Raw genomic sequence first — 57,671 nt, forward strand, 5'->3', positions numbered from 1 at the left:
TCAAAGCAAATTAGCTAAGTTTCTATATTGAATTCGGGCGATCGTTTATTGAATTTGGGCGATGGTTTATTGAATTTGGGCGATGGTTTATTGAATTCGGGCAATCGTTTATTGAATTCGGGCAGTCGTTCATTGAATTTTGGAGGTTGTTGGAGCGCAAACTTTTGGGCGCAGGCAATCGCTCCAGAGCGCTTTTTCCTCATCCACCCAAGGTGATGTCTCTTGACTCGCCTATCTAGCCTCTACGCTGTCAACCAAAAACTGATGTAGGCGATTGCTACAGCCACGCTTATTGTTCACACACTTTTATGCGATCGCTTTTCACTACTTCAGCGATGAAGCAAACGGAACAACTACAAGGATTGGATATGAGCCAGAACATAAATTTAGCGACAATTGGTCTTTGAGAAACGCTTTTCGGTATGGTTTTAATAGTTACTATATCGCACAAACAAGACCTGAAAGTTTGGAAGAAGATAACCGAACTATTAGCCCTTCTTTCTCAATATATGACCAATATTTCACGAATTACACTCTCACAACAAATGTTGTTGGTAAGTTTTCTACTGGTTCAATTGGGCATCAGCTTTTATTTGGGGTCGATCTGAATTGCTACTTTTGAAGTTGGAAATCGTTTGCCTAATACCGCAGACCATGCTTTCAACCTCTGGACAATCTACGAAATTCAAAAAGGTAATTTACAAGGGTTAAGATTGGGTTTAGGTTTGTTTTTTGTAGGCGATCGCGCTGGAGATTTGGACAATACTTATGATGTACCGAGTTATCTTCGGACTGATGCAGCGATTTTCTATAACCGAGAAAGGTTTAGAATCGGACTCAACTTCAAAAATTTATTTGACACAGAGTATTTTGAAAATACCTATTTTGGCGGTCGTGTTGGCTATGGACTGCCCTTTACAGTTGAAGGAACTGTTTCCTGGCAATTTTGATACTTATTTCATATCACTCATCTAGCGGGACTTAAACATTTTTGAGGCACAAATAATCCTCAAACCCATACAGGGCAATAAAAATACACTAAATGCTCAAAAATGCTTGAAATCCAGATATATCAAGAAACTAAACAAAACGATGTCAAAGTCTCTCTGTATATAAATTTGAGGCTTTTTTCTGACTACTTTTTGTCTAAGTCCCAAAACCTATACTAATCACTTCTTCAATCCTCTACTCTACGACGCTGCCGACGCGGCTTTTGTTGTTGGTCTTCACGCAAGCGGCGACCGACTTCGTTAAAGAAATCCCGCCGCAGATAAGGATAATCGCTAACCCACAGGTCACGATTGGGAAAGTATATATCACTGAATTCTTCAATGCTGCTCAAATCTGGGCGATTTGACATCACTACCATTTCTGCAATTTGACCGCGAGTAATAACTTTATGGGCAGGACGCAATGGTGCTACAAACTCAATGCTAAATCCTGTATCATCACCGACCTCTAAATTTATCTGTTTTTCTCGGTTTTCTACAATCACCAATTCGCCTTTATTGTTGACTGTTTCGGTTTTACCTATCAACTGGTCTGTAATCCACCAATCTAGGACTCGACCACGGAAAAAGCCGCCGTACTTGTAACGGCGGCATTGTAAATTCCGCATACTTGCTTGAAACACTGGATACCACAACCAAAAAAAAGCGCCAATTACCCCTAGCACAAATACTATTGAAGCAAACTCAAGCTTGAAAATAACTGTTACAAGCAAAATAACAACTATCGCAACTACAGAAATTAACAGCCGTTGCAAAAAATTTGAGAACTTCCCCCAGTAGTACTTGTACTGCAAACCAGTGGCAATTAGGGGGACAACTTGTTCAAATTTCTGGCGAGTCAGTGGTACTAACATGAGTGCTAAGTAATGAATGCCCAATAGTGTGTTTAAAGTTTAAAGTATCTTTTCTAATCCATATACTAACGACTTTAGCGCTAAGACTTTGCGAATCGCTAGTAGCACTCCTGGCATATAACAAGCGCGATCGCTCGTATCATGTCGTAAAGTATAAATCTGTCCTGCTGCGCCAAAAATCACTTCCTGATGGGCAATCAATCCCGGCAAGCGGATGCTATGAATTCTAATCCCTTCATCTGCAATACTGCCCCTCGCTCCTGGTAATTTCTCCGTTTCTTCTACAATAGCAGGGTTAAAAGTTTTACCAAACTCTCCTAGTAACTGCGCTGTTTGAATGGCAGTACCACTGGGAGCATCAGCTTTTTGGTTGTGATGCAGTTCGATAATTTCTACATGGTCAAAATATTTGGAAGCTGCGATCGCGGCTTGTTGCAACAGTACCATCCCAATGGAAAAATTAGGAATAATTAGACAACCAGTGCTAGCTTTGTCGGCAAAATCTGCCAAATCTTGAATTTGTTCTGGACTTAACCCAGTGGTGCCGACTACAGGACGAATACCGTAAGCGATCGCACTGCGAATATTGTCATAAACTGAATCGGGATGGGTAAAGTCTACAATCACCCCTGGAGGAGACTGTCTGTCACCAGCCACATACCCCAACATCGGTTCTAATTGATTGGTAATCGGCACTTCCAGAGGTTCGCTTAAACCTGCCAACTCCCCAGCGTCTTTATCTTGATGTTCTAAACTGTGGTCAATTGCACCCACTAGGTTTAAGTCAGGCGCTTGCGCCACCGCCTTAATCACTTCACGGCCCATTTTGCCAGCAGCACCGTTGACAATAACCGGGATAGGAGCTTGATTTGTCATAGGTCGGAGAATACTTTTTGAGTCAACAAAGGAATTGTAAAGACTTTGGCGATCTAGTAGCTAGCTTCTCAAATCTCTGGCTTAATTTCACCTACCCTGAATTTTGCAGCTAATCGCTTAATTTTTCTACTCCCCAAAAGAGCGGTTCTGATTTTCATCCCATTATTTTAGCCAGTAACCTGTTTTATTTTTCGATCATCGTGCTTTGATAAGTAGTCCTTATAAGGGCTATCAGCCTTTGTTTGTCAAGTCTAGTTGACTGTTTTTAATATTATTGTTATATTTATTTACATAACTTAGCAAAGCCCCAAAGTAAGCTGCATAGCTAAAATTGCAACTTGTCTATTACCTATATAGTTTTGGTTACATTGGGTTTCAGCTAAGAAAAACAGACTTCGGTATTGCAATATTCCATCGACATTTGGACTTCTCCCATCTACCTCGGCTATCAAGTCGGGGTTTTTTTGTTCTCGATTAGCACCTTATTTCTTAGGACTTAGGCACAATAATGAAAAAACGAACCGCCTTCGCGTTAGCGTCTCCCCTTGGGAAAAGGACGCAAAGGACGCAGAGAAATAAGAGTTTTAGAGAGTTATAGTGTAAGTCCTATTTCTTTAACTTTTCTAAGGAAACTTTCGCTCTCGCACTTCCACGGCATAATTTTGCACGGCTTTGGTAATCGTCTCGCGCAAATTTGTGTAAACTTTGGCGAATGGTGGATGCTTTTCTGCCAGTCCAAGGACATCTGAGGTAACTAAAACTTGTCCATCGCAGTGAATTCCCGCACCGATACCAATTGTGGGAATACTCAATTTTTGTGAAATCTGCATTGCCAAATCTGCGGGGATATGCTCTAACACTAGAGAAAATACACCCGCTTGTTCCAGAGCGATCGCTTCTTGTAAAATCCTCTCACTGGCTTCTTGGGTCTTTCCTTGTTGTCGCAAACCCAGTTGATGTATTGATTGCGGTGTCAAACCCACATGACCCATGACCGGAATTCCGGCTTCTACTAAACGAGCCACAGTTTCGGCGATCGCTGGATAGCCACCTTCCAATTTTACCGCTTGAGCGCCCGTTTCCTTCAGTACCCGCCCAGCTGAGTGCATCGCTTGTTGAAGACTTTCTTGATACGTCAAAAAAGGTAAATCTACAACTACTAATGCCCGTTTAACCGCACGGCGCACAGATTTGGCGTGGTATATCATTTCATCTAAAGTTATCGGCAGTGTTGTTTCATACCCTAGAACTACTGCCATAGAGTCACCTACAAGGATTAAGTCTACACCAGCTGCATCGAGGAGTTGAGCGATCGCATAATCCCAGGCGGTCAACGCGACAATTGAACGTCCCTGTTGTTTCCATTGAATTAATTGCTGGGTAGTGATTGCCATTTTTTGAGTGCTGAGTGCTGAGTAGTGAGTGCTGAGTTAGAAGTTAAAAGTTAGGAGTTAGGACTTACGCATTGACACAAAATACATAGTATGTAGGGCTTGAAAAACCACATCTGTCGTAGGGGCACAGCATTGCTGTGCCCCTACAGCGCGGGTTTACTGATCATCAAAGAACAATTAATAAAGGCTGAAACGACCTATTTTCGTGAAACATACTATGATTAATTTGTACAGTACGTAAGTCCTAGGAGTTTTGAATTTAAAATAATTTTTAACTCATAACTCATAACTCTTAACTAATCATTTAACAGCGCGGCTGAAAGCAATATGGGGTTTTGCACTGTCCGTTTTGGGCATTAACCAAGCTAGACCTTCACTAGTACCAATCCATAATTTATTGCCGATGTCAGGTGCAAGGGTAAGAACCCGGCTAGAAGGAAGTCCAGCAACTTCTGTGTCTAATACAGCTCCTGTATTTGGATTTAATCGTAACAAACCATTACTAGTCCCGACCCAAACACTACCATCTTTAGCAAAACGTACCGCTGTCACGTCACGCCCGCGCAGACGAGTTACAGACCGCAACACTGCACCAGTTTTTGGGTTAACAACTAGCAAATTATTCGGCATTCCCGCCCAAATTAACCCTTCTGGACTAATAGCTAAAGCTTGTACAGTCGTCCCAGGTAAATCGGCTATTCGCTTCATAATCGCAGCACTAGCAGTATTTACCCGCACCAATCCATCAAGAGTACCAACCCATAATTGACCTTCAGCATCTAAAGTTAGGGCGTTAGCGCTGACACCAGGCAGATTTTTTAATGTTGTCATAATCAAGCCTTGGTCAGGACTAATGAGAGCTAAACCGCTATCAGTTCCAGTCCACAAATAACCCCGTTTGTCAAGTAATAGTGACAATACGCGTTTAGAAGGCAAAAATAAATTTTGTGCAGTGATTTCGTTAGTGCGGGGGTCAACTCGAACTAGTCCCTCATAACTTCCTACCCACAAACATCCTACTTTGTCTTGGGCTAAAGCACCAATGGCAACATTTGGTAAGCTCACACGAGAAATAATCTTGCCGGTTTTAGGATCGATCCGCGATAGCCCTCGCCAAGAACCTACCCAAAGATTACCCGTAACATCTCCCAGTAAGTTACCAACCCGATAATCAGTTTGTGGGGAATTTTCTTGCACTCCCCGCTTATCGGGCAAAGGTTCTACTCGCGGTGGCGGTGGGGAAAGTGGGTAAGCGGGGGTTACATCAGATGCATTAATATCAGGGGTTTTTTGTGCCCATCCCATATTTGGCAAAGCTATCAACCCCAGCAAGATAGAAGTAGTCAATAAACTAGTACGCTTGCAAAACAATACCACGGTGACATTTCCTTTGGAGACAGTACCCATAGCATTTACCTAAACTGGCTTTGGGTTAATTTCAGTGTTCCCCTAGCTGGGATTTTTTAAACATTGGGTATTGGGCATTAGGAGTGCTGAGTTAGGAATTCTCCCCTCAGCTCCTTATCTCCCCCATGCCCCATGCACTATGCGCCATACCTACGGGCCATTGATGACATTTTGTAAAGCTTTTGTAACAAAAAGTTTAAATCTTTATGTAATAACAAAATTAAATAGATAAGTTAAAAACTTTCAAAGAATAACTTATCGAATTCTTGATATATTGTGAAACAAGTTACAAATTACGTGGTGTGCAATTCTTTTATCTTTATGCTCACCACTCTACTAAATCTCTGTCAAGTAAATTCTTTTCTGGTATCTTTTCCATCAAAGGGGAAGATATAAGGAGTGTAAAGGCGGGAATGTGTGCCAGCCAGCCCAATCCCCTGAATACCCTGATTTATGGGGGAATTATCTAAATGCTGCCCGCAAAACGCGGAAGTTTTGGTGAAATTGAGAAGGTTTAGTTGGGTGCGAAGAAGAGGTATAAAAGAATTTTGATTTTTAGCAAGAGGGAACAGTAGAAGCGCTAAGTCGTGTACCCCTAGAAGGGGAAAACACTGGTGAGGAGGGCTACCACCGCTACCAAAGTGTCCGCCGCAAAAAAACTGCTAACCTTTGCCAAAGGCAACTCCTAACAAAAAATTTTTTGGCTCTTCCCCTAGCTCAACGGGGGCAAGAGCGGGGTAAGGGTGAAGTTGCACGAAACGTGATTTGATAATTAAAAAGAGTGATTTCAGGGAAGGATAAAATATGTCTTACGCTCAAACGAAGACTCAGAGCAAATCTGGGTATAAAGCCGGGGTTCAAGATTACAGACTAACTTATTACACACCGGATTACACACCAAAAGATACCGATCTTCTAGCTGCGTTCCGTATGACACCCCAGCCTGGTGTTCCTCCCGAAGAAGCTGGTGCGGCTGTAGCGGCTGAGTCTTCCACAGGTACTTGGACAACTGTATGGACAGACTTGCTCACCGACCTCGATCGCTACAAAGGTCGTTGCTATGATATCGAACCAGTTCCCGGTGAAGACAACCAGTACATCTGTTACGTTGCCTATCCTTTGGACTTGTTTGAAGAAGGCTCTGTAACCAACGTATTGACCTCAATTGTCGGTAACGTATTTGGTTTCAAAGCTCTGCGGGCACTACGTCTAGAAGACATCCGCTTTCCAGTAGCTTACATCAAGACCTTCCAAGGGCCTCCTCACGGTATCCAAGTTGAGCGCGACAAGTTAAACAAATACGGTCGTCCTTTACTGGGTTGTACCATTAAGCCCAAATTGGGTCTTTCCGCTAAGAACTACGGACGCGCTGTATACGAGTGCTTGCGCGGTGGTTTGGACTTCACCAAAGATGACGAAAACATCAACTCCGCACCATTCCAAAGATGGCGCGATCGCTTCTTGTTCGTTGCTGAAGCTATCAACAAAGCCCAAGCAGAAACCGGTGAAATTAAAGGTCACTACCTAAACGTCACCGCCCCCACCTGTGAAGAAATGCTGAAGCGGGCTGAGTACGCTAAAGAACTCAAAATGCCCATCATCATGCATGACTACCTGACCGCAGGTTTCACCGCCAACACCACATTGGCTCGTTGGTGTCGTGATAACGGTATCTTGTTGCATATTCACCGTGCTATGCACGCTGTAATCGACCGTCAAAAGAACCACGGTATTCACTTCCGTGTATTGGCTAAAGCCCTACGTTTGTCTGGTGGCGATCACATCCACACCGGTACAGTAGTTGGTAAGTTGGAAGGTGAGCGCGGTATTACAATGGGCTTCGTTGACCTGTTGCGTGAAAACTACATTGAGCAAGACAAGTCTCGTGGTATTTACTTTACCCAAGACTGGGCTTCTCTACCTGGAGTATTTGCAGTTGCTTCTGGTGGTATCCACGTATGGCACATGCCCGCGCTGGTAGAAATCTTTGGTGATGACTCCGTACTACAATTCGGTGGTGGTACTCTGGGACACCCTTGGGGTAACGCCCCTGGTGCAACCGCTAACCGCGTCGCCTTGGAAGCCGTTGTTCAAGCTCGTAACGAAGGCCGTAACTTGGCTCGTGAAGGTAACGATATCATCCGCGAAGCTGCCAAGTGGTCTCCTGAACTGGCTGTTGCTTGCGAACTGTGGAAAGAAATCAAGTTCGAGTTTGAAGCAATGGATACCGTCTGATCTGAGTTAACGGTTAAGAGTTAAGAGTTAGAAGTAGAGACGCGATTGTGTCTGTACAGGAGTTAGGATTTGCATGAATTCATAACTCATAACTCATAACTCATAACTCTTCAGGGCTGGGGTCAAGCATGAATCTTAAGCAAATTGCGAAGGACACAGCCAAGACTCTCCAAAGCTACCTGACTTATCAGGCTCTAAGGACAGTATTGGCACAGCTAGGCGAAACGAATCCTCCGTTAGAACTTTGGTTGCATAACTTTTCGTCTGGCAAAATTCAGAATGGTGAATCATACATTGAGCAACTGTTGCGAGAAAAACCAGACTTGGCTTTGCGAATCATGACTGTCAGGGAACACATTGCGGAAGAAATCATCGAATTTTTACCGGAAATGGTTCGCACTGGCATTCAGCAAGCCAACATGGAACAGCGTCGCCAGCATTTAGAACGCATCACACGAATAGACACATCTAACCCCAGTCTGCAACCAGAACAGCAAGCAACTTCAGATCCGAATTTGGATAACTTATCCAATTAGTTCGGTCAACCTAGTAGTCAAAAATCGCAACCCATTATCAAAAGCTATGCAAACTTTACCAAAAGAGCGTCGTTACGAAACCCTTTCTTATCTTCCCCCTCTGTCTGATGCTCAAATTGCCAAGCAGATCCAGTACATTTTGAATCAAGGTTACATTCCAGCGATCGAGTTTAACGAAACTTCTGAGCCAACAGAATTATATTGGACAATGTGGAAGCTGCCTTTGTTCGGTGCTAGATCGACTCAAGAAGTATTGAGCGAAGTTCAAGGATGCCGTTCTCAATTCAGCACCAGCTATATCCGTGTTGTGGGTTTTGACAACATCAAGCAGTGCCAAATTCTCAGCTTTCTTGTTCACAAACCCAACAAAGCCAACAGATACTAAGCCTAGTAAGTTGGAATTAATCATGGGATAGTTAAAGCAATTTGTCTATCCCTATATAGGAGAGGTAGAATTATCTGCCTCTCCTATTTACTAAATTTGTTTTGAAATGCAGAGGGGCGCGGAGGTTTACGCAGAGGGGCGCAAAGTTATTCTCTGTGTGCCTCTACTTTTTTTAAGAGAGTATATAGAAGAGCGTTAGGGCCACTAGCAGACCAGTAAGACCATACAACATTACGATTAGAGGTGAACCCAAGTAATTCAGTAAGTATTTGCCGACATTTGGGCATTTAACCTCACCATTTAATGCATTATCCGAAGCGTCCCGGTTGGTGGGAGAATAAAGACGAGAAATGATGCAAGCCTTGTGTTATCTCCAGCCCAAAGGAATCTGTAGAAATGTGGAAACGAATTGTATTAATTTTGCTATTGGTGTTGAGCTTCAGTCTAGGTAATTCTGATGTTGCGGCTGCGGCTGGACTCAAAAGCTTTGTAGACACTAGTGATGGCTATCAGTTTTTATATCCTAACGGCTGGCTGCCAGTTAAAGTTGCCAATGGGCCAGATGTGGTTTTCCACGATTTGATTGAGGTGTCTGAAAATGTTTCGGTTGTGATTAGCCCAGTTCCAGAAGGCAAAACTTTGTCAGAGTTGGGAACTCCAACAGAAGTAGGATACAAATTAGGAAAAGCGGCTCTCGCGCCTCCTGACTCTGGTCGTTCGGCTGAATTAGTCAATGCCGCACAGCGAGAAGTAGACGGTAAAACATACTACCTTTTAGAGTATGAGGTTAATCTCCCCAATCAACAGCAACGACACAACATCGCTAGCGTTGCTGTGAGTCGTGGTAAACTTTTTACCTTCAACGCCTCAATTCCTGAAAAACGCTGGCAGAAAGTTAAACGAATGATTGATGAGGTTGTCAATTCTTTTTCTGTTTATTAATTGGGGAGTAGGAAATCGGGAATGGGGAATGGGGGATAGGAAAGAAACTTAATTACCAATGCCCAATTAACAAATTTTTATAAAATCTTATGAAAATTCCACCTTTTGTACTTGCCTCAGCTTCCCCAGCCCGACGCCGCTTGCTGCAAACTGTTGGTATTGAACCGATAGTTAAACCAAGTGACTTTGATGAGTCGCAAATTGAACTAAGTGAACCAGCAGAATTGGTCAAAACTCTTGCCCAGTATAAGGCGGAAACTGTAGCCCCACAGTTTGAATCAACTTTGATTATGGGTTGTGATTCAGTTTTGTCCATCAATGGTGAAATTTACGGCAAACCAGCAGACTTTTCTGAAGCGATCGCACGTTGGCAGATAATGCAAGGTAACTTTGGTGACTTGTACACAGGTCACGCCTTAATTGACCATCACCAAAACCGTACTTTAGTCAAATCTCAAGTTACAAGAGTTTACTTTGCTCAAATGAGCGAGAAGGCAATTAAAGCCTATGTTGCCACAGGTGAACCGCTCAAGTGTGCTGGTGCCTTTGCCATTGAAGGTTTTGGAAGTTTTTTTGTGGAAAAAATTGAAGGCTGTCACAGCAATGTAATTGGACTCAGTTTACCCCTGCTGCGGCACATGCTAGAGGAATTGGGATACGATATCACTGATTTCTGGCAATAGTCATTTGTCATTTGTCATTTCTCCAAAGTGAATAACCAATACCCAATGTCCAATAACTAATAACTAAATTGCCCGATATTGAGTATTGTCTCTCCATGATCTGGAATCCAGGCTAGCCAGTCATCTGCTGAAACCGGACACAATAAAAGTGCTTCGTCAAAACTAAAGGGTTTGGGAAGTTGCAAAAGGTTTACCCAAGTAGAAGCTCTGAACCTCTGTAAGCCTTCCAGATGATTGTGCCTTCTTGCTTGCACAGCAAAATCCGGTCTATGAGAATCTAGTTTCATAGCTTTCTATTAGCCTTCACAAATGGGCTAATCTAAAATTATTTCTGTAACCTAGACTACAAAATAAATAATCCTTGTGAAAAGTATCTGTTTTATAAATTTACGTTGGCTGGGTGTAAGTGTTTGCTTATATTGCAGACCACAACAGGTATGGCACGACTGGTTGTAGACTGGCCACTAGATCGCATTCCCAACTAGAATATGTCATTTACTTCTATGCCCTCGCTGCGTGAGCAACAACATCCCCTAATTCGTCAGCTAGCTGATTGTATTGAGGCAGCTTGGCATCAGCACCTGGATTTATCCCCTTACCATTTGCCTAATGAGTTGGGGTATGTGGAAGGAAGATTAGAAGGCGAAAAACTGACGATTGAAAACCGTTGCTATCAAACGCCCCAGTTTCGGAAAATGCACTTGGAACTGGCGAAAATCGGCAATATGCTGGATATTTTGCACTGCGTCATGTTTCCTCGTCCAGAATACAACCTGCCGATGTTTGGTTGTGATTTAGTTGGGGGTAGAGGTCAAATTAGTGCTGCGATCGCAGACCTTTCTCCGATTCAATTAGAGCGTACCTTACCAGAATCTTATACTTCTGCACTGACACAGCTAACAGTGCTTAACTTTTCCCAACCCCGTGAATTACCTGAATGGGGAAATATTTTTTCGGATTTTTGTATCTTTGTGCGCCCCAGTTCCCCAGAAGAAGAAACAATGTTTCTGTCGCGGGTGCGAGAATTTTTAGATATTCATTGCATCCAAGCGATCGCCTCACGTCCTGTTTCAGTTGAACAAGTCACACAAAATCTCGCCGGACAACACAACTACTGCACCAAACAGCAGCAAAACGATAAAACCCGCCGCGTACTAGAAAAAGCCTTTGGCCCAGCTTGGGCAGAAAATTACATGACCACAGTTTTATTCGACCTCCCACCTTAATCATTCCTCCATCTCCCCATCTGTAGGCTCTGTTACGTTTTCGCGTAACGGATAAATGTAGAATTCATTCAACGAGAGTTTAATGGAGTCCCAAAACAGCAACAGGGAGAGTAGTAAGGTCTTTGAAGCAAATATTACAAAATGGTTTGTTGTCTTGGCAGGTGCAAGCAACTAGAGACAGCTAACTCATTGACCAGAAAGTTAAGGAAACTCTGATGTTAGGAATGTTCAAGTTTACAGACATTTTTTAGTTAGTTAATCGTTGATTGACTTAAGGAAGACTAACTTTTGTAGCAAGATTGTGTCCAACAAAGACAACAGTCTATTTTTGATGTTTCTTTTCAATTTTGTGACTAACTATAGCTATAGTGAATGTAGCAGTAAAGTACCGCATCATACCAATTTAGGATTTTGTGTAAAGACATGATATATCGCGTCTTTATATCTAGATTCATACTGCTTGTGAATTCTGCTAACTCCCATTGCACTCATGTCTCAATAATACTCAGAGTTATTAAATAGCCATCGGCTATAGCGCTTCTGGGTTTCAATACAGACCTAACCCCCTCTTCCCTACAAGCGTTGGGGAGTAAGTCTCAAAGCCTCTCTTCTCAAAAAAGAGAGGTTTGGAGAGAGGTCAAAGTGTATTGCATACATAAACGTGCAGCGGCTACTCTACGAGTTCTCCGAAGGAGTATCCGTAGGGTACGAGCAATCGCTATAGAAAACACCATTTTGTAAAGCCATAGTGTTGAACGTTCATCACACAATGGATTTTTAAGCTATACCCAGCTTGAAACCACTGTTGTTTGTCCTAACAGCTGGCTGTTGATTAAAAACCTTTTTATTTTTACTTCCATCAGCACAATTCAGGTAAATGGGCAACATACTATGTCAAGGGTGACTGAAAAGCCAAAGCCAAGTGAACAGACACTAAATCATGAACAACCTAAGATTTGGTGGGGTATCGCTGTAGCCGTGCCAGTAGTAATCGCCGCTGGGATACTAGGTACGGCCAAAATCGAGCAGTTAAGAAAACTAACTACATCCGTACCAGTAATGCCATCTACCAATAGCATTAGTGCTGTGGGGCGTTTAGAACCGCGAGGCGAAGTTGTTAAATTGTCCGCCCCATCATCAGGATTAGCGCCATCGTCACGAATTCAGCAACTTCTGGTGAAAGAGGGCGAACGGGTAAAGCAAGGTCAAATTGTGGCAATTTTGGACAACCGCGATACCCAAGTAGCCGGACTACAAGAGGCAAAAGCGAAAGTTCAAGAAGCCCGTGCGAATTTAGCACAAGTCAGGGCTGGATCTCCAAGAGATATTCAAGCTCAAAGAGCAGTTATTGCTCGCCTACAAGCGCAGTTACTTGGGGAAAGAAATGGTCAACAAGCAACGATCGCACGAGTTGCAGCTCAGTTAAGTGGTGATAAACTTGTCCAACAAGCAACAGTAAATCGCCTAGAAGCTGAACTCAGTGGGCAAAAAGAAGCTCTGAGAGCAACGCTTACACGTATTCAAGCCCAACAGCGTAATGCCCAAGTTGATGCCGGACGCTATGATTTTTTATATAAAGAAGGTGCAATTTCTCAGCAAGAGCGGGATAGTAGACGTTTGAGTGCAATCACTGCTAATCAGCAAGTGGTTGAAAGCCAAGCTACTTTGAAGCAGACATTAGCAACTGTACGACAGCAACTTGCTGAGGCTAGAGCGAACCAAATACAAAATTTAGCAACTTTGCAACAGCAGTTAATTGAAGCAAAAGTTAACCGTGATAAAACTTTAGCAACTTTGCAAAGACAAATCGATGAAGAAAAGGCCAAACTGAGCAGAATTTTAGATGTTAGTCCTACCGATGTGCAAGTAGCACAAGCCCAAGTTAGTAATGCGATCGCAAATGTCAGAAAAGCCGAAGCAGAACTAAGGTTAAGTTACGTTCAAGCACCAATCGCTGGAGAGATTTTAAAGGTTTACACCAAATCGGGCGAAGCGATCGGCGCAAATGGCATTGCCGAAATTGCCCAAACCAATCAAATGTTTGCGATCGCTGAAGTCGCTGAAGACAGCATTGGTAAAGTGCGTCTTGGTCAAAATGCTACTATCACCAGTGATAACGGCGCATTTAGCGGCGAATTAAAGGGAACTGTCACTGAAATTGGCAGAAAAATTGGTAAAAAAGATGTGCTAAATACAGATCCAGCAGCAGATGTGGATGCCAGAGTTGTAGAAGTTAAAATTGCTCTGTCTCCAGAAGATAGCCAAAAAGTTTCTGGTTTAACTTATGCCAAAGTTCTTGTGGATATTAATAACTAATTAAGTTGTAAATGAGCAGTAATACCAATTTATAATTTGATATTTTGGATTTTAAATATTCTTGTATAGTCTGTTTAATTAATTTTAAACATTCTATTCATCTGATATAGGTGTCACCATAATAGGTTAAAACTCAAATCACAAAACTTGCTAGTATGTTTATAAAATGAATCAAAAAATACCTCTGTCGTGGCTACAACTGACAAGAGAAAAAACTCGCCTAGCTGTGGCTTTAGCAGGAATTGCTTTTGCTGATATTTTAATGTTTATGCAACTCGGCTTTCGGGATGCTCTGTATTATAGTAACGTTCGATTCCATAACAGCTTGCAAGGCGATATTGTTTTGATTAATAGTCAATCTAACGCTATATTGGCGATGAGAAGCTTTTCTCAACGACGATTATATAAAGCTTTAGAATTACCCGCAGTTCAATCAGTACATCCGATATATTTGGACTATACAATCTGGAAAAATCCTGTTACAGGCAGACCTCGGAGTATCCTGATCTTTGGAATGAACCCAGAAACTAACCTACTTAACTTACCTGGAGTTCAGGAAAATTTAGATAAACTTAAACTATCTGATGTCGTTCTATTTGACCGTTCTTCTAGGGTAGAGTATGGCCCGATCGCTGCTAATTTTGATCAAGGAAAGACTGTAACAGCCGAAGTACGAAGGCGGCGAGTTAAAGTAGGAGGGCTATTTACATTAGGCGCATCCTTTGGCGCAGATGGTAATTTAATTACGAGTGATATAAACTTTCTCAGAATATTCAGCAATCGTCAAAAAGGATTAATTGATATTGGACTAATTAGATTAAAAACAGGAGCCGATGCTAATGTTGTTGCTCAAGAATTACGCAAGTATTTACCTAATGAAGTAAATGTTTTAACTAAACAAGAATTTATTGACTTTGAGCGGAATTATTGGGCAAATAGTACAGCTATTGGCTTTATTTTCACATTAGGGACTGTCATGGGTTTCATTGTGGGGACTGTGATTGTTTATCAAATTCTTTATACAGAAGTTGCAGACCATTTAGCTGAGTACGCTACTCTCAAGGCAATAGGCTATACACAAAACTATTTATTGACAGTCATCCTTCAAGAGGCTTTACTACTGGCAGTTTTAGGATATTTTCCTGGAATAGTCTTTGCTTTATTTATGTATAATAGCGCCAGAAATGCAACACTTTTACCAGTTTTCATGAGTTTTGACCGAGCGACAATGGTATTGATTTTGACTATGATAATGTGTATTATTTCTGGGGCGATAGCAGTTAGAAAATTACGCTCTGCCGATCCAGCGGATATCTTTTAATTAATAGTGTATTAATTAAGAGATATTAATAATAAATTTGATTTATGATAATAATTAAACGAATTTTCTTTCTGACAGTCAGTACAGTTAAATTTTGGAGCTACTAATTTATAACTAACAAAAATATGATAGAAAAAGAACCTGTAATCGCCATTAAAAATCTCAATCACTTCTATGGCAAAGGCTCACTGAGAAAACAGATATTATTTGATATTAACCTAGAAATTTATCCAGGTGAGATTGTGATTATGACCGGGCCATCAGGTTCAGGTAAAACAACATTACTTAGCTTAATTGGTGGTTTGCGGTCTGTACAGCAAGGAAGTTTAAAATTTTTAGGTGAAGAACTTATTGGCGTCAGTCAAAACAAATTAGTGCAGATGCGACGCAACATTGGTTATATTTTCCAAGCTCACAATTTACTAGGGTTCTTGACAGCCAACCAAAATGTACAAATGGCAGTGGAATTAAACGATAATATTTCTCAAACAGAAGCAATGGCTAAATCAAAAGCTATGCTAAGGTCTGTTGGTCTAGAAGAACGAGTTGATTATTACCCAGACAATCTTTCTGGTGGACAAAAACAAAGAATTGCGATCGCTCGCGCCTTAGTGAATCGTCCCCCCTTGGTATTAGCAGACGAACCAACAGCAGCATTAGACAAACAATCAGGACGCGATGTTGTGGAAATAATGCAGAGTCTAGCCAAAAATCAGGGAACTACTATCTTATTAGTGACACACGACAACCGCATTTTAGACATAGCCGATCGCATCGTAGAAATGGAAGATGGTCTTCTAACCCGTAATTTTTCTAATACAGTTATTCAGTGATGATTTTAGTCATTAGTCATTTGTCCTTTGTGAATGACCAATGATATCATGTCCGGTTAAACACTTATAATATCTGTAGGTTGGGTTGAGGAACAAAACCCAACATTTGATCCTTGTTTATGTTGGGTTTCACTGGTGTTCAACCCAACCTACATTGATAGATTTTATTACAAGTAATAACCCGAACTTGATATGACTAATGACCAATGACCAATGACTAATGACAGCCATAATTTATCATCTAGCCGAGCCTGATTTTTTAATTCCAGGTGACTTTGGCGGAGTTGGAGTATTTGGTTGGCGACTAGTACGAAAAGTCACATTCACGCCTTCATTCGATTGTTCCAGCACCAGTAGAGGCGTAGGTTTAGCTTTTTGATCCCAATGCATGGTAGCAATCCGACCTTGAATTATTGGCTGCCAACTATCTTCGTCTTCTATGGGGCTTAAGTAAGTTTCTATACAATCAATAATTTGACTAATAGTTGCAGAAGTTGCTTGTGTCGGTAATTTCATTAACTTGATTTGAATCCGAAACAGCACCCGTTTAGCAGAATTCCCTGGACTACCAGTCTCATACTCGACATCAAAAATTTCATCTACTTGCCGTCCAGCGCTATTAGCAATTCCCACCGATCCTTGTTGGGCTTGATTTGGACGCAGGGCTTGAGAAATTTTTTCTTTGATCTGAATCTTTATTTGATTAAGAATTGCAAAATGAAACACCTCCTCCGACATCCGCATTCGTAGATAATCCAGGTTAAAGTCCCGTGAATTCACCAAATCGGGATTAGTTTCCATTTTGCGAATTGTTTCCAGTGCCAGCTTAAACTTTTTCTCTAGTTCTCGCGCGCGGAATTGTTCAAACTTAAGTTTTTTCTCCAGCTTATCCTTCTGGAGTTTAATATACACAATCAAAGCAATCACCACTAAAGCCAGTCCTCCAGAAGTTACCAACAATAATGGTGGTATTTCAGGATTACTTGCTGGCACTTCCTGGGATGCCTTTTTAGTAGTCTTTTTCCCAGAGGATTGGGCAAGAAACATTGAAGTGGACATGGTTGGAAACTGAAAAACTTGACTCCTGATGTTTAGGATGCCCAAATCTTCAAGGTCATCTTGCTGTATGATTAATATTTTTTACAGCGTTTTACAAATCGTATATGTCCAGACATTTGAGCCTCTCTCCCCTATCTGAGGTTTCATATACAAGCTTTAGCAAGATTCGTCTGATAGCCACAGATATGGATGGCACTCTGACTAGACGAGGAAAATTTACTCCAGCACTGCTACAAGCTTTAGAGGATTTAGCCGCAGATGATATTAAGGTGCTGATTGTCACCGGACGTTCTGCTGGGTGGGTAAGTGGATTGAGTAGTTTGATGCCAGTGGCAGGTGCGATGGCAGAAAATGGTGGTTTATACTTTCCACCTGGAAATCAGAAACCAGTAGTTTTAACACCCATTCCCGATTTACTTCACCATCGCCAGCACTTGGCTACAACTTTTGAGAATTTACAAACTAAATTTCCCCAAATCCAAGAATCTGCTGATAATCGCTTTCGCATCACCGACTGGACTTTCGATGTAGTTGGTTTGCGTGAAGACGAACTACAAACCCTAAATAATCTCTGTCAACAAATGGGTTGGGGATTTACCTATAGCAACGTGCAGTGTCACATTAAACCCCAAGGGCAAGATAAAGCTGTGGGATTGTTGCAGGTATTGCGCGAATATTTGCCTGATTATTCACCAGAACAAATTGTCACTGTAGGCGATAGTCCCAATGATGAAAGTTTATTCGATCGCCGTTATTTTCCTGTTTCTGTAGGCGTGGCTAACGTCATGGAATATGTGAATCAATTGAAATATCAGCCTGCTTACATTACCACTGCTGCCGAAGGGGAAGGTTTTTGTGAATTATCTAGTTATATTTTAAAAAGCTTGTACATCCCAAGTTAGAGAGAAGTAGAGTTGTTCTACAATAATCTCGTAGCACTGAGTTTACAACCATGACAGCTACTCTACCTGTTAGTGTCGAATCAGAAATCTTCTACCCCAGTGCTGATGGTCAACCAGTGGCAGAAACCTACGACCACCTTTATGCTTTACTAACTACCTTAGAAGTCCTGAAACAGTATCTGGCAAATCGTCAGGCAACAGTATTGGGAAATCAATTTCTTTACTATGCACAGGGCTTTCCCAAATTGCGGGTAGCCCCAGATGTAATGGTGATTTTTGATGTTGCACCTGGCGGTCGGGACAACTATAAAGTTTGGGAAGAGGGTCAAGTACCCACAGTTATTTTTGAAATGACATCCTTTGGGACTAAGGGACAAGACGAAATCTTCAAAAAGACCCTTTATGAGCAGCTAGGTGTCAACGAATACTGGCTATTTGACCCTAAAAGCGAGTGGGTGGAACAACAGTTACGTGGCTATCGCCTGCGGGGAGAAATCTACGAACCGATACAAGATGGACGCAGTGAACCGTTACAACTACGCTTGGTGGTTGAGGGAAGGCTAATTGGGTTTTATCGAGAAGATACAGGGGAAAAATTACTGATCCCTAGTGAATTAGTAGAGGCTTTACGACAGGAAGTTTTAGCAAGACAGCAAGCAGAAGAACTAGTAGAACAGGAACGCCAACGAGCTGAACAGGAACGCCAACGAGCTGAACAGGAACGCCAACGAGCTGAACAGGAACGCCAACGAGCTGAACAGGCAGAATTGCAGATAGAACAGTTAAAGGCAAGGTTGCGATCGCTCAATGTAGACCCCGATACTATTGAGTAACACACAGAGTCGTCACTGGACTATAAAAATTGCTGCACGCTGTAGTAAAGACAACCCAGATTACCGACGATACCTTTTTCCACTTTCTTGATGAGTAATAATACTCGTAGTCGGGAAGTAGAATTAAGGCGCTCTTCAGTCAGTTTACAGCTTTAGTTAAAATTCCCTTTTAAGTACTAGCATCTCTAACTTTATTAAAATTACTAATGACTTTGTGACACTGTGTAGTTTATTTTCCTGTTAGTGATTTATAGTTTTTGGAATTATATAGGGAATACTAAATTTTAGACTCCTTCCCAGATAAAACTGATATTAGTAAATTTGACTATCACTATTAGATTTCAAAGGAGATTCAACAATCTTTTTATGCGTAAACAGTAGCGATGAAAGCTACTTAAATTAAAGTCAAGAATAAATAATAAAATTTGAATCAGATAATAATCTAATGAGTAAAGAATTTTGGATTGGACAGATAAGGAAGAGAGAAGTTTTTGAAAAAGCATACGTGTATGCTATATCTTACAGAATTACCCATGATTCATACTGTAATTTTATTGAAATAGATTATTACAGACAAAATAAAGAAAAGCTGTTTCAAGAAATTGAGTTAGTTCTTGAAAACCCAAATTTATACGAAGCAGAAACTGCTTTCTCTTTTTATCTGCCAAAGTCAAATATGTTTTTAAGAAGGATGATACATACTCCTTTTAAAGATTTAGTAATTAAATTCATTTTTGTATCTGTCCTGGCTGAATTATTAGATTTTACTTTTATTAAACATTGTTTTTCATATCGGCTTAATAGAAATACTGAAAAAGAAAAAAAATCAAAAGGCTATTTGTATAAGTATTATTATGAAGGTTTTCAGGATTTTATAGCTTGGCAATTAGCACAAGTTGAGAAAAACACTTGTATACTTAAAACTGACATATCATCATTTTATGATTCCATATCACACGAATACTTGCTCTTAGCAATATCAAAACAAATCAATATAAGAAGAGATACAGATTTTATGCTTCTTTTTGATAAAACTTTGAAGTTCAAAATCTGCTACTACTCAATTGTGGATGGTAAATTAAACGAAACACATAATAGCCAAGGTATACCTATAGGAAATGAAGCAGAAGGATTTCTAGCCAATATATTTCTCAAAGAAGCTGATGAAGCATTATTCAATCTTGGTATAAACTTTGGAAGATATGTAGATGATTACCGCATTTTTACTAACAATAAGAATGATGCAGTAAAGGCTTCAATAGTGTTACAAGAATTTCTTTTAAAAATAGGTGTGAATTTGAATGCTTCAAAAACCAAAATTATAGAAGCTCAAGAAAAAATAATTGAATTCATTGAAGATTCAAAAGACAGCGGTGTTTCAGCAATGCCATTTCAAGAAGATAGATATGAGCAAAGCAAGCAAGAAAATAAATTAGATAAAACAGTCTTAATTAAGGAAATTGATTCGGCAAAAGCAAGCAGGCAAAATGAAGTATTCAATGATTCAAAGCAGAAAATACTGTTTGAAAATTTAGAAGATATTAATGATGAAGATAAAGCCAAACAATTCTGTAAGTTTTTAAATGAAATCTCATTAGGCACAAAGTTAGAACCTCAAATATTTACTAAGCATATGGAATGGCTTTATCAATTGTCAAAAATATATCCAAAACATTGGAAATTATACTCTTGGTTGTTTGTAAAATTTTTATCTCTTGATTATAGTAATGATATCCAGATGATTAGCCTTAAATATCTTTTTTTATTATTTAACGATGAACTTGTAAATACATTTATTAAGACTAGAGTCATTCATCATCTAGTTAAACCACGAAAGGGAGCATTAACTTATATAGAAAGAATATCAAAAAGAAAAGTTTTAAAAGAAAGAATTATTGAACATATAACTCAGTTAATGACAATCAGTTGTATAGCATTACAATTAAATTGTATATATGCTTACTATTTAATTTTAAAAGACCATAAAAATGTTGAAGATTTTGTATCTAATAACTTAAAACGTCCAATACCAGAACCGATTCAATATGCAGTTTATCACATTAGGTCTTTATGTTATCAAGGTTCTCCAAAGTTGGTTTCTTTTGAAGAGATTTTGGAAGAGAGTGAAATAGAATCTGACGGTTTTATCTTCCATTAAAAATAAAATATTAAAAGTCAATTTCTATATCAGGTGATTCATAAATAATAAGAAAGCTTTTTGCTCTGGTTGCCCCAACATATTTGTTAGCAATATCCCAATTACTTGGTATTAATGTTTTAGGTTTCTCAAACAATAAAAGTATAATATCATTTTCCAATCCTTTATACATTCCTATATTCGACCACTGAATAGTATTTTTGTCTTTATTAGAAAATGAATACTGTTTGAGATGAAAACGGTTGATATGCGAATAACCTGAAAGTATGGACTTTGAGAGTGGATACATATCAGTTAACACAACAGTTTGAGCAGGTGTAATATTCTCATGATTAACTAAATTTAAAATATCTTCTTCTAACATTTTAAATATATCATTTATATTTTTGTATTCTCGTTCTATTACGTCTCTTCCCCGAATTGATGAACTTTTGATTGGATGGACACAGGATACATATGGCTCTGCATACTTGAAGATATTGTGAGTGTTCCGACAGTTTTTATCTAAAACGTTTGGGTTTACTTGGAGTGCTAATTGATTTGCATTCTTTGAAACATTCTGATTACTATCTTGAAAGATATAAAATATTCCATCATCTGGAATTAAATTACTCAATTCATTAATTTCGTGACGCTCAAAGTCTTGTCCTTCATCAACAATGATTGCCGTATATTGAAATTGCAGCTTAGATTGGCTTGTCTGTATTTCCTCATAGCTATAAACTACACAATTCCCTGTTTTAATTTCATTTTCTAAAGAGGCTGAAAGGTAAAGAGAAAGGTTATTAGATTTGCAAATTACAAGTGTTTTAATATGATGCTGACATAATCTTCTAACTTTTTCTATTGCTAACTGAGTCTTTCCTGAACCAGCACATCCTAAAATTATGGACTGAGGTTGTAGATATAGATTATTCAAAATGTTGAATTGTTGTTCCGTTAATTGAATAATCTCTTGTTGGATTTCACCAATATCATTGGCAATATATTTTTTGAATCCAGTACTTGGAGATATAAGTTGAATAATTAAATTTATGCGATCATCTCCTAAGACTCTGCTGTTTGGGCTTGGTTCATAATAATGGAAGACAGAAGAGATCCATTTACTAATATTTTTTAGTTGAGGGCGTAATAGTAATATTTCTTGAGGTGCTTCAGAAGGAAGTCCGTTTATAACTTCATCAACATCGGGAAAAATTACACAGTGTCCAATACAAAAATCTCGCTTTTTAAATTCGTTATACTTACCAAGAAACTCAAAAAACTTATGTTTAATTTCTTTAGCTTGGATAAATGGTGATATTTTCATTTTTTTATCATTTGTATACCAAGCCATGTTAACTGCATCATAACTTATTGTTCCACCTTTTGCTTCTATAATGAGTATTCCTTTTTGAGGATGAACAATAATAAAGTCAGCTTCTCTATCTTGTACAACGTATTTGATGTGTTGCCACCAAGCCCCATGAAAAACAATGTAATCATCACTTAAGTTTTTTGCAAAAATATGAAATAGCTTTTTTTCTGCATTACTTTTTGTTGTTGACGATAACTTTTCAGGAATTATTATTGCCATAAACATTAACCTTCCACTTTTAGCTTGAGTTCGATAAAGATGTCGGCGTCAAATTTTTTGCAAATTTATTAACAAGCAGTACTAGTGCGAAAAAATTAAGTAAATTATATAACATATTTAAATAAATATTGCGTATTATTCAGTATGAACATTGGTTTAGTTGCACAAACATTACCATTTCGCACGAGCATTTAAGGTAACAACTGGACTGTTGCCTTATCAATATGTCCTCCGGTGTCGGCGGGAACTAGCCCAAAAACTCTTACATAACCAAAGGCGATCGCTGGCGCAAATAGCCGTAGAAGCAGGATTTGGCAACCAGAGTCACATGACATCTGTATTTCAGCGAATGCTACACACAACTCCCAAGCGTTATCGGCAAGAAATGAGTAGTATTTTAGACTATGTATGAAACTGATATATGTGTAGTTTTCTGCAAGACGGTTTGAAAAACTCATCCTATCTGGGTTTAAAATTTGCTATATCTGAGTTTTCAGCATCATTTACAACGGAAAATCAAGTCTTTCGAGATTATCTTGCAGATTTTTGGTTATATCTTGGCTAAATACCAAGTAGACAATTTGTTACCTGTATTTTTGCTACATTTCTTACCTGAGACAGAATACAATAGATGAATCTCTAGCGCGTTTCAATCTAGTAAGTCTCAACAATACTAATTTAATTGAGAAGACTGTTTTATACAGTAATTCCCAAGCAAAAGTGAATCAAAGGATAAATAAACCGCCAGCCTTTTAAACACCCAGAGACGCTAAGAGATTAACAGATACTCCAAAGACAGGTTAGCGTTTTATTTCCTACTTCCACTAGAAAGTCCAAGATTGATGTAGAGTCAAGAATTTACCTTTAAGTACTGAGGTATAAAATTATGCAAGAGATTGCAAGATTCTTTGGCAACTTGTTCAGTGGCATAATCAACCGCTTTAAGTATTCGGCGATGGACGCTGCCGATCGCAAAATGAGAGAAACTATCGACGATCAGATTGAACAACGGCGACAAAAACCCAAACCTCAAGATCGAGAAGACCGGGAGTAGACCTTTAAAACAGCAAGATTTTTATTACTAGTGCTGCTTGATTGTTGAGTAGGCAGCGCTATTTTCTTGACCTCACTTGGTCAAGCAACTACAACTCTTCAGAATATGCTAACCTAGTATAGTTAACTAATCTCGCACATCTAAGAATTCGGGTGTTTCCCGATTGGGAAATGCACTTGGATGGAGGTTTAACCCGAATCGGAGTTGAAAAATATATGCCAGTAGTTTCATTGGCTCAAATGATGGAGTCGGGGGTTCACTTTGGGCATCAGACCCGGCGTTGGAACCCAAAAATGTCTCCTTACATTTATACTTCCCGCAATGGCGTGCATATTATCGACTTGGTGCAAACTGCCCAGTTGATGGATAATGCTTACAACTACATGCGATCGCACGCAGAACAAGGGAAAAAATTTCTTTTTGTCGGCACTAAGCGCCAAGCAGCTGGAATTATTGCCCAAGAAGCTAGCCGTTGTGGTTCCCACTACATTAACCAACGCTGGTTGGGCGGAATGTTGACCAATTGGGCAACCATCAAAACACGGGTTGACCGTCTGAAAGATTTAGAACGCCGTGAAGAAACTGGTGCACTAGATTTATTGCCAAAAAAAGAAGCATCAATGCTACGTCGGGAAATGACGAAGCTTCAGAAATACTTGGGTGGCATTAAAACAATGCGGAAAGTGCCCGATATCGTGGTAATCGTAGACCAACGCCGGGAATATAACGCAGTTCAAGAATGCCAAAAGCTGAATATTCCGATTGTGTCCATGTTGGATACAAACTGTGACCCCGATGTAGTAGATATCCCCATCCCAGCAAACGACGATGCTATCAGATCGATTAAGCTGATAGTCGGAAAATTGGCAGATGCCATTTATGAAGGTCGTCACGGTCAGCTGGATGTTGAAGATGATTACGAAGATTACGACGGTAGTGAGTATGACGAAGACTACGAAGAAACCGAATATACTGATGCCGTAATTCCCGACGAGGAAACAGAAGAATAGTGCTGAGTCAAGAGTGCTAAGTCCTGAGTAAGATAGAAAGACTCAGCAAATTGAATAGTGCTGAGTCTTGATTTTTGAAGTTGTAAGTTGTGATTTGTCAATGAAGAATAAAATTGATAACTGAACACTCAAAACTCAGCACTCAAAACTCAGCACTCAAAACTCAGCACTCAAAACTCAGTACTCAGTACTAAATTAGGTGAGTGATTACAACTCGAGGTCAAGTTAGGAATTGAGGCAACATGGCGGAAATATCTGCAAAACTCGTCCAAGAGCTACGCCAAAAAACTGGTGCCGGCATGATGGACTGCAAAAAGGCGCTGATAGAGACTGAAGGCAACGTAGAAGAAGCCGCAGACTGGCTACGGAAAAAGGGCATCTCTAAGGCGGGGGCAAAAAGCGATCGCATTGCGGCAGAAGGGCTAGTAGACACTTACATTCAGCCCAAAGGCCGAGTGGGTGTACTCATAGAAGTCAACTGCCAAACCGACTTTGTTGCTCGTAACGAGGCTTTTAAAGCTTTAGTTAAGAATCTAGCAAAGCAAGCAGCGACAGCTGATAGTGTTGAGTCTTTGTTGGCTCAACCCTATATTGATAATGAAAGTGCGACTGTAGAAGAATTTATCAAGCAAACCATTGCCACCCTTGGTGAAAATATCCAAGTGCGTCGCTTTGTTAATTTTGCAATAGCAGAAGGCACACAAGGTGTAGTAGACAGCTACATTCACACTGGCGGTCGAGTTGGTGTATTAGTAGAACTAGGTTCCAAAACTGAGTCAGCAGCGGCTAATTCCGAGTTCCAAACCTTGGCACGGAACACTGCAATGCAAGTTGCGGCTTGTCCCAATGTCGAGTATGTGAGTGTAGACCAAATTCCCGCCGAAGTTGCCCAAAAGGAAAAAGACATTGAAATGGGCAAGGATGATTTGGCGAACAAGCCTGAAAACATCAAAGAAAAAATTGTTCAAGGACGGATTGAAAAACGCTTGAAAGAATTGACTTTGCTCGATCAGCCTTACATTCGCGATCAGAGTATTTCCGTGGAAGACTTGATAAAGCAAGCGAAAGCACAATTAGGCGAAGAGATTCAAGTGACTCGCTTTGTCCGTTATATACTGGGCGAAGGCATTGAAAAGCAAGAAATGAGCTTTGCTGATGAAGTCGCTGCACAAATGGGCACCAAGTAATATTAGTCGTTAGTCATTAGTCTTTACCAAGGACAAATGACGAATGACTAATGACTCTTTACAAAACAGGTCAGGTTATTTGCTTGGCCTGTATTTTATTTAGTAAAGATAGAAAATTTCGCATTTAGCATTTAATTTAAAATCTAAAATTCTCTAAAAAGTTATCCTAAAATAAGTTTGTACATTTGTACTATGTAATGGTTCAGATGGGCAAGAGCGAAAAAATATGGCAAGAGCAATCGAGCGAATTGAGCAGGATATTGCAGCACTCCAAGAAGCGATCGGGGCGATCGCAATCGAACTACAAAGCGCTTATGCTAGTTATCTAAACACCTTGGGGCTAGCTGTACGCAAACAGTTGATTCTTGCGAGTTACCACCTCTGTACCCAAGGATATCCCGAAAACTTTTTGCATTTGTCATTGAATCAGCGCCAACAATTGCAACAAGCTACTCGTAAGTTGGGTCAATTGGCAGCTGAACAATTGCTCATTTATCTTAAAAGTGAAGAATCACAGGAAGATGAGGTGAATGAGGTGGATGAGGTGGATGAAGAAGATGAGGTGAATGAGGTGGATGAGGAAGTAACATCCTCTTCATCTTCACTATTTTTCACTTCTAATTCTCAGTATCTGACTGCCAACACCTCCGATCCTACAGAACTGGCAAAATGGCAACAGAAATTAGAAGAGGCAGCGCAAGATATACTGAAAAAACTTTCGCATGATGCTAATCTTTTGTTACAAAAAGCTGGAGTATTACCGAAAAAATTACCAGAACCGATTTTAGCAGCAGCAGCGGCAGCATCAGAAGCATCTGCTGAGGTAATGCCAGGGCCACCCAATTTATTAAACTTAGTAATTGAAATTGAAAATGAGCAACAGTCAGAAGATTCTGGACTGACTCAAATCATGGCTATTAACCTGCGGCTAGGAGAAATTGAATTTGCTGATGTGACACTTTCTTCTGAGCGCAGGCAAATCCGCAGTATTTTAGTTAAGCTAAACAAACTAGGACGAGAGTATAAAAAGAGATATAAAGAAAAGGCGATCGCTGAAGCGGAAGCTGCATGGCGTGCTAGTTGGTTTGAGGATTAGTCATTTGTCCTTTGTCCAGAGTCAAATGACCAATGAATCAATGACCCTTCGGGTTCGCCAGTTGCTCATGGGGGAAACCCCCAAGACCGCACTGGCTCACCAATGACTAATGACCAATGACCAATGATTAATGAAAAACCAGATTGGATACGATTGCACAAAGCCTTAGCAGTAGAAGCTGAACGTGGCTTTACAGACTTGATGGGCAGAGAATACCGTTTCAGTGAATTTCTGAGCCTAACTTTGGGCAAATTCCCAACAGGCTTACCCCAAACTGAACGCCGCCGTTGGCAAGGATTAGCGGTGCAATTTGCAAGTTATCCACATCTAGCACTGGAAGAAAGGCAGCATTTAATAGCAGAGACTCGTAGGTATCTTTCCCAACTACAGCAAGAGGAGCAGGGGGAGCAGGGGAGCAGAGGAGCAGAGGAGCAAGGGAGAATTTATAAATCCAAAATTAAAAATCCAAAATCTCCAATTGTTACTGAGGTGAGTCGGAGACTTGCACCGAAAATTGAGCAAAAACTCAGTGATTTACCAGAAATAGGTTTTAAAAAAGCTGATAATTTGGCACGGCTTGGTTTACATACCGTTCGTGACTTGCTTTTCTACTATCCTCGTGACCATATTGATTATGCACGTCAGGTGAATATCCGTGAGTTACAGGCGGGTGAGACGGTGACAATAGTGGCTACAGTGAAGCGTTGCAACTGCTTTACTAGCCCTAAAAATCAGAAATTATCAATTTTAGAATTGGTAGTAAAAGATAATAGCGGTCAAATCAAAATTGGCCGTTTTTACGCAGGTACGCGCTTTAGCAGTCGCGCTTGGCAAGAAAGTTTAAAACGCCGTTATGCAGTAGGTAGCATTCTAGCAGCCTGTGGGTTGGTGAAAGAAAGTAAATACGGCTTGACACTGGATAATCCAGAACTAGAGGTTTTAGCAAATCCAGGAGATACGATTGAGTCGCTAAATATTGGGCGGATAGTGCCAATTTATGGACTAACTGAAGGCGTGGTGGCGAATACAGTGCGACAGGCAGTAATTGCTGCTTTACCTGCTGCGGCTAACCTGAAAGATCCTTTGCCAAGTGGTTTGCGGCAGAAGTATGGTTTGATGGAATTAAAAGATGCGATCGCTAATATCCATTTTCCCAGTGATAGCGCCGTCCTGCAAGTTGCCCGTCGTCGCCTAGTCTTTGATGAATTTTTCTACCTACAACTTGGGTTACTGCAACGTCAACAGCAAGCAAGAGCGATTCAAACCAGTGCCATTCTTGTCCCACGTGGTCAACTTGTAGAGAAATTCCACGAAATACTGCCTTTTCAACTCACTGGCGCACAGCAACGAGTTCTCAACGATATTCTCAACGATTTACAAAAAACTGTGCCAATGAATCGTTTGGTGCAAGGTGATGTCGGTTCTGGTAAAACAGTCGTCGCTGTCTTAACTATCCTTGCAGCAATTCAATCTGGTTACCAAGCGGCGCTGATGGCTCCCACAGAAGTTTTGGCAGAACAACATTATCGCAAGTTAGTTAGCTGGTTTAATCTGCTTCATTTACCAGTGGAATTACTTACAGGTTCGACTAAAACTGCAAAACGAAGACAAATACATTCTCAGTTAGGAACTGGTGAATTACCTCTGTTAGTAGGAACCCATGCGTTGATTCAAGACCCAGTAAACTTCCAACAACTAGGGTTAGTAGTCATAGATGAACAGCATCGCTTTGGGGTAGAACAACGGGCACGTTTGCAGCAAAAAGGCAATCAACCTCATGTGTTAACTATGACAGCTACCCCAATTCCCCGAACTTTAGCACTAACGATACACGGGGATTTGGATGTGAGTCAAATTGATGAGTTACCACCGGGACGGCAAAAGATTCAGACAACAGTATTGTCAGGTCAGCAACGCAACCATGCTTACGACCTGATCCGCCGAGAAATTGTCCAAGGTACACAAGTTTATGTGGTTTTGCCCTTGGTGGAAGAATCAGAAAAATTAGATTTGCGATCGGCTGTGGAGGAGCATCAAAAGTTACAGGAAAGCGTTTTTCCCGACTTTCAAGTAGGACTGCTACACGGTCGCATGAGTTCAGCCGAAAAAGACGACGCAATAACCAAATTCCGCGATAATCAAACGCAAATTTTGGTTTCTACTACCGTTGTTGAGGTTGGTGTAGACGTACCTAATGCTACGGTGATGCTCATTGAAAATGCAGAGCGATTTGGACTATCGCAACTGCACCAACTACGGGGGCGCGTTGGTCGGGGTGCGGCTCAGTCTTACTGTTTATTGATGAGCAGTTCCAGAAGTCCTGATGCTCAACAACGATTAAAGGTGTTGGAACAATCTCAGGATGGCTTTTTCATCTCCGAGATGGATATGCGTTTTCGTGGGCCAGGGCAAGTACTGGGAACTCGTCAATCAGGAGTGCCAGATTTTACCTTAGCAAGTTTGGTTGACGATGAGGAAGTTTTACTTTTAGCGCGGCAAGCAGCGGAGAAAATAATAGAAATGGATGTTACTTTAGAGCGTTGGTATTTAATGAAAGAAGAGTTGAAGTATCGGTATGACCGCTTAATGGGTGGGGCGATTTTGACATAACATATTTGAGTTAGAAACCTACATCAAGCAATGAATCTTCAATTTGATTGCTGGGGGGCAGGGCAGGGCACTCAAGTTGACCCCAAACACTGACACAATCCTTGCTGAATCTGCACGGGCAGCAGCCGAGGTTGCCAAGGAAAGGACATTGAAACAGTTATACCATTTCTTTGTGAAGCTGCGCTAAATCTTTTAATTTCTTATTTCTTGGCGTACTTGGCGCTCTTGGCGGTTCGTTCTTTATTTCTTGCATATAAGCGCATCTTCATACAGAATTGGTATTAGGTAATGCGATCGCTGCTGCACTAAACTAACAATCTTCTTAGAGGAAAAGGCGATCGCACTCAATCGCCTTTTTATAGATTTTGCCAAACCCAACATCGTCAGTAACTAACAAGCCAATTCTCATCACAAGCAAAGGGTTTCGTAGCAACTTTAGAGGAAGAGGCTTAATTTTAGTAACGGAAAAATTTTGGTCGTTAGTAAAGCATCGTAATCAACGGAAGTTGAGGAATCTTGCATCTGAGTATAAAATTGCTCAGAAAGCTCTCAATCGGTTCAGTTTTGCTGTTTGGGGAATTCGCCAACGGTATCCGTATCCCAGCTCAAACTAGAGTATTAGCTCTTACCGCTACTTTTGTCAACGAAATCAAAAGTTTGTGGTTGATTGACTTTTTTGGTTGATTACTTTGTCCTGGTGTCACAGACTCGATTGCGAGATTGATGGTAGTTTATTTTTGCACAAACTCCTTTATCCCAATCGCAATACAAGCTATGACACTCAATTTATATTTACTGCGACATGGAGAAACTACTTTTAGTCAAAGTGGTAATTTCTGCGGTAAAACTGATGCGGAGTTGACCTCTGAAGGGATACAGATGGCAGAAAGTTTTGCCGATGTTTATCAAAAATTGAAGTGGCAGGCTGTTTATGTTAGCCCGATGAAGCGCACAATTGCAACTGCCAAGCCATTTTGTGATGCTATCGGTATGGATATGCAGTTGCGTGACGGACTTAGAGAAGGTAGTTATGGCTCTTGGGAAACTTTGAGTAAATCGTTTGTCCAAGAGAATTACGCCCAAAACTATGTAAAATGGTTGACAGAACCCGCTTGGAATGCACCCATTGGTGGAGAAACTGCGGTAGATATTGCTAACCGTTCTATGCCTGTAATTGCTGAAATTCAAGAAAAACATTCTCAAGGTAATGTTTTAGTAGTTTCCCATAAAGCCACGATTCGGATTATGCTTTGTAGTTTACTGGGAATTGATTTGGGACGCTATCGCTATCGGGTGAATATTTTGGTCGCGTCAGTAAGTATGGTTAAATTTGACGTTAATGGCCCCTTGTTAGAAATATTAGGCGATCGCCATCATATACCCGATCATATTCGCTTTCGTCCGGGAACATAACAGTCCCTTAAACAAAAACCGAACACCAAAACAAAAGGATTTGATTCACCGGACGAATGGCAAGAAATCTAAGGGCAAGAAAAAGTAATTAATCTGAAGTTATCCCATCAATGCTTCTGGTTGAGCCAAGATAGCTGCAATTTCGTCCCCTGACAATCCCAGCATCACTCCCTCAAGGAAGCGATCGCTCGCTCTGTGGGGGTAAGCAATCGGGCTTTGATAGTAAAGTGATTGTAAAAGTAGAATCAAGCCCTATAAAGCGTAAAATTCAAGCCCAAAATCACCATTACTGACCACTTTGCACAAATGTTAGAAAACACAAAATTACATGACATATTTAACTGCAATACGCTTGGGTTAAGCATTTTTTCTCTTCTCTCTGTTTCGCGCCAGTTGCTTCTCCCTTGGCGCTAGCCTCTCCCAATGTGAGAAGGGGAGACGCTGCGCGTAGCTTGCTTCCCCGGAGGGGTACAAGTCGGGGAACCGCAAGGGCGCACTGGCTTCTCTGCGCCTCTGCGGTTGTTAAAAAAGTTGACTTTGATAAAGAGTTTTAGCATTAACCCAAGCGTATTGGTTTATACAGTAGTTAATCCTGCCAGTTCGTTCATCATCAGAGAATCAGGTATTGATAGGACTTACGCAAAAATCGCCCAAAAGCTTAATTTGTCGAACCGCCAAGACGCCTTCGCGAAGCGTCTCGTTAGAGAAGAACGCCAAGAATTTGTAGAGTGTGCGTAAGTCCTAATTGAGTTGAGATGCGCGATATGACCAACAAAGTTTTAACAGGTTGATTACACGCTACTACTTCCCAAAGGTGTTTCAATCACGATACTTGCTGCATTTGAGCATAAGCTTCATAGACACCCTTCACGTTGTACCAGTTGAGAAAAATTCGAGCAATTTCTAAAGCCAATTGCGGTTTACCTAAATTAATTAGCCATTGCAATAACGGAGCCATTGTCCGTTCATTTAACGCACCATTAAGTGACAAAATCCCCCAAAGTAAGCGATGCAGCCAAGTCATTTGGATCATCATTCGCACTTCCCATGTAGGATGCTTTTGATAAAACAAAACTCCCATTCGTCCGCGTTGAATTTCTTGGTCAATCAATCGGGGAATTTGTTCTAAGTTAAATGCTGGATGCCAGTGATATCCTACGGCTTCTGGACATTTAATTAGTGTTAAACCTAGTTTTTTCAGCCGCACACCTAATTCTAAATCTTCCCAGCCATAGAGTTGAAAACTAGTATCAAAAAGTCCTGCTTTATCTAACCAATGTTTGGGAATTGCTACATTTCCCGTAGCAAAAAAAGCTGCTGAAAAATCTGTAATTTTGTAGGGTTCAGCAGTTGGGTTGTTGAAATTACAAGTATTAATAACTGCACCATAAGTAAAAAAGCGATCGCTCCCCAATTTCTCTTTCCCTTGTACTAGTGCATCAGTATGAGCTTGCAGGAAATTCTTCAGCACTACTAAATCACTATCAATAAAGATAATTGTGTCTCCTAGCGCCTTCTCTACTCCCAAATTCCGAGCCGCAGCTGGCCCAGCATGATCTTGCTGAAACCAGCGCACATGGGGAAACTCTTCTTTGTGTGCTGCTAACCACTCCAATGTGCCATCAGTAGAACCATCATCTACCAAGACAATCTCGTAATCAGTAACCGAACTTGGCTGACTCAACTCCTGCACCTCCAAGGCGCGGAGGCACTTTTCTAAAATCGGTTGGCGATTATAAGTCGGTATCACAACGCTGAAAAACACAGTCTCACCCACAACACTATTGATTTATCCATCTCCAGGATAGGACAGATGGAGCGCTGACACTGTTCCTAACTGAATTTGTAACTTCTTATTTTGAGATTTAGTACAAAATAAATCCTCATTAATCAAGATATAACCTGATGTTAATTTTTGGTCATTAGATTATATGACAAACTGAAAATTTTTTGTCTAGTTAGCTGACCTAAATAGCAAACAACCTTTTGTTTAAGAACAGGTTACTGACTATTCAAAATGTATGGCATTTCACGTAAATAATTGATGGCTTTTTCTGCCAGGAATCAAGATTTGCTTTTACGAAATTCTTGATGTCACAAGAGAGGAGAGTTTGATGTCTAAATTAAGTCGCAGACAAATTTTAGTATTTTTTGCTGGCAGTGCTGGTGCGGCTGTGTTGGGAGACACAATTATAGATGGTGTTTCTAGTATTGCCGGAGCAAGCAACAAGCCACTGAGTTTTACACCAGTGCGCTTACCCCATTCCTTATCTGTTTATAAACAGCAGAAAAGTTTCTTACCAACGGGAATCGGTCAGGGACAGGTAATCAATGCATCTGCAAATACGAAGTTAAATAGCTACAACGTAGTTGATGATTTGGTAGTGCCACCAGAATATGAACGTTATGTAATTATCAGCTGGGGCGATCGCGTCTTTCCTAACAAAGATGAATATTTCGGTTACAACAACGATTATACAGGTTTTATTCCTCTAGGTAGAACCAACGATGTCGGCTATTTGTGGGTTAATCACGAATACGTCAGTTTTCCATTTTCCGATCTAGCACCAGAAGCTCCTGCTGATGTTAAAGGATTGACTACCACCTTTAAATCAGTGATTGGCTGGGCTTTACCTAGCACCAGAGGTATTGAATTTGACGGCGAAGTTCTATATAACTTAGGCGGATCGATTGTCCGCATTTCCCGACGTAATTTTAGTAGCCGTTATGCTGTGGTTAAAGGTGATGCAAGAAATCGCCGCCTTCATGGTCTTTCTGGGTTGGGAATTAATAGCCAAAGGAGTGATGAATATAAAAATGTCACTTCTTGGGGAAGTCGCAGCTACCAAAAAGGCGATCAAAACTATCTCATCGCAACTGGCCCGGCTGCAACCCAAGTATTTAACCTCTCCTCTGATGGATTAGGTAACAAAATTATTGGCACTGGCTATAACTGTTCTGGCGGTACAACTCCTTGGGGAACTATTTTAAGTGCTGAAGAAAACTTTCAAGGAAGTGTAGGAGGTTTTGTAGGTGTTACAGAATCAGTCAACCCTAATGGCACTCAAACAGATTACATCGATGGTACTACTGGTAAAACCTTCGGTTTAGTTGGCGAAAAATACGGTTGGATTACAGAAATTGACCCCATTAATCCAAATTTCCGCCCTCGCAAGCACACTTCATTGGGTCGTTATCGCCATGAAAACGTTGCCATCCGTGCCGAAGCTGGGAAGCCATTAATCGCCTACATGGGTGATGATAGACGTGGGGGACACACCTGGAAATTTATCAGCGCAGGTGTTATTTCTTCACCAACCAATAAAGCCAACAGCAGTTTATGGGAAAGTGGTACATTGTATGCCGCCCGTTACAATCCAAATGGTACGGGTCAATGGATACCGTTAAATTTAAACACTCCCACCAATCCCATTTCGCCATCAGTTATTTCTTCAGTGGAGTTTGCTGCTTTGGGTTCAGCTCAAAGAAATGGTCTTTTACCGCTACCAAAACGCAATGGTATTGCAGGTGAAACTACAGATGGCGGTTCCCTCGTAGTCGATCGCACCAATGAAGCAGAGAGACTACCTGCTTATCAAGGTAAGAAGCTATCTGACTTCTACACTTCTCAAGGTGCTATTCTCAGTGATGCTTTTTTAGCAGCGAATTTGGCTGGCGGAACTCCGACAGCACGTCCAGAAGATATAGAAGTGCATCCGACCACCAAAGAAGTATTCATTTCCTATACTGACGGTGCGCCAGGAGGCGACGGTTATCCAGATTCGCGCATTTTCCAGGTTGCCAAGTTAAGTAAAGATATCAATGCAACACAGCAATCCGGGGGATTGTACAAAATTATTGAAGATAGCGCCGATGGTACTGGTCTAACCTTCCGTTGGCAAAGATTTGCTCAGGGTGGAGAAGCCGGAACGATTTCTGGTGCTGGTTTTGCCAATGTCGATAATTTAGTGTTCGACAATAAGGCAAATATTTGGGGGGTAACTGATATGTCTACCACCACTCACAATGGTTTTAATGTCGGTGCTGCCGGGACAGTAACTATCATTGACCATACAGTTAGTGGTAATGTTTCCAATTTCACAGGAGTTTTTGGTAATAACTGGCTATTCTATATTCCTACTACTGGTACTCATGCAGGAGAGGTAATACCCTTTGCTCAGGGGCCAGTGCGTTGTGAGATGACAGGGCCAACTTTTGTAGGAGATACGCTGATTATTTCCGTACAGCATCCCGGCGAAGATAGTCCAATTAATGATGGCACGATTTTGAGTCGTGAGATTGAACTACTGGATTTGAATGGTATTACATTCAATCAGACCCGGACTGTCCCTCGTGGCAGTAGTTGGCCAAGTAACATCCCAACTACTGACGGTGGAAAGGGTCAACCTAGAAGTCTTCCCAAACCATCTGTAATTGCTATCAGACGTAAAAATCCTACTGGTAGTTTTACTTAAAACTATGTGTGTAGAGACGTTAGATAATAACGTCTCTACATTAATTTTCAAAGTAGGACTATTAATTTGTCACTCCAGATAGTTTTTTCTTGGGTTTCATTCCCAACGCCATAGCACTAGCGATCGCTATACCACCAAGAGTCATTGGTTCTGGTACGGGTGTACTCTTAGAGTAAGTTACTATACCCACTTCTGTTGTAGACAATAAGTCGGCACTCAGAATACTATAAAATTTTGTTCCTCCTGTATTTGGATTACCTGGATTGTTACCAATAAAAAACCGATCTTCAGCCAAATAGCTCAGTCCTGACAGGTTGCCATTTGTAAAGCTGACTACAGGAGATGATGGGTAATCAAAATCACTTGCCTCTGTATACTGAGTACCTAAGTAGTCAAACAAAATAGATAATCCATTGTTAACGCCTAGAGTTTCCTCGCCTAACCCGCTTAAGGTCGAGTCATCATATCGAAAAGAGCCGAAATACTGACCAGGGCGATCGCCAGATGTTGCATTTACGGTGAAATCATAATTAACTAAGGCAGCTTGCGTCGGTTTAACAACAGCAGCAACTGCGATCGCAACAGCAAAAGTAGCAATGCTAATATCTTTAGCTAATTTCATTAGAAAATGCTCCGAAGCTAAAAAATGAATAATTCTGTAATTTCACTTAAATAAACTTTTAACCAATGTGTATAGGTTAAGAAATGACCAATGAAAGATTATCTTTGTTAAATCTTTAAGGTGATTAGGTATATATAAAATTTATGTAAACTTATTTTAATATTTACAGCAGCTTATGTTTTTAGTTTGGACGTGGGCGTAGCCCTTAGACATAGCAATCCTATCTAAGTTGTGAAAATGAACAAACCACTTTTTCTGTGAAATACTAAGATAGGACTTACGCATGGGTAACGGAAAACGAACCACAGAGAAGCCAGTGCGCCCTTGCAGTTCCCCGACTTGTACCCCTCCGGGGAAGCAAGCTACGCGCAGCGTCTCCCCTTCTCACATTGGGAAAGGCTAGCGCCAAGGGAGAAGCAACTGGCGCGACGCAGAGGTAACAGAGAAATAAGAGTTGGAGAGGGTTTTTGCGTAAGTCCTACAAGAAAATAAAAAGAAGTTTTCACATCTAATTTAGGACTGCCATAATTGCGACAATCAGGCATGGAGATTTGCTTGTTCCTGCAACCACGGATCTACAGGTTGTCCATCTTTACGGCGTAATTCAATTTCCACTACCATTACTTCTTTGGAACCAGGAGGTGCGGGTTTTTTATGGAAAATAATGTCATAATCTTCTGGATTGTGTTTATGTTCTTTCAACCATTCCTGTACCTTGGTTGTGGCAAAAAATGATTGCCCTTGCTCAAACATTCGGGTAATTTGCAATTGCAGTGTGTAAGGATTTATGCGACCCATTTTTTACCGCCTTTGTTAAGTTAATTTTAGGACAAGTAATCTACTTGCTGTAGATAATCTAATGTTAGTGCGAAGTAACTACACCTGACACTTCCCATACAGGTAGAACTTCCAGTTTCACCGCCCTGTTATCTGTAAAAACAAAGTCCGAACCTTCTTCGCTGGATGGTCTAAGAAAGCGTCGATGCTTTCGCAATTTCTCTTCCACTGGTTGATAAATTATTATTTTTACTGCTTGACTTTCACCATTTTTAGCAGTAATCACAACGTAGTAATATTATAGTAGTACCTCACCAAAAATTGTCATAAACTTGACTACACTCTACAACTAAAGTTGTACGTACATTAAGGACGAGGAAACCGATTAGTTAAAGATTGCTCAGAATTTTACACTGCCTCTACACCATTTAACTACTTAATTCTGTTATAGATTGGAAAGAGGCACGCCGCTTCAAAAACTGACCAACAGACTCAGATGGTTGTTATGCAGAGCAAAAATCAAGCTGTTTTCGCTTTAATTAAAAAAAGCACGATTGTATTTTTACCCTTATTGTTATCCGTTGGAATTGCCAGTGGACAATCTGCACCATCACCCAACCCACCACTAACTCCGACTCCGGTGTTATCGAATTCAGAACGGGAAGAATTAGCACGACTACGAGCAGAAAAACGAATTCAACAGCAAGTCCAATCTGATTTTAAAAGCGCTTTTAGCCGCACAACCATATTACTCGATGTTTGGCTAGTTATATTAAGTCTCTTTCCAGTCGCAGTCATTGCTTTGTTATGGCTGTTGCGACGAGTGATAATCCGGGAAATTGTTGATAGGGCAATGCAACAAGTCCAGGGAATGGAAAAATTGCAAAATCAGCTAATCACCGTTAAACAAGAAGCTGAAAATGTTATTCAAGATGCGAAAAAAATAAATTATGAATTAGAACAGGAAACGACTGCTTTACAACAAAAAATTAAAAATGAACAAGAAAATGTATCTATTTTGATATCTGATCTAGATTTAGCTAAAGCACAGGTATTAAGTAGATTAGAAGCAGAACTAAAAAAATCTCAAGAACATATAGAAAATTTAGAGTCAAAATTTGCTTCTGGGTTATCTAAGTTAGAGTTTGATGCTCAACAACAAAAAGATATAGCACTGGAGAATTTAGAAAAATTAGCATCTGCGATCGCAGAAGAACTATCTAAGTTAAAGTTAGGTGTACAACAACAGCAAGAACTAGCCATTGCTGATGTAGAAATATCAAGGTCTGAGGTTGCATCTCAACTTTCTGGATGGCAGTCTGATGCTCAACAACAAAAAGATATAACTTTTGAAATTTTAACAAAATTGCAGTCAGAGTTTGTAGAAAAGTTATCCGAATTACAGATTGATTCTCAAAAGCAAAAAGAGATTGCTGTTAACAGTTTAGGTATATTTGAGCGGGAAGTTAAATCTCAATTAGCTGAATTACAGGTAGATGCTCAAGAACAAAAAAATAAAATTATTGCAAGTTTACAAGTATTGCAGTCAGAATTTAAATCTCAATTATCTGAATTACAAATCGATGCTCAAAAATCCAAAGAACTAATCATTGAGAATTTAGAAAAATCTGGTTCTGAGTTTAGTTCGCAATTTTCAGAATTACAATGGAATGCTCAACAACAAAAGATTCTCATTTTGGAAAAGTTAGAAAAATTAGAAACTGAATTTGACTCTCAACTTTCTGAATTACAATTGGATGCCCAAGAAAGAAAGGATCTGATTCTTCAAGAACTATCTGAAATTACGCCTGAATCCATTCTACAGGTGGTAAATTCTGAAGTTGAAGAAGAAATACAAGAACAGCCGCAACAACCGGAATTCCCTGCTGATGAGTATGTAAAACAGGGAGATGGGTTGTTTTCTCAAAGACACTATGAAGATGCGATCGCAGCTTACAACCAAGCAGTGAAAATCCAACCCGATGAACCTGTGAATTGGTTAAAACGGGGTCTAACTCTGGGAAGGTTGAAACGCTACCAAGATGCGATCGCATCTTATGATAAAGCGATTGCAATTCAGCCAGATTATCATCAAGCTTGGTGCGATCGCGGCGTTGCTTTTGGGAACTTACAACAGCATCAGCAAGCCTTTGACTCATTTGATAAAGCTACACAAATCAAACCTGACGATGCCGTTGCCTGGTTGAATCGCGGTCTTTCCCTAGTAGCATTAGAACAATATGAAGAGGCAATAGTCTCCTTTGATAAAGCGCTAGAATTCCAACCCAATTCTCCCAAAATCTGGGATAAACGCGGTTACACTTTGGTAAGATTGGGACGCGATGATGAAGCGATAGCTAGTTTTAACAAAGCTTTAGAAATTAAGCCAGATTACGCTAGTGCCTATTACAACAAAGCAGCCTGTTACGCACTACAAAGACAAGTTGACCGATCTCTGTTAACTCTACAACAAGCGATTGAACTTAATCCCAGGTATAAAGAAGACGCAGCAACTGACCTCGATTTTGATGATATTGCCGACGATGAACGCTTTCAGCTGTTAGTTGCAGAATAAAAATCTAAAAGACATTTGTCATTTGTTATTAGTTATTCTCCCCCTGCTCCCTTGCTCCCCAGACATGGCTTTGAGTTTAGATGTAAAAGACTCAGAGCGATCGCTTTTTTCGGGAGTGAATTGCCCGATTGGGGCATGAATAACAGCAGGTGGGAGCAGTTTTGGCTTTCGTTGATGGTTTGGTGATGGGGAAGGTGCTGGACTTTCTTGTGAAGTTTGCCTCTGGCTGACAGCAGATAATCGCTCAAGGGTTGCCGAAGAGGTAAATTTCCCAGAAAGTGGAGATTTTAAGACGGTTTTATCATCTCTATCTTCTTGCTTTTCCTCTTCTTCGCTCAAAGATGTCTTTGGTTGAGAACTTTTCAGTTGGAGAGTTGCAGTATTGCTGTGTTGATAGCCGTTGTGAATCTTAGCTGGTGGTAATTGAGGACTTGTCACTTGCTCTACAGTGGGTTTTCTCTTGGCTGGCAGTAGAGCTGGTGCAGCTAATGAAGTTAAGCTTTGAGGAAATTTGCTACAAATCATCCGTTCAAATTCTATGTTGAAATGATATGCAGCTTGATCCCGACGCTGCCAAAATACTAAAATTTGCTGTACGGAAATCGCTTTATAACGACCTTGATATAGTGCCTCAATCACTGCCAGGTGTAGCCAATTAAGGGGGTATTGCGTTTGCCAACGCTCAACTAGCTCATTGGCACTATACCCACCGAGATCGAAACTATAGTTAATTAATAAGGTGATCGCCAAGTTGGCAGAGGTGTCTGGAAGTGTTGTTAACATGGGGCTATTAGCTTTAGGCAATAGTTCTAAGATTTGTCACCCATCGCATATTAGCCTAGCGTGCTTTTAACTACATGGTTTTTTTTCCAATAGTTGCCAAGCCGATAGGCAAGTGTTCCCTATTCTACCGATCAACCTTTAGAATGCAACCCCACATAGACTGATTTAATCACAGATGTTCGCCCAATGGCGACTAATGCCTGATAAACCATTGCTGCAACTTCGGCGCGTGTTATCGAACGTAAAGGCACAAGCATTTTCGGATCTGGATAGTTGACAACTATTCCCCATTGTGTAGCAGTGGCAACAGCTGTCCGGGCGTAGTCGGGAATGGTATAATGATCGCTATATACTTCTAAAACATCGCGATCAACAGCTGGTAGTCCCAGTCCGTTTACTAAGGAGACAATCACCTGTAGCCGCTGCACACTTTGATCGGGGCGAAAAGTGCGATCGCTAAATCCGCCAACAAAGCCACCGCTAGCCGCGATTTGGATAGCGCTATAAGCCCAAAAATCCTTGGGTACATCCGTAAAATCAGGAGCTGGGATTTTGGGAAATGGGTTAAAAGCGATCGCCACCAAAGCTGCATACTGGGCGCGAGTCATTGGTTTATCTGGCTGGTAGCTACCATTGGCAAAAGCATGAGTTAAATCCATGCTCACTAATGCCTGAATAAATGGTTCTGCCCAATGTCCGTTTAGTTCGGGAGATGTAGATTCTGTCAAAGCGTTAGAAAAACTGGTGTTAACTGCTACTGGTTTTATTAGGAGTAATTCTACTAAACCCTTGACTAGAGCCGGATTTAATTGATTACCTACGGAAACTAGCTTTTGTGTAGTAGCATTATATAAATCAAATTCACTATGATCGCGAAAAATATTATCACCTGGATCTTTGCTATTACCTAAATCGGGGACTGCATTGCCATTGACTAATAAACCACCTTGGGTATTTTTAACAATGAGATTTTGACGTAGCACAGGTTGAGCGTTGCGAGAAAGTGCGATCGCTGTGCGATTTTCTGATAATTTATTATTGGCGATCGTCGGAGCAGCAAAGTCACTAATTGCTATGCCTAAAGGGTTTTTTTGAAATACATTCTGCAGTACTTTTCCCTGGCTATGACCTGCCATCACTAACCCGCTAGCAGTATTTTGCACAAATATGTTATCTAAAATTGCGGGTTTGGCAGTACCAGTGGTAAACACACCTTCCCGCCCACAGTTGCTCAGAGTATTATTACTTAAAACAGGTGCAGCCGATTCAATCCAGATACCAGTACCTTTGGCTGAGGGATTGGTGACAGTTACACCTAAAAGACTGGCATTATCTACCAAGAGCAGCGTAATATTTTGTATACCAAAACTGGGACTTTGATACTCGCCACTCCCGGAAATTACAATTCCTGCACCTTTGTTAGCTTCATCACCCACCACTGTCGCTCCTCCAGGGACGATTAGTGGAAACACCTCACCACTAGCGACGTTGTAAGTCCCCGATTGTAGATGAATTATCGTCAGGATTTTGGTTACTTTTAAAGCACGGGTGAGGCTTTTAAACGGACTCAACCGTGAACCAGTATTGTTGGTATCATTCCCTGTCATAGGGTTGACATAGAGTGTGACAACGAGGGTAGAGTTCACCATTGATAGTTGAGAGTCAATTGTTTTAATTATGACAATCGTAAATAACACTACTTGTAGCAAACTTTTTCACAGTAATATCCTTGTGTATAGAAAATATATCTAACTAACTTTTTCTGACAAGCACATCGTGTGTACACATAAGTTATAAACTCTTGTGCAATATTCCAAGTTCTCATCTCAATCGTATTGTCAGCTGCAACAATGCCATTGTTAGTTGAAACAATCGCATTGTCAGTCAAAACAACACCATTGCAACTCTAAAAGACTTGTGTGTAAACTGTAGCGTCTGTGCAGAGAAGCTTAAGGGAAGGCGTTCTCCGGGTTTAAGTAAGTAATCAAATAAACTATACAGCAGATTAAAAGTTAGTGAGTTATATAATCTAATACAATTAAAAAAAAAGAATGCGACAAATAGAGCATTTGTAGAGACGCGATTCATCGCGTCTTTACTAAAAGATGTGTTACAATAATTAATTGAATTGGTATTACCCAGATATAAAGCGTGTTTTACTCCTGTTAGCACAGCAGGACGTAGCCCATTCAGAATTCAGAATTATTTATGCTGTAATAGTAAAGCTCAAGTTTCGAGTTTTGAGCTTGGTGTTCTAAGGTGCTGTTTTGGTTAATAGATTGAGTCAGCAGCTTAGATGAAAGCATTCCCATGCTCTGCATGGGAACGAGATTAAACATTCTTATCTAGAATAGTTCCTTCTATATTGGCTCCATCCAAATTGGCTCCGCTCAAATTTGTCTGGCTCAAATCTACTTGAGTGAGATTTGCTTGGGATAAGTCCGCTACAGTTAAATCTGCACCACTTAAATCCGCTCCATCTAGATTTGCTGCTATCAAGTTTGCATCCTGCAAATCCGCCTCACTCAATTTAGTTTCAATCAATTTAGCAACCGTCAAATCAGCGTGACTTAAATTAGCTCCATCCAAGATAGCTCCATCCAAGATAGCTCCATCCAAAATAGCTTTGCTTAAGTTGCTATTACTGAGATCCGCATTGCTTAAATCTGCTCCATTTAAGTCTGCTTCAATCAAACTGGCGTCGGTTAAATTAGCGTGACTTAGATTAGCTCCATCTAAAATTGCTCGATCTAAAATTATGCCACTGAGATTGGCTTCTCTTAAGTTGGCCTCGCTCAAGTTGACACCAGTAAAGTCTCTGACACCTGCGGCATAGTTTTTCAGGAGTTGATCTGCTTTCATATCTGTCACTGTGCTAAGGAACGTTTAACTAATTCGTAATTCGTAATTCGTAATTTTTGAGTGTAATTGCCTTTTATCTATGCGCGGCTTTGTTTCAGTTTGCGTCTAAATAAGAGTCTGAAACAGTCTTTAATCAAGAATTACGTTAGCGCAACAGTAGCGAGTCCGCAAGCGTCATTATCAATTACGAACAATTTTGGACTATCCAGACAATTAGTAAATCCTTGGCACGCGCCACGGAGGATTATTGTAGTGAATCAAACTAAAGTGGATATTTAATCAACTTCGTCTAGACTAGCTATTCTTAACTACTAGCGCTACTATCTAGAGTTGTGAGTTAATTTCATACTTGGGAAGGATGTTACTCACCTTAAAAATTTAAGCATTAACGTGAGTTTCCGTTGGAAACTCACGTTAAGCATTAGTGCAAAGCGATCGTTATACTCAATTGTGGTCTTCGTCTGGCAGAGGTTATGGCAAAACTAATTCCTATTCTTTTGCAGATTATGATTCTTACGACTGAAGCAGATAATTCATGTTTCCCCACCAACCACTACATCTCGAATTCGGAGGCTAGGGCCACCACAACCCACTGACAAACCATTTTGTCCTCCCTTACCACAACCACCGGATTCATCCCAGTAAAAATCGTCGCCAAATGCCTCAATATCCGCTAAAGTTTGGAATACATTTCCTGAAAGCGTCACATCCCGGACAGGTTCAGCAATTTTGCCGTTCCTAATCATCCACGCTTCCCCAGCACTAAAGGTGAACATTTCCCCATTCGTCATCCCACCCAACCAATTACGAGCATAAACTCCTTCTTTGATATCGGTGAATAAGTCTGCGACTGGTGTTTTACCCCGTTCAATCCAGGTATTTGTCATCCGCACAATGGGAGTAAAGTGATAGTTGAGACAACGGGCATTACCCGTAGGCGCTTCCTCCAATTTGCCAGCAGTTTCACGAGAATGTAAACGTCCCACTAAAACTCCATCTTTAATTAGTTGAGTAGTAGTGGCAGGTGTACCTTCATCGTCGTAAAAATAGCTACCGCGATGTCCCTCTGGAGCCGCACCATCAAAAATTTGCAGTTCTTCTGGGCCAAACCGCCGTCCAATGGTCATAACTTCCAGCAAATCGGGGTTTTCGTAAGCCATATCAGCCTCAGAAAGATGTCCGAAGGCTTCATGGACGAATAAACCCGTGAGAATTGGGTCAATGACTACGGTGTAAGTATTGCCTTTGACCGGCGGTAGAGATACAGCAGCGATCGCTCTTTGAGCTGCACCTTTTACCTGTTCATTCAAACTAGTTAAATCTTCGTAAGCTTTGCGAGAGCCAGTAGTTTCCCGTCCAGTTTGTACGGTTTCGCCATTTCTGGCGGTGGCAGCAAAGCGCATTTCCATATCCACCCAAGATTGCTCGATCAAAGTACCTTCGGAAGTCGCAATGATTACTTTTTGGGCGCTGTCACCGTAACGCACCGAGGTAGTGGTAATTCGGCTATCGACGCTTTTAAGCAATTGGGCATAGCGATCGCACAATTGTTTTTTCTGCGAGAGTGGGATGTTTCGGGGATCGGTACCTTTTAGGGGTAGAATGCATACTGCTTGCACCGGGTCAATAGGTGCAAGTAAAGTTTCTTCATCACCAACCATCCGCGCAGCAGCGATCGCTTCTTCTATGCGATCTTTGATTGTTGCCAGCTGGTTAAAGCAGCTCAACCCCCATCCGCCTTTATAACAAGCGCGAATATGTCCACCAATGGAAAGACCTTCACTAAGAGTTTCTACCTTGTCGCCACGCAACAAGATATCAGTCCCTTCTGCTTCTTCAAGGCGAATCATTAGATAATCTACACGCCCACAGTAGCGGGCGATCAGGTCAGAAAGTAAATTTTGTGCGTCAGCAAGTGTAGTCGGCATTTCCAATTAGTAACAATGACTAACTGCATTTATTTTGCAATTATTTGAGGAATTTCTGCTAATCAATATTATGAGGGAACTGAAGACTGAAACTGGGACTAGGGATTAAATTCTTCCCAATACCTAATCCCCAATCCCCAATATTGCGCGTGGCGTTCTGAATCTTAATACTTCATTTTTCACGGTGGGTAAGAACTGAATGATGTGCTAAGGTAATTAAGTGAGAATAAAATTCGGTTACATTGTTTGTTTTTAGTATTGACAGGCTTTTCCCTTTTGGTCTTAACAAGCTTGCCTCCGAAATCTAAATCTCTACACACCTATGATTTTGGAGATAATGCATGTCGATTTATGTAGGTAATCTATCCTACGAGGTCACACAAGATGACCTCAATTCTGTGTTTGCCGAACACGGTACTGTAAAACGGGTTCAGTTACCTACTGACCGTGAAACAGGACGTCCACGCGGCTTTGCCTTTGTAGAGATGGGCACAGAAGCTGAAGAAACAGCTGCCATTGATGCTCTTGATGGAGCTGAATGGATGGGACGCGACCTGAAAGTGAATAAGGCTAAACCAAAAGAAGATAGAGGTGGTTCTTTTGGTGGTGGCGATCGTCGCGGCGGTGGTGGCGGTGGATACAATAGATCGCGCTACTAAGCTTTAAAATCAAAAATTAAGTTTTAACGTATAAAGGGCAGATAATGATTCTGCCCTTTCTTTTTGCGCTCCGGTCTACTGAACGGCTTAAATTGCCCAGTACCAATTAAGTAGGAGATGATCCAATACGGTTCAGTTAAGGAAAATCGTAGAATCGTGGGTTGGGGAGCCACTGCGTTGGACGGGTTTCCCGGCTTGTACCCCTGCGGGGAAGCAAGCTACGCGCAGCGTCTCCCCTTCTCCCAAAGGGAGAGGCTAGCGCCAAGGGAGAAGCAAGTGGCGTTTGAGGAACGAAACCCAACATTTTCAGTGGTTTGTTGGGTAACACTAAAGTTCAACCCAACCTACGCAGTTTATTCTTGTTGACGCTAACCCAAGCGTATTGGAAGATGATAAAGATTCTTAGCTGTCGAAAAGGCGATCGCCGTACTCCAAAGGAGAATCTAATGAGTAAGTTTTGAACTTCAAAAACCTTTGCTGATATAAGCTATCTATCAAAATCATTATAAATTTGTTTGAGTTACTGCTGTTCTGTATCAATCAAAATTTCCAGGGGTAACTAATACCAATTCAATCTAGCAACTGTGATTTACGTCACTCCTAGAAGTGATGTGGATCACGGCTGCTGAGGACTGAAATCACAAATGAAGCAAGCGAACGCTCTAGGTGCTGTCTTCGTAGCCAGCCTTTGGCATCGCTTTTGCTCCTCTTTTTTTTGCAAGTGAAGCATCCTGAAAAATTTTTCATATTCCCGCAACTGCTAGTTGACGACGAGCAAGTTTATTCATCAAGTCTGCTGCATCATCAACGGGTTGGCTATAGAAACAGACAGGCTACGCGGTGCGATCGGAGATTTAAGTGGTGTTCTAATTGAGCAAGCTGCCAAATGCCAAAGCGATTGCCATTTCTGAAAGCTGGCTTTGAATGGCTCTTTATCTTCTTCTTTGGGCAACGAAGCCCAACCCGATGGTCGTCAAGAATCCAAAGCTTAAAAGGGCATTTTCGGCCAACGGTGATAAAGTCCTCACATGATTGACGTGAAGGAGGTCTTGAATAACGCCTGGAATGCTAAAGCCAACAACGACCGAATACGCCCAGAACCACCAACGACCTGGGTAATTTCCACGACGATAATAGGTACTAATCCACACAAAGATGTATGCTAACAAAATCGTGCCATGCAGTCCGAGACTCCGCCAAGGATTCGTGTAGGGGAGAGGACGAAAGTATATCCACCACACCCACCAGAACACTGCTAATACCGCAACGAGACCCCAACTCAACCGCGAAAACCACCGATTATTGTTATTCACGAGTCTGTACCTCAATTTCTTTATTCTCCTATCTTGTATGTGGAGAAATGAATTTCATTTAGATATAGTGTTGAAGCATTATTGGATTCACGACTCCAACACCAAATTCCTGAAAAATTTTTCATAACCTGCCCCTACAACTTGACCAATGCCTAAACAAAAACCACCCTTTATCGGGTGGGTGTTAGGTAATTTGGTTTCAGTAGTTGAAATCAAAGCAAAGCGACCTTAGCAGCACTCGTTTAATCTCCGTTTTTCATTTCAGCCAAAGTTTTATCAAGCCTATCGTTAGCTTCCTTGGCAAACCGAATGCATTGCATACTCGTGGCCATTCCCTCAACGACAGTAAACGTTCCTTCTGTAACTTTTGCCTGACAATAAAATCCGGCTCCTATCAGGCTAATGCAAGCAGATAAAATAGTGGTAATTAGGGATAATATGATGTCCGGGTAATTAACCATAATAACCGGAACCCCACCCCGCAAAAGCTGCGCTTTAGCTCCCCTCCCCGCTTGCGGGGAGGGGTTGGGGGTGGGGTTCTTTTATTATGGGTGATTTGGCGGACATGATATAAGCTGTACCAATCAATGCCAATAAAAAGCCCTCAAGCAAAGATGAAGGCTAGGCAGTTTTTTGCTAGAGATACCAGCTCAATTTCTTCTAAGCACGAGTACGCGTAATCTGGGTAGTATCAAAGTCTTGTAGCCTAGTCATATTTCCACTGTTCTTGTCAACAATATACACAGCATTAGGTGTCTCATATCTCATAGCTCCAAAGGCGAGGAGTTGACCTGTTGCAGAGCAAACTAAGCTTTGTAAGCCATTATTCCATGCTTGACCATTAACTTTCAATTGTCCTAGTCTGATAGGCTTTTTTTGATTTGAATCTAGCTGCACTAGAGTTGTATCACCATACGCACCAATTATAGAGGTATAAAGTATTCCATCTGGGCACTCAGCTAAATTGCTGGCCCGCTCATCGTCCAGGAATTTAATCTTACTAATAGAACTTATCTCTCCTGTTTGAAGGTTAATATCTACCAATCTGATCGGTGGTGTACCGTTCTTCTTACCTACTAGACCAATGAGTCGCCCATCATTAGTACCTAGCAAGCTTCCAAGCTGTTGATTTGGTTTAAGTCCTGAAACTATCAAAGTTTTTACAGGCGTACCCAAAAATGTAATGCGAGTAGGTGTCGCCTGTCTCCGACTAATCGCAACAGGAGTAATGGCTACAACAAGTGTGCCATCGCTTAAAGAGGTAAAACCAGTCAATATCTCATTAGGCTCTAATAGAGGTGTACTTTTATCCGTAAGTACTTGAGCCTTTCCTGTAACTAAGGATTGCAAAACTAGTCCTACAGGCTTAATATCTGTGCGAATACCTGTGCTTACACTGTTTAAGGCAGTGTTCTCTACTAATTCAGTGGTATTTACCTCTGTAATAGCCGTTTGGTCAGTCATAACCATCGGGCTGGAACCTATACCTACAATATTTAAACTTGGTGTTTCTGCCAAGGCTTTCTTGGTGAGATAACCAAGTCCAGATAGTACAGTTCCAGCAAGTGCCAACTGTCCAAACTGTCGACGTGATAGCTTATAATTCATATTTTCCTTTCCAGAATTAATGACTTTTATTAGGTAGCAGTGCGAACATAAACAGATAAGGCTAATTTATTTGCGTCCAGGTTGCTACTGAGGGTGTTCCATTGTTGTCACTAATAAAAAGCATGTACCAGCCTGGGGGTGCGATATTTCGATTGTTTATTAGCGTCACCTTAAGAGAAGTAGCGTTTCTAGAAATAATGGGTGCATCCACTAACCTTTGTTCCGTATCGCAGGAATGGGTAGTTGCCATTGGTCTAATCAGACTAACCCATTTAATATTCGCAGCTTGGGGTGTCTGAATCGTAAATTGCTGCCCGTAGCTCACTGTTTGAGGAGCGCTCTGAATAACTGGTCGCGATCGCGACATATATGCAGGAGTGTAGATTTCTAATCGCAGTTCATTGACCGTCCGTTGAGGGTTCCCCCCAGCTGTGACGACCCTACCATCTGGTAGTAGCAAGGCCACTGAGTGATATACACGGGGGACATTTTGTTTAGCTACTACTGTCCAAGTATTTGTAGCTGGATTGTAGATTTCTGCTGGCAGCATTGATTGTTTTATATCCTCATTCATTTTGCTACCATTGCAAACAAACACTGTGCGATCGGGCAACAAAACTGCGCTGTGATGCATCCGGGCATAGTTTAAAGGCTTTGCTGCTACGTAAGTTGGATTAGTAGCTTTTAAATCGACAATATTTACCCTCTTTGTTGCTGTCTTACCACTACCCCCACCGAGAATCATCACCTTTTGATCTTGTGCAGGTGGTAAAAGCACACTGGCAGCTTGATCGCCAAAAGCTGAGTCTTGCAGCCCTGTCACAACTTTTTCTGGAATGGATTGTGTAAATGTCTTTGGCAGGGTTAATATCCTTGGTGTGACTCCACTGCCACCCATCTGAGCACCTGAATAAAAGATGCTTTCATTACTTAGTAAAAACAGATGTGGGTATGACGGGAAGCCACTAGTTGTTGGAAAAGCGTTCCAACCATTTGGAAAGAAAGCAGAATAAATTTCTGGTTGTATATTGAGCTTGCCATCTTTATCTAGCCCAGACACTGACAAGATTCGACCACTGCCTAGTGTTAACACAGTAGGATACCAGCGACCATTATTCATTGATAGTATCTTGACCCATTTCTCAGCAATGGGATCGAACATCAGAGCATAGGGTGAACCATAAAATGGGTCATAGCGCAAAGTTCCACCTGCAACTAGTAACTGACCATCAGGGCGGAAGGAGTGACCAGCGCAGAAAAGATCCATAGGTTGATTGTTACTATCCAATGGAGGCGCTTGACGGGAAAAGGTTCCCTTGTTTAGATCCCAGACCACACTGTCATAGGGAGTATTTAATCGACTGGGGTCGTTACCTGAGCCACAGAAAAAGAATATCTTACCAGTACGAAGTAAAGCGGCATGTATGGGTAGGATTGGAGCACTGTACGACAATACTTCCCATTTATCTGTAGTAGTAGCCAGAGCAATAGAAGTCCCTAAATCTGTTTCTTCTTGAAGGTTAGTCTTGTTATTAGGTAGAGTCACTTTATTTACAATTATTCCTACGTGAACTTGATTTTTTGTACTTTATTTTAATAATTTATTTATTAATTCATATCTATACTTCTTTAGGCTTATTTAGCGTTAAGATATGATGTGTTTTCTCATCAGGAAATGTAAAATCAGCTTTATAATTGTAGTAATTGCGCTATCAATCATCCATCCTGTAGAGCATCTAATTAAGCCTGAAATACATTTCTACTATCAAGAATACTACATCTCGTTGATAAACTTTTTTCATATTTTATTTTCTCAGAGAAGAAAATAAAATTTTTGGTTTTGCGGCCTCAATTTGTGAAATAATCGAAAATCTCTAGTCACTTTTGGATAATCAGATAAGTTAATAAAAAGCTTGTATAGTAAGGGTTTTGTAGGTTCCAACTAGCAACATTAATTTGTGAATATATATTAATCAAGAATAATTATCCAAGACTATCTATATCCCTATAACTATTTAATGTGGCGGATTACTTCGGCAACTGACCAAGCTTGAGCGATCGCTCCTCTGGGTGTGTGAGGTGAATCGCCATCAAAAATCTCAGAAATAGAACCAAGACAAGCGTCAAAGAAAAAGTGATTTAGCAAGGGTTGCCAATCAAAAGGCAGCGCTTGTTGTGGATAAAAACGCTGCCAAGCCCGAATATATGGCCCAATTAGCCAAGTCCAAACAGTGCCTTGGTGATAAGCGCGATCGCGTTGCTGTTGATTGCCCTCATATTTCCCTTTATATTCGGGATCTCCTGGATCGAGACTGCGAAGACCATAAGGTGTGAGCAAGCTAGTAGTTGCCAAATCTAATATCTGACACCCTTGCTGTTCAGAAAACCCACAATGGCGTAGCGACAGCGCCAAAACGGCATTCGGACGAATTTGAAAATTCCGGCGATCGTCTGGTTCAATAGTATCGTACAGATAACCTAGCTGAGGATTCCAGAATTTTTGCAGTGAGGTTTTCACGTCTTGTGCTTGGTTAGCATAACGCTGTGCTTGCTTAGTGAGACGCAGTGGTGAGCCATACTCCATTTGGCTCAAGCGCTCTGCCCACTGACTCAGCCAACATAAAGCAGAATACCACAGCGCATTGATTTCCACTGGCTTCCCATAACGGGGTGTGACGGGGTGTGCCCCAATTACCACATCCATCCAGGTGAGAGCTACACCACGAGCATCCCAACTAACTAGTCCATCGGTAGCATCGACCTGGATATTAAAATGTGTACCACCGACAAATGCTTTATATATTTGCTGTACTACAGGGAATTGCTCTGCCAAAAAATCCCAGTCTTGGGTAGCTTCTAAATAAAGTCCTAAAGTTTCAATCCACCACAATGCCGCATCAATACTGTTATAAATTGGTTCGCCATTGAGTTCGGGAAATGCATTCGCAATCAAACCGTGGCGACAATAATGCCCAAAAGTTCGCAATACTGCTTTTGCTAGGTCAAAGCGCTGTGGAACTAGTGCCAACCCCGGTAAAGCGATTAATGTATCGCGTCCCCAGTCATTAAACCAGTGATAACCAGCAATGACCGTGGGGCCTGCAATTGAGGCTCGATAGACGATAAATTGATCGCTTGCTTTGAGTAATTGTTGCCAGATTGGGAATTGGGCATAAGAGGCAGAAGTGCAAAGGGGGAGAGGGGCAGAGGGGAAAAAGTTACTGCAACTTCTCCCCTGCTCCCCTGCTCCCCTGCTCCCCTGCCCTTCTGCTCCCTCTCTCCATCCAAAAATCTGTGAGAGCCTTTCTTGCTCTGCCTCCACAGCTTCTACGAAGGTTTTGAGGGTAAGAACACCTGGCACTGAGTCGGGAAAACCTACTCGTGCTTCTAAAGTCACCGTATCTCCTGGTTGAAGTGTGACTATCAAGTAACCAGGACTGTAAAGGTCTTCCTTGTCGCCTAACCCCCGCTTTGTTTCCTCAGACAATCTATAATCCCAATACCAAACTGCATCTGGTTGATAATTTCCTTGTGTCCAGCGCAAGTGCCAAGGTATGCCGAAGCGCCCAGAATTGATTGCTTGTAGACAGACTTGCTGTTGCCCTGGCAATTGTGAAAACTGTAATTCTTGACTAGCAGTCTGCTGGTGGTGAAAGTCACGTTCTGCTATCAACAGTCGCAACCGTAAAATCGCTGTTTCACTTCCCTCGTAGCGATACTGGATCAAAATTTGATGGCAAAATTGGGCATTGGGCCATTGCTTATCTCCCCTTGTCTCCTTGCCCCCTTGTCCCTTCGTCCCTTCGTCCTCAATCCCCAATCCCCAGCCCCCAGTCCCCACCAAACCATAGGGCATCACCAATTGTCTAGTTAATTGCCAGTTATCTTGACCCCAAGTCCATTTGGGAACTGGGTTAATATCAAAACGGCGTAGCTGTTCGTAACCTGTTGGCTCAATCTCACCGTTACCCCAAACATTTGTCCCCAGTGCCACAACGCTCCCTAATATTTCCAAGCTAGCTTCTAGGTGCGAAAACAGCAGAGTCCTTCCAGAAGGTGGGTTTGTCGCGGCAAATAGCCAACCATGATATGTGCGTGTGCGGACATCAGAAACTGTACCGCTGGCAAAACTTCCCAAGCCATTGGTAAGCAACCATTCTCTTGTATCTAAATCAGGCATTTGCTACTCAAAATCGTTATGAGTATGATATAGTCGTAACAGATTGTAATTAAACTGCGAGAGCGTGGATGGGTAAATTTTACTTGACCCAAATTCCAACGCTACTAAATCGATAAAGGAGAATTAGGTTAATGTCCCTTACTTACGGAACCGAAGGAAGCCTCCGCGTTGGTCAACAAGCTCCCGATTTCACAGCAACCGCTGTGGTAGATCAGGAATTTAAGACAATCAAACTTTCCGATTATCGCGGTAAGTATGTCGTCTTGTTTTTCTACCCACTAGACTTTACCTTTGTTTGTCCTACTGAAATTACAGCATTTAGCGATCGCTACGAAGAATTTAAGAAAATCAATACTGAAGTCCTTGGGGCTTCCGTTGACAGTGAATTTTCGCACCTCGCTTGGATTCAAACAGATCGTAAGTCTGGTGGCGTTGGCGACCTAAATTATCCTCTAGTCTCCGACATCAAGAAAGAGATTAGCGCCGCTTACAACGTTCTTGATCCAGCAGCAGGCATTGCCTTGCGTGGTCTATTCATCATCGATAAAGATGGTATCATACAGCACGCCACCATTAATAATCTAGCTTTTGGTCGTAGTGTTGATGAAACCTTGCGGACATTACAAGCAATTCAGTATGTTCAGTCTCACCCTGATGAAGTTTGCCCAGCTGGTTGGCAACCTGGTGACAAGACAATGAATCCTGACCCAGTGAAGTCTAAAGTCTACTTCTCTGCTGTCTAAATTTTGCTAGCTAAAAAACTCTAATCGAGCCTTTTGGAGTTGAAAGCGAAATCAATGAAAACCACAGATAAACAGAGATACGCATTCAACAATGTCAACCTCCGTCATATATCTGTGGTTTTTTTATAAAATTGTATTTAAATAATCAAGGTTAAAAATATGCTGACTTCAACTGACTTTAGTGGCTTATTAAATGAGCGGTTCTTCCGCAACTTTTTACCAGTCCCAGCTAGTAATCAACTCAGATTGGGAGTGGGAACACCAAACTTTCAATTGCCAGATATTACCAACGGAACTTTAGTAAAATTGTCTGATTATAAAGGCAAACAACCAGTGTTACTCGCCTTTACTCGCATCTTTACCGAAAAGCAATATTGCCCTTTTTGTTTTCCTCACATCAAAGCCTTGAATGAAAACTACGAGCAATTCAAAAATCGTGGTATAGAAGTTTTAATGATTGCTAGTACCGATGAACGGCAGAGTCAAATAGTTGTGAAAGATTTAGGTTTGAAGATGCCCTTGTTGAGCGATCCTAGTTGTCGAGTCTTTCGCACATATCAAGTAGGACAAGCACTGGGAGCGCCTTTACCAGCACAGTTCGTATTAGATAAAGAAGGAAAACTCCAGTACTGGCATTTATTTTCTTTTTTGGATCACAATGCTAACATTGAGACTTTGTTAAAACAATTCAATTGAGTGTAATGTATAAATGGTAATGCCCACCTTACTCATGGAATTGTGAGATTTTATGGTGCTGACCCTTTATCATTCGTCGATTTCTCCTAACTCCCGCCGCGTCTGGATTACTCTGCTGGAAAAAGGAATTGAGTTTGAATTAGTAGAGATAAAACTGGATGGGGAGCAGTTTAAACCAGAGTTTTTGGCAATTAGTCCTTTCCATCACATTCCAGCTTTGGTGGATGATGGCTTTAATGTAGTGGAATCTTTGGCAATTTTGGACTATTTAGAGGCAAAATATCCCACACCTGCGATGTTGCCTAAAGATGCCAAGGATTTAGCGATCGCACGCATGGTACAACTGGTAACTGTAAATGAGCTTTTGCCAGCAACCACCACGTTTTTACCTCAGGTATTGGGCTTACCTGGGGAAGATCCAGAAAAAATCGAGCCGGCAAAGCAAAAAATTTCAACAGTGCTGAAGCTTTTTGAGAATTTACTTGACGATCGCCCTTACTTTGGTAGTCAAAACCTAACTTTAGCTGAGATTGTAGCTGGAACTGTAGTAATATGGCTGCCAGAAGTAGGCATTTCCTTAAGTGATTATCCAAAGGTGAATGCTTGGCACGATCGGTTAGCTGCACGGACAACGTGGCAAGCTACCGAGCCTACACCAGAAGCAATGGAAGCGTTGAAGTCCATCGTAGTAGCGAGAAACACGCAGCAAATTCATAGCTAGTCAATGTAGAGACGGTAAATTTTCCGCCTCTACAAAGCTAAACTTTCACAGCTTGACTTGGTGCAAATGACTACGGGGATTATAAGTACGTATAGCCCGGATTTTTTCATAATATTCCCGCTCTTGTTGGCTGAGGTCTTTTGGTGGAACGATCGCCACTTTCACCAACTGATCGCCGCGTCCACCTTTGGGGAGGGGCCAACCTTTGCCACGTAAACGTAGAGATTGACCAGAACGGACTCCTGCTGGTAGTTTGACATTAACTGAACCATCGGGAGTCGGTACATCAATAGACGCTCCCAGAGTAGCTTCATCTGGTGTGATTGGCACTTCGCATACCAAGTTATCGCCTTCCATTTGGAAGAACGTGTGCGGTTGAAGTTCGACTTTTAAGTATAAATCCCCCCGTTGTTGAGTCATGGGGTTGATTTGACCTTTGCCCCGCACCCGTAGGCGAGTACCAGTTTTAGCCCCAGATGGGATGTTGACATCTATTGTTTCGTTACCTAAACTGAAGCGCTTTTTCACACCATTAAATGCTTCAGCAAAAGTTAGAGCGATCGCAGCTTCACTATCCTGGCTAGTACTTGCACCTCCATCTTGAAACCCAAAATCATTAAAGCTGCTGCTAAAATTAGTTGACGTACCTGGAGAAGTGCGGTAAGAGTAACTTCGTGAGTGACTTGGCCGCCCAGCACCACGAGGGGTAGCACCACCAAAGCGTCCTAGCAACTCATTAATGAACTCATCAAAATTGCCGTATTGACTGAAGTCAAAGTTACCCATATCGGGGCCAGCGCCGCCAGATGGGAAACCTTCACCAGCTTGTTTCCAATATTGACCGAATTGGTCGTATTTTTTACGTTTATCTGGGTCTGATATAACTTCGTAGGCTTCGCTAACTTCTTTGAAGCGTGCTTCTGCCTGTTTGTTATTTGGGTTGACATCAGGATGATATTTGCGGGCTAGTTTACGAAAGGCTTGTTTAATTTCTTCTGAACTGGCAGTCTTACTAACTCCCAAAATAGCGTAATAGTCCTTGAAGTCGGTTGCAGCCATCTACCAGCCTCCTAATTAGAAATTCCCGTTATGTTTTTTTTAAAGATGAGAGATATTTAATTTGCCTGGTATAGTGCCAAACAAAAAGAATCTGATTTCAAATTAACAAAAAATATAGAAAATCAAGTGTGGTTCTCGCTCACCAAGGAATCGCAATTCCCGTACTCCGATTTTTCTGATAAGCGGCTCAGGCTGTCTAATCCTTCTTCCCGACTTGGGGGAGCATCCCGGAGTTGACGGTGCATCCGCAAAATAATTTCTTCTGGAACTTGGCGCGATCGCCTTTTATTCCGTGCCAAACACAGCCAAACTGGTGTATCCACCCAAATTCCCCTAATGTGATTAAAGCCCAGGTTATGGGCTAAAGCAATGACTTCACGACGATGGCGGCGCTGGGCATTGGTGGCATCAAAAATAGCTGTATTAGTTGTGGAAATAGCTTGCTGAAATTGCCGCTCAATTTCGCGCCAAATCAGTAGCCACGGCCCTTGAATGGTTTGGGAACCGAACAATTGCCCCCGAATGGCATCTGTAGAAATTAGCGCCATTTGAGGGCATTCTGCCAGTAATTGTTTTGCCAAAGTTGACTTACCGCTACCTGGAAGACCAATCAGTAAGATTAGTGCTGAGTGTTGAGTGCTGAGTGCTGAGTAAGAGGTTAAGAATGAGGAGTTAGAAGTTAGGAGTGAAGAGTGATTAGAAATTTTATTCATAACTCATAACTCCTAACTCAGCACGGGCTAAACGCCCCGCTACCGCTAACACAACTCAGCCTTCAGCACTATTAAATGATGGTTCCATCGGGAATTACAGCATTTTTCAGCACGACAACGATACCACTACGGATGTAGAAACCTTGACTTTCTCGGTCAGCTTCTTGCACTTTATCTTTATTGATGATTTTAACATCGTGGCCGATACTGGCGTTTTTATCAACGATCGCACCGCGAATAATCGAGTCAGTACCAATACCTACAGGAATGTCACCTTTTTCTACATTACATTGACGTTCCACAGAAGCTTGATAAAAATCTGCACCCATGAGTAGGGACTCTTCGATGACACAACCAGATTCAATTCGCGATCGCACTCCCAACACTGAATGTTGAATGCGGCAATTTTTCAAAATACAACCTTCGCCGATAATTGATTCTGTTACCTGGCAATCTAATAGTTTACTCGGAGGTAAGTAACGAGCGCGGGTATAAATTGGTGCTTCCTCATCGTAGAAACTAAAAGGTGGCAGAGGCTGCTGAGTTAGGGCTAAATTGGCATGGTAAAATGCTTCGATTGTTCCAATATCTTCCCAGTAGTCATCAAAAAGGTAAGCTTGAACGTTGTAATCTTTAGAGGCATCCGGAATAATTTCTTTGCCGAAATCAGTCCTTTCTATACCTTCTCTCAATAACTTGAACAAAACATCTTTTTTAAAGACATAAATCCCCATTGAAGCGATATAGGGCTGTTGCTGGGCTTGTTCTTTTGATAATCCCAGTACACTTGTATCAACTTGCATTTGGTGTAACGCTTCACCTTTGGGTTTTTCGCTAAAATCGATTACCCTACCAGAATCGTCAATTTTCATCAAGCCAAAATCTGAGGCGCGACGCTCATCGATGGGGATGACTGAGAGAGTAATATCAGCCCCCGTTTCTCTATGGCGCTGGATAAACTGGCGATAATCCATGCGGTAGAGGTGATCGCCTGAGAGAATTAAATATTCTTCTACATCCCATTCTTCCATTAACCACAGA

General features: G+C 41.3%; 54 protein-coding genes (1 of these 54 running past the window's edge). 28 read left to right on the forward strand and 26 right to left on the reverse strand.

The features are described 5' to 3' along the window. Nucleotides 1-274 precede the first annotated feature (274 nt). Nucleotides 275-622, forward strand: coding sequence for a hypothetical protein (locus ACFE93_RS12890; RefSeq protein ID WP_375473662.1), 348 nt, complete (start codon nucleotides 275-277; stop codon nucleotides 620-622). A gap of 13 nt (nucleotides 623-635) precedes the next feature. Then, nucleotides 636-950: a TonB-dependent receptor domain-containing protein gene (locus ACFE93_RS12895; protein ID WP_375473663.1), complete on the forward strand. Its 315-nt coding sequence runs from the start codon at nucleotides 636-638 to the stop codon at nucleotides 948-950. A 227-nt stretch (nucleotides 951-1,177) separates the two neighbouring features. On the opposite strand, the gene ACFE93_RS12900 is transcribed toward ACFE93_RS12895, so the two are convergent. The 4 genes from ACFE93_RS12900 to ACFE93_RS12915 all read right to left on the reverse strand — a co-directional run bounded on the left by ACFE93_RS12900 (nucleotide 1,178) and on the right by ACFE93_RS12915 (nucleotide 5,541). Continuing rightward, nucleotides 1,178-1,864 (reverse strand): phosphate ABC transporter permease, encoded by a 687-nt coding sequence (locus ACFE93_RS12900; protein ID WP_375473664.1) that lies wholly within the window; start codon nucleotides 1,862-1,864, stop codon nucleotides 1,178-1,180. 39 nt (nucleotides 1,865-1,903) lie between these two features. Continuing rightward, nucleotides 1,904-2,740 carry a 4-hydroxy-tetrahydrodipicolinate reductase gene (gene dapB / locus ACFE93_RS12905; protein WP_375473665.1) on the reverse strand — a complete coding sequence of 279 codons (837 nt, stop codon included), beginning with the start codon at nucleotides 2,738-2,740 and terminating at the stop codon, nucleotides 1,904-1,906. A 623-nt stretch (nucleotides 2,741-3,363) separates the two neighbouring features. Further along, entirely contained in the window at nucleotides 3,364-4,134 is a 771-nt protein-coding gene (gene panB, locus ACFE93_RS12910; protein ID WP_375473666.1) for a 3-methyl-2-oxobutanoate hydroxymethyltransferase, read from the reverse strand. A 300-nt stretch (nucleotides 4,135-4,434) separates the two neighbouring features. Next, nucleotides 4,435-5,541, reverse strand: a complete 1,107-nt coding sequence (locus ACFE93_RS12915; RefSeq protein ID WP_375473667.1) for a two-component regulator propeller domain-containing protein — start codon at nucleotides 5,539-5,541, stop codon at nucleotides 4,435-4,437. A gap of 804 nt (nucleotides 5,542-6,345) precedes the next feature. Between ACFE93_RS12915 and ACFE93_RS12920 the strand changes: the two genes are divergently transcribed. From ACFE93_RS12920 to ACFE93_RS12940, 5 genes are all read left to right on the forward strand, one after another. Then, a complete protein-coding gene (locus tag ACFE93_RS12920) occupies nucleotides 6,346-7,776 on the forward strand; it encodes a form I ribulose bisphosphate carboxylase large subunit (protein ID WP_335076711.1) in 1,431 nt (476 codons plus the stop codon). A 128-nt stretch (nucleotides 7,777-7,904) separates the two neighbouring features. Then, the gene (locus tag ACFE93_RS12925) at nucleotides 7,905-8,312 is read left to right on the forward strand and encodes a chaperonin family protein RbcX (protein ID WP_375473668.1); all 408 of its coding nucleotides are present in this window, start codon (nucleotides 7,905-7,907) and stop codon (nucleotides 8,310-8,312) included. Nucleotides 8,313-8,358: 46 nt separating this feature from the next. Then, nucleotides 8,359-8,697 carry a ribulose bisphosphate carboxylase small subunit gene (locus ACFE93_RS12930; protein WP_104905046.1) on the forward strand — a complete coding sequence of 113 codons (339 nt, stop codon included), beginning with the start codon at nucleotides 8,359-8,361 and terminating at the stop codon, nucleotides 8,695-8,697. 396 nt (nucleotides 8,698-9,093) lie between these two features. After that, nucleotides 9,094-9,639 carry a photosystem II reaction center PsbP gene (gene psbP / locus ACFE93_RS12935; protein ID WP_375473669.1) on the forward strand — a complete coding sequence of 182 codons (546 nt, stop codon included), beginning with the start codon at nucleotides 9,094-9,096 and terminating at the stop codon, nucleotides 9,637-9,639. A gap of 89 nt (nucleotides 9,640-9,728) precedes the next feature. Beyond that, nucleotides 9,729-10,322 carry a Maf family protein gene (locus tag ACFE93_RS12940; RefSeq protein WP_375473670.1) on the forward strand — a complete coding sequence of 198 codons (594 nt, stop codon included), beginning with the start codon at nucleotides 9,729-9,731 and terminating at the stop codon, nucleotides 10,320-10,322. A gap of 56 nt (nucleotides 10,323-10,378) precedes the next feature. On the opposite strand, the gene ACFE93_RS12945 is transcribed toward ACFE93_RS12940, so the two are convergent. Then, nucleotides 10,379-10,609 (reverse strand): hypothetical protein, encoded by a 231-nt coding sequence (locus tag ACFE93_RS12945; protein ID WP_375473671.1) that lies wholly within the window; start codon nucleotides 10,607-10,609, stop codon nucleotides 10,379-10,381. 201 nt (nucleotides 10,610-10,810) lie between these two features. Here ACFE93_RS12945 and ACFE93_RS12950 point away from each other — a divergent pair, with 201 nt between their 5' ends. From ACFE93_RS12950 to ACFE93_RS12965, 4 genes are all read left to right on the forward strand, one after another. Next, a complete protein-coding gene (locus ACFE93_RS12950; RefSeq protein ID WP_375473672.1) occupies nucleotides 10,811-11,548 on the forward strand; it encodes a phycocyanobilin:ferredoxin oxidoreductase in 738 nt (245 codons plus the stop codon). Nucleotides 11,549-12,439: 891 nt separating this feature from the next. Continuing rightward, nucleotides 12,440-13,864 carry an HlyD family efflux transporter periplasmic adaptor subunit gene (locus ACFE93_RS12955; protein ID WP_375473673.1) on the forward strand — a complete coding sequence of 475 codons (1,425 nt, stop codon included), beginning with the start codon at nucleotides 12,440-12,442 and terminating at the stop codon, nucleotides 13,862-13,864. A gap of 166 nt (nucleotides 13,865-14,030) precedes the next feature. Continuing rightward, nucleotides 14,031-15,185 (forward strand): ABC transporter permease DevC, encoded by a 1,155-nt coding sequence (gene devC, locus ACFE93_RS12960; RefSeq protein WP_375473674.1) that lies wholly within the window; start codon nucleotides 14,031-14,033, stop codon nucleotides 15,183-15,185. Between the two features lie 125 nt (nucleotides 15,186-15,310). Continuing rightward, nucleotides 15,311-16,018: a DevA family ABC transporter ATP-binding protein gene (locus tag ACFE93_RS12965; RefSeq protein ID WP_375473675.1), complete on the forward strand. Its 708-nt coding sequence runs from the start codon at nucleotides 15,311-15,313 to the stop codon at nucleotides 16,016-16,018. Nucleotides 16,019-16,255: 237 nt separating this feature from the next. Here the strand turns inward: ACFE93_RS12965 and ACFE93_RS12970 are convergent, their stop codons facing one another. After that, a complete protein-coding gene (locus ACFE93_RS12970; RefSeq protein ID WP_375473676.1) occupies nucleotides 16,256-17,077 on the reverse strand; it encodes a hypothetical protein in 822 nt (273 codons plus the stop codon). 104 nt (nucleotides 17,078-17,181) lie between these two features. On the opposite strand from ACFE93_RS12970, the gene ACFE93_RS12975 reads away from it, so the two are divergent. The 3 genes from ACFE93_RS12975 (at nucleotide 17,182) to ACFE93_RS12985 (ending at nucleotide 20,970) form a co-directional block, all read left to right on the forward strand. Then, complete coding sequence (locus ACFE93_RS12975; protein WP_375473677.1) at nucleotides 17,182-17,979, forward strand: HAD family hydrolase; 798 nt, start codon at nucleotides 17,182-17,184, stop codon at nucleotides 17,977-17,979. Nucleotides 17,980-18,029: 50 nt separating this feature from the next. Continuing rightward, complete coding sequence (locus ACFE93_RS12980; protein WP_375473678.1) at nucleotides 18,030-18,812, forward strand: Uma2 family endonuclease; 783 nt, start codon at nucleotides 18,030-18,032, stop codon at nucleotides 18,810-18,812. A 445-nt stretch (nucleotides 18,813-19,257) separates the two neighbouring features. Beyond that, nucleotides 19,258-20,970, forward strand: a complete 1,713-nt coding sequence (locus ACFE93_RS12985; protein WP_375473679.1) for an RNA-directed DNA polymerase — start codon at nucleotides 19,258-19,260, stop codon at nucleotides 20,968-20,970. Nucleotides 20,971-20,980: 10 nt separating this feature from the next. Here the strand turns inward: ACFE93_RS12985 and ACFE93_RS12990 are convergent, their stop codons facing one another. Beyond that, a complete protein-coding gene (locus ACFE93_RS12990; RefSeq protein WP_375473680.1) occupies nucleotides 20,981-22,546 on the reverse strand; it encodes an NERD domain-containing protein in 1,566 nt (521 codons plus the stop codon). Nucleotides 22,547-22,706: 160 nt separating this feature from the next. Between ACFE93_RS12990 and ACFE93_RS12995 the strand changes: the two genes are divergently transcribed. The 6 genes from ACFE93_RS12995 (at nucleotide 22,707) to recG (ending at nucleotide 29,503) form a co-directional block, all read left to right on the forward strand. Further along, nucleotides 22,707-22,958: a helix-turn-helix domain-containing protein gene (locus ACFE93_RS12995; RefSeq protein WP_375473681.1), complete on the forward strand. Its 252-nt coding sequence runs from the start codon at nucleotides 22,707-22,709 to the stop codon at nucleotides 22,956-22,958. 474 nt (nucleotides 22,959-23,432) lie between these two features. After that, nucleotides 23,433-23,600, forward strand: a complete 168-nt coding sequence (locus ACFE93_RS13000) for a hypothetical protein (RefSeq protein WP_375473682.1) — start codon at nucleotides 23,433-23,435, stop codon at nucleotides 23,598-23,600. Between the two features lie 215 nt (nucleotides 23,601-23,815). Further along, nucleotides 23,816-24,610 (forward strand): 30S ribosomal protein S2, encoded by a 795-nt coding sequence (rpsB, locus tag ACFE93_RS13005; RefSeq protein ID WP_104909752.1) that lies wholly within the window; start codon nucleotides 23,816-23,818, stop codon nucleotides 24,608-24,610. Between the two features lie 242 nt (nucleotides 24,611-24,852). Further along, nucleotides 24,853-25,797, forward strand: coding sequence for a translation elongation factor Ts (tsf, locus tag ACFE93_RS13010; RefSeq protein WP_375473683.1), 945 nt, complete (start codon nucleotides 24,853-24,855; stop codon nucleotides 25,795-25,797). Nucleotides 25,798-26,023: 226 nt separating this feature from the next. After that, nucleotides 26,024-26,893 (forward strand): hypothetical protein, encoded by an 870-nt coding sequence (locus ACFE93_RS13015; protein WP_375473684.1) that lies wholly within the window; start codon nucleotides 26,024-26,026, stop codon nucleotides 26,891-26,893. 123 nt (nucleotides 26,894-27,016) lie between these two features. After that, the gene (recG, locus tag ACFE93_RS13020) at nucleotides 27,017-29,503 is read left to right on the forward strand and encodes an ATP-dependent DNA helicase RecG (protein ID WP_375473685.1); all 2,487 of its coding nucleotides are present in this window, start codon (nucleotides 27,017-27,019) and stop codon (nucleotides 29,501-29,503) included. Nucleotides 29,504-29,743: 240 nt separating this feature from the next. On the opposite strand, the gene ACFE93_RS13025 is transcribed toward recG, so the two are convergent. After that, on the reverse strand, nucleotides 29,744-29,875 hold the full coding sequence (locus tag ACFE93_RS13025) for a hypothetical protein (RefSeq protein ID WP_375473686.1): 132 nt from the start codon (nucleotides 29,873-29,875) through the stop codon (nucleotides 29,744-29,746). A 162-nt stretch (nucleotides 29,876-30,037) separates the two neighbouring features. Here ACFE93_RS13025 and ACFE93_RS13030 point away from each other — a divergent pair, with 162 nt between their 5' ends. Further along, complete coding sequence (locus tag ACFE93_RS13030) at nucleotides 30,038-30,187, forward strand: hypothetical protein (RefSeq protein ID WP_234017182.1); 150 nt, start codon at nucleotides 30,038-30,040, stop codon at nucleotides 30,185-30,187. Nucleotides 30,188-30,277: 90 nt separating this feature from the next. Then, on the forward strand, nucleotides 30,278-30,916 hold the full coding sequence (locus ACFE93_RS13035) for a histidine phosphatase family protein (RefSeq protein WP_375473687.1): 639 nt from the start codon (nucleotides 30,278-30,280) through the stop codon (nucleotides 30,914-30,916). A 99-nt stretch (nucleotides 30,917-31,015) separates the two neighbouring features. On the opposite strand, the gene ACFE93_RS13040 is transcribed toward ACFE93_RS13035, so the two are convergent. Together ACFE93_RS13040 and ACFE93_RS13045 are read right to left on the reverse strand one after the other, a co-directional pair. Further along, nucleotides 31,016-31,165 carry a hypothetical protein gene (locus tag ACFE93_RS13040; RefSeq protein ID WP_375473688.1) on the reverse strand — a complete coding sequence of 50 codons (150 nt, stop codon included), beginning with the start codon at nucleotides 31,163-31,165 and terminating at the stop codon, nucleotides 31,016-31,018. A gap of 574 nt (nucleotides 31,166-31,739) precedes the next feature. After that, nucleotides 31,740-32,693 (reverse strand): glycosyltransferase family 2 protein, encoded by a 954-nt coding sequence (locus ACFE93_RS13045; RefSeq protein WP_375473689.1) that lies wholly within the window; start codon nucleotides 32,691-32,693, stop codon nucleotides 31,740-31,742. A gap of 337 nt (nucleotides 32,694-33,030) precedes the next feature. On the opposite strand from ACFE93_RS13045, the gene ACFE93_RS13050 reads away from it, so the two are divergent. After that, entirely contained in the window at nucleotides 33,031-35,391 is a 2,361-nt protein-coding gene (locus tag ACFE93_RS13050) for a PhoX family phosphatase (RefSeq protein ID WP_375473690.1), read from the forward strand. A gap of 61 nt (nucleotides 35,392-35,452) precedes the next feature. Here the strand turns inward: ACFE93_RS13050 and ACFE93_RS13055 are convergent, their stop codons facing one another. From ACFE93_RS13055 to ACFE93_RS13065, 3 genes are all read right to left on the reverse strand, one after another. Further along, nucleotides 35,453-36,013: a PEP-CTERM sorting domain-containing protein gene (locus tag ACFE93_RS13055; RefSeq protein WP_375473691.1), complete on the reverse strand. Its 561-nt coding sequence runs from the start codon at nucleotides 36,011-36,013 to the stop codon at nucleotides 35,453-35,455. Between the two features lie 537 nt (nucleotides 36,014-36,550). After that, entirely contained in the window at nucleotides 36,551-36,811 is a 261-nt protein-coding gene (locus ACFE93_RS13060; RefSeq protein WP_179068682.1) for a hypothetical protein, read from the reverse strand. A 64-nt stretch (nucleotides 36,812-36,875) separates the two neighbouring features. Beyond that, the gene (locus ACFE93_RS13065; protein WP_375473692.1) at nucleotides 36,876-37,076 is read right to left on the reverse strand and encodes a hypothetical protein; all 201 of its coding nucleotides are present in this window, start codon (nucleotides 37,074-37,076) and stop codon (nucleotides 36,876-36,878) included. Between the two features lie 219 nt (nucleotides 37,077-37,295). Between ACFE93_RS13065 and ACFE93_RS13070 the strand changes: the two genes are divergently transcribed. Continuing rightward, nucleotides 37,296-39,365 (forward strand): tetratricopeptide repeat protein, encoded by a 2,070-nt coding sequence (locus ACFE93_RS13070; protein WP_375473693.1) that lies wholly within the window; start codon nucleotides 37,296-37,298, stop codon nucleotides 39,363-39,365. A gap of 18 nt (nucleotides 39,366-39,383) precedes the next feature. On the opposite strand, the gene ACFE93_RS13075 is transcribed toward ACFE93_RS13070, so the two are convergent. The 4 genes from ACFE93_RS13075 to ACFE93_RS13090 all read right to left on the reverse strand — a co-directional run bounded on the left by ACFE93_RS13075 (nucleotide 39,384) and on the right by ACFE93_RS13090 (nucleotide 44,938). Further along, the gene (locus ACFE93_RS13075; protein WP_375473694.1) at nucleotides 39,384-40,148 is read right to left on the reverse strand and encodes a hypothetical protein; all 765 of its coding nucleotides are present in this window, start codon (nucleotides 40,146-40,148) and stop codon (nucleotides 39,384-39,386) included. Between the two features lie 131 nt (nucleotides 40,149-40,279). Beyond that, on the reverse strand, nucleotides 40,280-41,797 hold the full coding sequence (locus tag ACFE93_RS13080; protein ID WP_375473695.1) for a DUF1565 domain-containing protein: 1,518 nt from the start codon (nucleotides 41,795-41,797) through the stop codon (nucleotides 40,280-40,282). Between the two features lie 682 nt (nucleotides 41,798-42,479). Then, nucleotides 42,480-43,010 (reverse strand): pentapeptide repeat-containing protein, encoded by a 531-nt coding sequence (locus tag ACFE93_RS13085; protein WP_375473696.1) that lies wholly within the window; start codon nucleotides 43,008-43,010, stop codon nucleotides 42,480-42,482. A gap of 533 nt (nucleotides 43,011-43,543) precedes the next feature. Continuing rightward, nucleotides 43,544-44,938, reverse strand: coding sequence for a TldD/PmbA family protein (locus tag ACFE93_RS13090; protein WP_375473697.1), 1,395 nt, complete (start codon nucleotides 44,936-44,938; stop codon nucleotides 43,544-43,546). 341 nt (nucleotides 44,939-45,279) lie between these two features. Between ACFE93_RS13090 and ACFE93_RS13095 the strand changes: the two genes are divergently transcribed. Continuing rightward, on the forward strand, nucleotides 45,280-45,597 hold the full coding sequence (locus ACFE93_RS13095) for an RNA-binding protein (protein ID WP_194042424.1): 318 nt from the start codon (nucleotides 45,280-45,282) through the stop codon (nucleotides 45,595-45,597). A gap of 787 nt (nucleotides 45,598-46,384) precedes the next feature. On the opposite strand, the gene ACFE93_RS13100 is transcribed toward ACFE93_RS13095, so the two are convergent. From ACFE93_RS13100 to ACFE93_RS13125, 6 genes are all read right to left on the reverse strand, one after another. Continuing rightward, nucleotides 46,385-46,549, reverse strand: coding sequence for a hypothetical protein (locus tag ACFE93_RS13100; RefSeq protein ID WP_375473698.1), 165 nt, complete (start codon nucleotides 46,547-46,549; stop codon nucleotides 46,385-46,387). Further along, nucleotides 46,530-46,925, reverse strand: coding sequence for a hypothetical protein (locus tag ACFE93_RS13105; RefSeq protein WP_375473699.1), 396 nt, complete (start codon nucleotides 46,923-46,925; stop codon nucleotides 46,530-46,532). The genes ACFE93_RS13100 and ACFE93_RS13105 overlap by 20 nt, the downstream gene beginning before the upstream one ends. Before the next feature lie 227 nt (nucleotides 46,926-47,152). Continuing rightward, the gene (locus ACFE93_RS13110) at nucleotides 47,153-47,371 is read right to left on the reverse strand and encodes a hypothetical protein (protein ID WP_375473700.1); all 219 of its coding nucleotides are present in this window, start codon (nucleotides 47,369-47,371) and stop codon (nucleotides 47,153-47,155) included. Between the two features lie 199 nt (nucleotides 47,372-47,570). Continuing rightward, on the reverse strand, nucleotides 47,571-48,518 hold the full coding sequence (locus tag ACFE93_RS13115) for a hypothetical protein (protein WP_375473701.1): 948 nt from the start codon (nucleotides 48,516-48,518) through the stop codon (nucleotides 47,571-47,573). Nucleotides 48,519-48,579: 61 nt separating this feature from the next. Continuing rightward, complete coding sequence (locus ACFE93_RS13120; RefSeq protein ID WP_375473702.1) at nucleotides 48,580-50,064, reverse strand: galactose oxidase-like domain-containing protein; 1,485 nt, start codon at nucleotides 50,062-50,064, stop codon at nucleotides 48,580-48,582. A gap of 465 nt (nucleotides 50,065-50,529) precedes the next feature. Then, nucleotides 50,530-52,698 (reverse strand): amylo-alpha-1,6-glucosidase, encoded by a 2,169-nt coding sequence (locus tag ACFE93_RS13125; protein ID WP_375473703.1) that lies wholly within the window; start codon nucleotides 52,696-52,698, stop codon nucleotides 50,530-50,532. A gap of 131 nt (nucleotides 52,699-52,829) precedes the next feature. On the opposite strand from ACFE93_RS13125, the gene ACFE93_RS13130 reads away from it, so the two are divergent. From ACFE93_RS13130 to ACFE93_RS13140, 3 genes are all read left to right on the forward strand, one after another. Next, complete coding sequence (locus ACFE93_RS13130; protein WP_069068387.1) at nucleotides 52,830-53,441, forward strand: peroxiredoxin; 612 nt, start codon at nucleotides 52,830-52,832, stop codon at nucleotides 53,439-53,441. A 159-nt stretch (nucleotides 53,442-53,600) separates the two neighbouring features. Further along, nucleotides 53,601-54,137 carry a peroxiredoxin family protein gene (locus tag ACFE93_RS13135; protein ID WP_375473704.1) on the forward strand — a complete coding sequence of 179 codons (537 nt, stop codon included), beginning with the start codon at nucleotides 53,601-53,603 and terminating at the stop codon, nucleotides 54,135-54,137. A 55-nt stretch (nucleotides 54,138-54,192) separates the two neighbouring features. Continuing rightward, nucleotides 54,193-54,858: a glutathione S-transferase family protein gene (locus ACFE93_RS13140; RefSeq protein WP_375473708.1), complete on the forward strand. Its 666-nt coding sequence runs from the start codon at nucleotides 54,193-54,195 to the stop codon at nucleotides 54,856-54,858. A gap of 45 nt (nucleotides 54,859-54,903) precedes the next feature. On the opposite strand, the gene ACFE93_RS13145 is transcribed toward ACFE93_RS13140, so the two are convergent. The 3 genes from ACFE93_RS13145 to ACFE93_RS13155 form a co-directional block, all read right to left on the reverse strand. Next, nucleotides 54,904-55,917: a DnaJ C-terminal domain-containing protein gene (locus tag ACFE93_RS13145; protein WP_375473705.1), complete on the reverse strand. Its 1,014-nt coding sequence runs from the start codon at nucleotides 55,915-55,917 to the stop codon at nucleotides 54,904-54,906. 122 nt (nucleotides 55,918-56,039) lie between these two features. After that, complete coding sequence (locus tag ACFE93_RS13150; RefSeq protein ID WP_375473706.1) at nucleotides 56,040-56,630, reverse strand: AAA family ATPase; 591 nt, start codon at nucleotides 56,628-56,630, stop codon at nucleotides 56,040-56,042. A 71-nt stretch (nucleotides 56,631-56,701) separates the two neighbouring features. After that, a protein-coding gene (locus tag ACFE93_RS13155; protein ID WP_375473707.1) for a glucose-1-phosphate adenylyltransferase crosses the window boundary here: on the reverse strand, nucleotides 56,702-57,671 show its 3' portion. Its footprint extends 320 nt past the window's final position; 970 of the gene's 1,290 nt are visible here — the last part of the coding sequence; its start codon lies off the right edge, out of view; it ends in the stop codon at nucleotides 56,702-56,704.

Source organism: uncultured Nostoc sp. (assembly GCF_964247315.1).
Classification (GTDB): domain Bacteria; phylum Cyanobacteriota; class Cyanobacteriia; order Cyanobacteriales; family Nostocaceae; genus Nostoc.

Coding starts and splice junctions, on each gene's coding strand:
- ACFE93_RS12900 (WP_375473664.1), bottom strand. CDS start 1,864: ATGTTAGTACCACTGACTCGCCAGAAATTTGAACAAGTTGTCCCCCTA.
- dapB (WP_375473665.1), bottom strand. CDS start 2,740: ATGACAAATCAAGCTCCTATCCCGGTTATTGTCAACGGTGCTGCTGGC.
- panB (WP_375473666.1), bottom strand. CDS start 4,134: ATGGCAATCACTACCCAGCAATTAATTCAATGGAAACAACAGGGACGT.
- ACFE93_RS12915 (WP_375473667.1), bottom strand. CDS start 5,541: ATGGGTACTGTCTCCAAAGGAAATGTCACCGTGGTATTGTTTTGCAAG.
- ACFE93_RS12920 (WP_335076711.1), top strand. CDS start 6,346: ATGTCTTACGCTCAAACGAAGACTCAGAGCAAATCTGGGTATAAAGCC.
- ACFE93_RS12925 (WP_375473668.1), top strand. CDS start 7,905: ATGAATCTTAAGCAAATTGCGAAGGACACAGCCAAGACTCTCCAAAGC.
- ACFE93_RS12930 (WP_104905046.1), top strand. CDS start 8,359: ATGCAAACTTTACCAAAAGAGCGTCGTTACGAAACCCTTTCTTATCTT.
- psbP (WP_375473669.1), top strand. CDS start 9,094: ATGTGGAAACGAATTGTATTAATTTTGCTATTGGTGTTGAGCTTCAGT.
- ACFE93_RS12940 (WP_375473670.1), top strand. CDS start 9,729: ATGAAAATTCCACCTTTTGTACTTGCCTCAGCTTCCCCAGCCCGACGC.
- ACFE93_RS12945 (WP_375473671.1), bottom strand. CDS start 10,609: ATGAAACTAGATTCTCATAGACCGGATTTTGCTGTGCAAGCAAGAAGG.
- ACFE93_RS12950 (WP_375473672.1), top strand. CDS start 10,811: ATGTCATTTACTTCTATGCCCTCGCTGCGTGAGCAACAACATCCCCTA.
- ACFE93_RS12955 (WP_375473673.1), top strand. CDS start 12,440: ATGTCAAGGGTGACTGAAAAGCCAAAGCCAAGTGAACAGACACTAAAT.
- devC (WP_375473674.1), top strand. CDS start 14,031: ATGAATCAAAAAATACCTCTGTCGTGGCTACAACTGACAAGAGAAAAA.
- ACFE93_RS12965 (WP_375473675.1), top strand. CDS start 15,311: ATGATAGAAAAAGAACCTGTAATCGCCATTAAAAATCTCAATCACTTC.
- ACFE93_RS12970 (WP_375473676.1), bottom strand. CDS start 17,077: ATGTCCACTTCAATGTTTCTTGCCCAATCCTCTGGGAAAAAGACTACT.
- ACFE93_RS12975 (WP_375473677.1), top strand. CDS start 17,182: ATGTCCAGACATTTGAGCCTCTCTCCCCTATCTGAGGTTTCATATACA.
- ACFE93_RS12980 (WP_375473678.1), top strand. CDS start 18,030: ATGACAGCTACTCTACCTGTTAGTGTCGAATCAGAAATCTTCTACCCC.
- ACFE93_RS12985 (WP_375473679.1), top strand. CDS start 19,258: ATGAGTAAAGAATTTTGGATTGGACAGATAAGGAAGAGAGAAGTTTTT.
- ACFE93_RS12990 (WP_375473680.1), bottom strand. CDS start 22,546: ATGGCAATAATAATTCCTGAAAAGTTATCGTCAACAACAAAAAGTAAT.
- ACFE93_RS13000 (WP_375473682.1), top strand. CDS start 23,433: ATGCAAGAGATTGCAAGATTCTTTGGCAACTTGTTCAGTGGCATAATC.
- rpsB (WP_104909752.1), top strand. CDS start 23,816: ATGCCAGTAGTTTCATTGGCTCAAATGATGGAGTCGGGGGTTCACTTT.
- tsf (WP_375473683.1), top strand. CDS start 24,853: ATGGCGGAAATATCTGCAAAACTCGTCCAAGAGCTACGCCAAAAAACT.
- ACFE93_RS13015 (WP_375473684.1), top strand. CDS start 26,024: ATGGCAAGAGCAATCGAGCGAATTGAGCAGGATATTGCAGCACTCCAA.
- recG (WP_375473685.1), top strand. CDS start 27,017: ATGATTAATGAAAAACCAGATTGGATACGATTGCACAAAGCCTTAGCA.
- ACFE93_RS13035 (WP_375473687.1), top strand. CDS start 30,278: ATGACACTCAATTTATATTTACTGCGACATGGAGAAACTACTTTTAGT.
- ACFE93_RS13050 (WP_375473690.1), top strand. CDS start 33,031: ATGTCTAAATTAAGTCGCAGACAAATTTTAGTATTTTTTGCTGGCAGT.
- ACFE93_RS13055 (WP_375473691.1), bottom strand. CDS start 36,013: ATGAAATTAGCTAAAGATATTAGCATTGCTACTTTTGCTGTTGCGATC.
- ACFE93_RS13060 (WP_179068682.1), bottom strand. CDS start 36,811: ATGGGTCGCATAAATCCTTACACACTGCAATTGCAAATTACCCGAATG.
- ACFE93_RS13070 (WP_375473693.1), top strand. CDS start 37,296: ATGCAGAGCAAAAATCAAGCTGTTTTCGCTTTAATTAAAAAAAGCACG.
- ACFE93_RS13075 (WP_375473694.1), bottom strand. CDS start 40,148: ATGTTAACAACACTTCCAGACACCTCTGCCAACTTGGCGATCACCTTA.
- ACFE93_RS13080 (WP_375473695.1), bottom strand. CDS start 41,797: ATGGTGAACTCTACCCTCGTTGTCACACTCTATGTCAACCCTATGACA.
- ACFE93_RS13085 (WP_375473696.1), bottom strand. CDS start 43,010: ATGAAAGCAGATCAACTCCTGAAAAACTATGCCGCAGGTGTCAGAGAC.
- ACFE93_RS13090 (WP_375473697.1), bottom strand. CDS start 44,938: ATGCCGACTACACTTGCTGACGCACAAAATTTACTTTCTGACCTGATC.
- ACFE93_RS13095 (WP_194042424.1), top strand. CDS start 45,280: ATGTCGATTTATGTAGGTAATCTATCCTACGAGGTCACACAAGATGAC.
- ACFE93_RS13110 (WP_375473700.1), bottom strand. CDS start 47,371: ATGGTTAATTACCCGGACATCATATTATCCCTAATTACCACTATTTTA.
- ACFE93_RS13115 (WP_375473701.1), bottom strand. CDS start 48,518: ATGAATTATAAGCTATCACGTCGACAGTTTGGACAGTTGGCACTTGCT.
- ACFE93_RS13125 (WP_375473703.1), bottom strand. CDS start 52,698: ATGCCTGATTTAGATACAAGAGAATGGTTGCTTACCAATGGCTTGGGA.
- ACFE93_RS13130 (WP_069068387.1), top strand. CDS start 52,830: ATGTCCCTTACTTACGGAACCGAAGGAAGCCTCCGCGTTGGTCAACAA.
- ACFE93_RS13135 (WP_375473704.1), top strand. CDS start 53,601: ATGCTGACTTCAACTGACTTTAGTGGCTTATTAAATGAGCGGTTCTTC.
- ACFE93_RS13145 (WP_375473705.1), bottom strand. CDS start 55,917: ATGGCTGCAACCGACTTCAAGGACTATTACGCTATTTTGGGAGTTAGT.
- ACFE93_RS13150 (WP_375473706.1), bottom strand. CDS start 56,630: ATGAATAAAATTTCTAATCACTCTTCACTCCTAACTTCTAACTCCTCA.